Annotated in this window: 62 protein-coding genes (1 of these 62 running past the window's edge); 20 read left to right on the top strand and 42 right to left on the bottom strand. The window is 42.5% G+C overall.

Annotation, left to right across the window (positions count from 1 at the left end; genetic code table 11):
• A protein-coding gene (gene pckA, locus AACZ11_RS08040) for a phosphoenolpyruvate carboxykinase (ATP) (RefSeq protein ID WP_290625230.1) crosses the window boundary here: on the bottom strand, nt 1–763 show its beginning. The gene continues 836 nt to the left of window position 1, outside the view; only the first 763 of its 1,599 coding nucleotides appear in the window; its start codon is at nt 761–763; its stop codon lies beyond the left edge, outside the window.
• Nucleotides 764–832: 69 nt separating this feature from the next.
• Nucleotides 833–1,207, bottom strand: coding sequence for a DUF423 domain-containing protein (locus AACZ11_RS08035; protein WP_339832090.1), 375 nt, complete (start codon nt 1,205–1,207; stop codon nt 833–835).
• Nucleotides 1,208–1,299: 92 nt separating this feature from the next.
• Between AACZ11_RS08035 and AACZ11_RS08030 the strand changes: the two genes are divergently transcribed.
• Entirely contained in the window at nt 1,300–2,670 is a 1,371-nt protein-coding gene (locus AACZ11_RS08030; RefSeq protein WP_290625226.1) for a saccharopine dehydrogenase C-terminal domain-containing protein, read from the top strand.
• Between the two features lie 109 nt (nt 2,671–2,779).
• Here the strand turns inward: AACZ11_RS08030 and AACZ11_RS08025 are convergent, their stop codons facing one another.
• Entirely contained in the window at nt 2,780–3,469 is a 690-nt protein-coding gene (locus AACZ11_RS08025) for a zinc metallopeptidase (RefSeq protein ID WP_290625224.1), read from the bottom strand.
• 53 nt (nt 3,470–3,522) lie between these two features.
• Nucleotides 3,523–6,348: a leucine--tRNA ligase gene (gene leuS, locus AACZ11_RS08020; protein WP_290625223.1), complete on the bottom strand. Its 2,826-nt coding sequence runs from the start codon at nt 6,346–6,348 to the stop codon at nt 3,523–3,525.
• A 140-nt stretch (nt 6,349–6,488) separates the two neighbouring features.
• Here leuS and AACZ11_RS08015 point away from each other — a divergent pair, with 140 nt between their 5' ends.
• The 7 genes from AACZ11_RS08015 to AACZ11_RS07985 all read left to right on the top strand — a co-directional run bounded on the left by AACZ11_RS08015 (nt 6,489) and on the right by AACZ11_RS07985 (nt 10,873).
• Nucleotides 6,489–7,367 (top strand): permease-like cell division protein FtsX, encoded by an 879-nt coding sequence (locus AACZ11_RS08015; RefSeq protein WP_034260360.1) that lies wholly within the window; start codon nt 6,489–6,491, stop codon nt 7,365–7,367.
• Nucleotides 7,351–7,719, top strand: coding sequence for a hypothetical protein (locus AACZ11_RS08010; protein WP_290625220.1), 369 nt, complete (start codon nt 7,351–7,353; stop codon nt 7,717–7,719). Before AACZ11_RS08015 ends, AACZ11_RS08010 begins: the two co-directional genes overlap by 17 nt.
• 4 nt (nt 7,720–7,723) lie before the next feature.
• Nucleotides 7,724–7,981 (top strand): DUF3098 domain-containing protein, encoded by a 258-nt coding sequence (locus AACZ11_RS08005; protein ID WP_290625218.1) that lies wholly within the window; start codon nt 7,724–7,726, stop codon nt 7,979–7,981.
• A 6-nt stretch (nt 7,982–7,987) separates the two neighbouring features.
• Nucleotides 7,988–8,782, top strand: a complete 795-nt coding sequence (locus AACZ11_RS08000) for an undecaprenyl-diphosphate phosphatase (RefSeq protein ID WP_290625216.1) — start codon at nt 7,988–7,990, stop codon at nt 8,780–8,782.
• Nucleotides 8,782–9,471: a tRNA pseudouridine(55) synthase TruB gene (truB, locus tag AACZ11_RS07995; RefSeq protein ID WP_290625214.1), complete on the top strand. Its 690-nt coding sequence runs from the start codon at nt 8,782–8,784 to the stop codon at nt 9,469–9,471. Before AACZ11_RS08000 ends, truB begins: the two co-directional genes overlap by 1 nt.
• A 145-nt stretch (nt 9,472–9,616) precedes the next feature.
• Complete coding sequence (locus AACZ11_RS07990; protein WP_290625212.1) at nt 9,617–10,255, top strand: hypothetical protein; 639 nt, start codon at nt 9,617–9,619, stop codon at nt 10,253–10,255.
• A gap of 48 nt (nt 10,256–10,303) precedes the next feature.
• Nucleotides 10,304–10,873 (top strand): DNA-3-methyladenine glycosylase I, encoded by a 570-nt coding sequence (locus tag AACZ11_RS07985; protein WP_290625210.1) that lies wholly within the window; start codon nt 10,304–10,306, stop codon nt 10,871–10,873.
• Here AACZ11_RS07985 and AACZ11_RS07980 read toward each other — a convergent pair.
• The 6 genes from AACZ11_RS07980 to AACZ11_RS07955 all read right to left on the bottom strand — a co-directional run bounded on the left by AACZ11_RS07980 (nt 10,870) and on the right by AACZ11_RS07955 (nt 16,722).
• Complete coding sequence (locus tag AACZ11_RS07980) at nt 10,870–11,226, bottom strand: hypothetical protein (protein WP_290625208.1); 357 nt, start codon at nt 11,224–11,226, stop codon at nt 10,870–10,872. The genes AACZ11_RS07985 and AACZ11_RS07980 overlap by 4 nt on opposite strands.
• 160 nt (nt 11,227–11,386) lie before the next feature.
• Nucleotides 11,387–13,129, bottom strand: a complete 1,743-nt coding sequence (locus AACZ11_RS07975; RefSeq protein WP_290625206.1) for an agmatine deiminase family protein — start codon at nt 13,127–13,129, stop codon at nt 11,387–11,389.
• 68 nt (nt 13,130–13,197) lie between these two features.
• Nucleotides 13,198–13,839, bottom strand: coding sequence for a leucyl/phenylalanyl-tRNA--protein transferase (aat, locus tag AACZ11_RS07970; RefSeq protein ID WP_290625204.1), 642 nt, complete (start codon nt 13,837–13,839; stop codon nt 13,198–13,200).
• Between the two features lie 170 nt (nt 13,840–14,009).
• On the bottom strand, nt 14,010–15,386 hold the full coding sequence (locus AACZ11_RS07965) for a TIGR00366 family protein (RefSeq protein WP_290625202.1): 1,377 nt from the start codon (nt 15,384–15,386) through the stop codon (nt 14,010–14,012).
• Nucleotides 15,387–15,460: 74 nt separating this feature from the next.
• Nucleotides 15,461–15,835 (bottom strand): DUF3127 domain-containing protein, encoded by a 375-nt coding sequence (locus AACZ11_RS07960; protein ID WP_290625201.1) that lies wholly within the window; start codon nt 15,833–15,835, stop codon nt 15,461–15,463.
• Between the two features lie 56 nt (nt 15,836–15,891).
• Complete coding sequence (locus tag AACZ11_RS07955) at nt 15,892–16,722, bottom strand: flavin reductase family protein (RefSeq protein WP_290625199.1); 831 nt, start codon at nt 16,720–16,722, stop codon at nt 15,892–15,894.
• A 102-nt stretch (nt 16,723–16,824) separates the two neighbouring features.
• Here AACZ11_RS07955 and AACZ11_RS07950 point away from each other — a divergent pair, with 102 nt between their 5' ends.
• A complete protein-coding gene (locus AACZ11_RS07950) occupies nt 16,825–17,985 on the top strand; it encodes a HAMP domain-containing sensor histidine kinase (protein WP_290625197.1) in 1,161 nt (386 codons plus the stop codon).
• A 1-nt stretch (nt 17,986) separates the two neighbouring features.
• Nucleotides 17,987–18,328: a hypothetical protein gene (locus tag AACZ11_RS07945; RefSeq protein ID WP_290625195.1), complete on the top strand. Its 342-nt coding sequence runs from the start codon at nt 17,987–17,989 to the stop codon at nt 18,326–18,328.
• Here the strand turns inward: AACZ11_RS07945 and AACZ11_RS07940 are convergent.
• Together AACZ11_RS07940 and greA are read right to left on the bottom strand one after the other, a co-directional pair.
• Nucleotides 18,325–18,717: an HIT family protein gene (locus AACZ11_RS07940; RefSeq protein WP_290625194.1), complete on the bottom strand. Its 393-nt coding sequence runs from the start codon at nt 18,715–18,717 to the stop codon at nt 18,325–18,327. The two genes, AACZ11_RS07945 and AACZ11_RS07940, sit on opposite strands and share 4 nt — an antisense overlap.
• Nucleotide 18,718: 1 nt before the next feature.
• Nucleotides 18,719–19,195 carry a transcription elongation factor GreA gene (gene greA, locus AACZ11_RS07935; protein WP_290625192.1) on the bottom strand — a complete coding sequence of 159 codons (477 nt, stop codon included), beginning with the start codon at nt 19,193–19,195 and terminating at the stop codon, nt 18,719–18,721.
• A 186-nt stretch (nt 19,196–19,381) separates the two neighbouring features.
• Between greA and AACZ11_RS07930 the strand changes: the two genes are divergently transcribed.
• Nucleotides 19,382–19,813, top strand: coding sequence for a hypothetical protein (locus AACZ11_RS07930; protein ID WP_290625190.1), 432 nt, complete (start codon nt 19,382–19,384; stop codon nt 19,811–19,813).
• Here the strand turns inward: AACZ11_RS07930 and AACZ11_RS07925 are convergent.
• From AACZ11_RS07925 to AACZ11_RS07890, 8 genes are all read right to left on the bottom strand, one after another.
• The gene (locus tag AACZ11_RS07925; protein WP_290625188.1) at nt 19,810–21,987 is read right to left on the bottom strand and encodes a TonB-dependent receptor; all 2,178 of its coding nucleotides are present in this window, start codon (nt 21,985–21,987) and stop codon (nt 19,810–19,812) included. The two genes, AACZ11_RS07930 and AACZ11_RS07925, sit on opposite strands and share 4 nt — an antisense overlap.
• Nucleotides 21,988–22,229: 242 nt before the next feature.
• Nucleotides 22,230–22,634 carry an alternative ribosome rescue aminoacyl-tRNA hydrolase ArfB gene (arfB, locus tag AACZ11_RS07920; RefSeq protein WP_290625186.1) on the bottom strand — a complete coding sequence of 135 codons (405 nt, stop codon included), beginning with the start codon at nt 22,632–22,634 and terminating at the stop codon, nt 22,230–22,232.
• Nucleotides 22,634–24,160: a DUF4301 family protein gene (locus AACZ11_RS07915; protein WP_290625184.1), complete on the bottom strand. Its 1,527-nt coding sequence runs from the start codon at nt 24,158–24,160 to the stop codon at nt 22,634–22,636. Before AACZ11_RS07915 ends, arfB begins: the two co-directional genes overlap by 1 nt.
• 1 nt (nt 24,161) lies before the next feature.
• Nucleotides 24,162–24,731, bottom strand: a complete 570-nt coding sequence (locus tag AACZ11_RS07910) for an ATP-binding protein (protein ID WP_290625182.1) — start codon at nt 24,729–24,731, stop codon at nt 24,162–24,164.
• Nucleotides 24,692–25,324, bottom strand: a complete 633-nt coding sequence (pnuC, locus tag AACZ11_RS07905) for a nicotinamide riboside transporter PnuC (protein ID WP_290625180.1) — start codon at nt 25,322–25,324, stop codon at nt 24,692–24,694. The genes AACZ11_RS07910 and pnuC overlap by 40 nt, the downstream gene beginning before the upstream one ends.
• A complete protein-coding gene (locus tag AACZ11_RS07900; RefSeq protein WP_290625160.1) occupies nt 25,308–25,568 on the bottom strand; it encodes a thiamine-binding protein in 261 nt (86 codons plus the stop codon). Before AACZ11_RS07900 ends, pnuC begins: the two co-directional genes overlap by 17 nt.
• A 13-nt stretch (nt 25,569–25,581) precedes the next feature.
• Nucleotides 25,582–26,280, bottom strand: coding sequence for a geranylgeranylglyceryl/heptaprenylglyceryl phosphate synthase (locus AACZ11_RS07895; RefSeq protein ID WP_290625158.1), 699 nt, complete (start codon nt 26,278–26,280; stop codon nt 25,582–25,584).
• Nucleotides 26,277–26,921 (bottom strand): 4'-phosphopantetheinyl transferase family protein, encoded by a 645-nt coding sequence (locus tag AACZ11_RS07890; RefSeq protein WP_290625155.1) that lies wholly within the window; start codon nt 26,919–26,921, stop codon nt 26,277–26,279. The genes AACZ11_RS07895 and AACZ11_RS07890 overlap by 4 nt, the downstream gene beginning before the upstream one ends.
• Before the next feature lie 80 nt (nt 26,922–27,001).
• On the opposite strand from AACZ11_RS07890, the gene ahcY reads away from it, so the two are divergent.
• A complete protein-coding gene (gene ahcY, locus AACZ11_RS07885) occupies nt 27,002–28,318 on the top strand; it encodes an adenosylhomocysteinase (RefSeq protein WP_290625153.1) in 1,317 nt (438 codons plus the stop codon).
• A 95-nt stretch (nt 28,319–28,413) separates the two neighbouring features.
• Here the strand turns inward: ahcY and AACZ11_RS07880 are convergent, their stop codons facing one another.
• Nucleotides 28,414–28,995, bottom strand: coding sequence for a DUF3332 domain-containing protein (locus AACZ11_RS07880; RefSeq protein WP_290625151.1), 582 nt, complete (start codon nt 28,993–28,995; stop codon nt 28,414–28,416).
• Nucleotides 28,996–29,163: 168 nt separating this feature from the next.
• Here AACZ11_RS07880 and AACZ11_RS07875 point away from each other — a divergent pair, with 168 nt between their 5' ends.
• Nucleotides 29,164–29,802 (top strand): transglutaminase domain-containing protein, encoded by a 639-nt coding sequence (locus AACZ11_RS07875; protein WP_290625149.1) that lies wholly within the window; start codon nt 29,164–29,166, stop codon nt 29,800–29,802.
• Between the two features lie 70 nt (nt 29,803–29,872).
• Here AACZ11_RS07875 and rpmA read toward each other — a convergent pair whose 3' ends face one another.
• The 7 genes from rpmA to mutY form a co-directional block, all read right to left on the bottom strand.
• Nucleotides 29,873–30,136, bottom strand: coding sequence for a 50S ribosomal protein L27 (gene rpmA, locus AACZ11_RS07870; RefSeq protein ID WP_290625147.1), 264 nt, complete (start codon nt 30,134–30,136; stop codon nt 29,873–29,875).
• A 60-nt stretch (nt 30,137–30,196) separates the two neighbouring features.
• Nucleotides 30,197–30,910: a 50S ribosomal protein L21 gene (gene rplU / locus AACZ11_RS07865; RefSeq protein WP_290625145.1), complete on the bottom strand. Its 714-nt coding sequence runs from the start codon at nt 30,908–30,910 to the stop codon at nt 30,197–30,199.
• A 154-nt stretch (nt 30,911–31,064) separates the two neighbouring features.
• On the bottom strand, nt 31,065–31,502 hold the full coding sequence (locus AACZ11_RS07860; RefSeq protein WP_290625143.1) for a DUF4199 domain-containing protein: 438 nt from the start codon (nt 31,500–31,502) through the stop codon (nt 31,065–31,067).
• A gap of 130 nt (nt 31,503–31,632) precedes the next feature.
• Entirely contained in the window at nt 31,633–32,187 is a 555-nt protein-coding gene (gldD, locus tag AACZ11_RS07855) for a gliding motility lipoprotein GldD (protein WP_290625141.1), read from the bottom strand.
• 4 nt (nt 32,188–32,191) lie between these two features.
• A complete protein-coding gene (locus tag AACZ11_RS07850; protein ID WP_290625139.1) occupies nt 32,192–33,520 on the bottom strand; it encodes a gliding motility-associated protein GldE in 1,329 nt (442 codons plus the stop codon).
• Nucleotides 33,521–33,541: 21 nt separating this feature from the next.
• The gene (gene ssb, locus AACZ11_RS07845; RefSeq protein WP_290625137.1) at nt 33,542–34,003 is read right to left on the bottom strand and encodes a single-stranded DNA-binding protein; all 462 of its coding nucleotides are present in this window, start codon (nt 34,001–34,003) and stop codon (nt 33,542–33,544) included.
• Nucleotides 34,004–34,063: 60 nt separating this feature from the next.
• Nucleotides 34,064–35,131 (bottom strand): A/G-specific adenine glycosylase, encoded by a 1,068-nt coding sequence (mutY, locus tag AACZ11_RS07840; RefSeq protein ID WP_290625135.1) that lies wholly within the window; start codon nt 35,129–35,131, stop codon nt 34,064–34,066.
• 109 nt (nt 35,132–35,240) lie between these two features.
• Between mutY and AACZ11_RS07835 the strand changes: the two genes are divergently transcribed.
• The 4 genes from AACZ11_RS07835 to AACZ11_RS07820 all read left to right on the top strand — a co-directional run bounded on the left by AACZ11_RS07835 (nt 35,241) and on the right by AACZ11_RS07820 (nt 39,294).
• A complete protein-coding gene (locus AACZ11_RS07835; protein WP_290625250.1) occupies nt 35,241–35,549 on the top strand; it encodes an HU family DNA-binding protein in 309 nt (102 codons plus the stop codon).
• 350 nt (nt 35,550–35,899) lie between these two features.
• The gene (locus AACZ11_RS07830; protein WP_290625134.1) at nt 35,900–37,453 is read left to right on the top strand and encodes a ribonuclease E/G; all 1,554 of its coding nucleotides are present in this window, start codon (nt 35,900–35,902) and stop codon (nt 37,451–37,453) included.
• Between the two features lie 528 nt (nt 37,454–37,981).
• A complete protein-coding gene (locus AACZ11_RS07825; RefSeq protein WP_339832070.1) occupies nt 37,982–38,686 on the top strand; it encodes a T9SS type A sorting domain-containing protein in 705 nt (234 codons plus the stop codon).
• Between the two features lie 122 nt (nt 38,687–38,808).
• A complete protein-coding gene (locus tag AACZ11_RS07820; RefSeq protein ID WP_290625130.1) occupies nt 38,809–39,294 on the top strand; it encodes a regulatory protein RecX in 486 nt (161 codons plus the stop codon).
• Here AACZ11_RS07820 and AACZ11_RS07815 read toward each other — a convergent pair.
• The 4 genes from AACZ11_RS07815 to AACZ11_RS07800 form a co-directional block, all read right to left on the bottom strand.
• On the bottom strand, nt 39,281–40,150 hold the full coding sequence (locus tag AACZ11_RS07815; RefSeq protein ID WP_290625128.1) for a cupin-like domain-containing protein: 870 nt from the start codon (nt 40,148–40,150) through the stop codon (nt 39,281–39,283). The two genes, AACZ11_RS07820 and AACZ11_RS07815, sit on opposite strands and share 14 nt — an antisense overlap.
• A gap of 148 nt (nt 40,151–40,298) precedes the next feature.
• Nucleotides 40,299–40,931: a fibronectin type III domain-containing protein gene (locus AACZ11_RS07810; RefSeq protein ID WP_290625126.1), complete on the bottom strand. Its 633-nt coding sequence runs from the start codon at nt 40,929–40,931 to the stop codon at nt 40,299–40,301.
• 74 nt (nt 40,932–41,005) lie between these two features.
• Nucleotides 41,006–42,100, bottom strand: coding sequence for a biotin synthase BioB (gene bioB, locus AACZ11_RS07805; RefSeq protein ID WP_290625124.1), 1,095 nt, complete (start codon nt 42,098–42,100; stop codon nt 41,006–41,008).
• A gap of 33 nt (nt 42,101–42,133) precedes the next feature.
• The gene (locus AACZ11_RS07800) at nt 42,134–43,288 is read right to left on the bottom strand and encodes a beta-ketoacyl synthase N-terminal-like domain-containing protein (protein WP_290625122.1); all 1,155 of its coding nucleotides are present in this window, start codon (nt 43,286–43,288) and stop codon (nt 42,134–42,136) included.
• 64 nt (nt 43,289–43,352) lie between these two features.
• Between AACZ11_RS07800 and AACZ11_RS07795 the strand changes: the two genes are divergently transcribed.
• Entirely contained in the window at nt 43,353–43,793 is a 441-nt protein-coding gene (locus AACZ11_RS07795; protein WP_290625120.1) for a cytochrome c oxidase assembly factor Coa1 family protein, read from the top strand.
• On the opposite strand, the gene bioA is transcribed toward AACZ11_RS07795, so the two are convergent.
• The 3 genes from bioA to AACZ11_RS07780 are packed head-to-tail and all read right to left on the bottom strand — an operon-like array spanning nt 43,779 to nt 46,802.
• Nucleotides 43,779–45,044, bottom strand: coding sequence for an adenosylmethionine--8-amino-7-oxononanoate transaminase (bioA, locus tag AACZ11_RS07790; protein ID WP_290625118.1), 1,266 nt, complete (start codon nt 45,042–45,044; stop codon nt 43,779–43,781). The genes AACZ11_RS07795 and bioA overlap by 15 nt on opposite strands.
• Nucleotides 45,022–45,648 carry a dethiobiotin synthase gene (bioD, locus tag AACZ11_RS07785; RefSeq protein WP_290625116.1) on the bottom strand — a complete coding sequence of 209 codons (627 nt, stop codon included), beginning with the start codon at nt 45,646–45,648 and terminating at the stop codon, nt 45,022–45,024. The genes bioA and bioD overlap by 23 nt, the downstream gene beginning before the upstream one ends.
• Nucleotides 45,645–46,802 carry an aminotransferase class I/II-fold pyridoxal phosphate-dependent enzyme gene (locus tag AACZ11_RS07780; RefSeq protein WP_290625114.1) on the bottom strand — a complete coding sequence of 386 codons (1,158 nt, stop codon included), beginning with the start codon at nt 46,800–46,802 and terminating at the stop codon, nt 45,645–45,647. The genes bioD and AACZ11_RS07780 overlap by 4 nt, the downstream gene beginning before the upstream one ends.
• Nucleotides 46,803–46,839: 37 nt before the next feature.
• On the opposite strand from AACZ11_RS07780, the gene AACZ11_RS07775 reads away from it, so the two are divergent.
• A complete protein-coding gene (locus tag AACZ11_RS07775; protein WP_290625112.1) occupies nt 46,840–47,382 on the top strand; it encodes a GNAT family N-acetyltransferase in 543 nt (180 codons plus the stop codon).
• A 41-nt stretch (nt 47,383–47,423) separates the two neighbouring features.
• On the opposite strand, the gene AACZ11_RS07770 is transcribed toward AACZ11_RS07775, so the two are convergent.
• The 7 genes from AACZ11_RS07770 to AACZ11_RS07740 all read right to left on the bottom strand — a co-directional run bounded on the left by AACZ11_RS07770 (nt 47,424) and on the right by AACZ11_RS07740 (nt 55,507).
• Nucleotides 47,424–47,702, bottom strand: coding sequence for a F0F1 ATP synthase subunit epsilon (locus AACZ11_RS07770; protein ID WP_290625110.1), 279 nt, complete (start codon nt 47,700–47,702; stop codon nt 47,424–47,426).
• 99 nt (nt 47,703–47,801) lie between these two features.
• Nucleotides 47,802–49,307, bottom strand: a complete 1,506-nt coding sequence (gene atpD / locus AACZ11_RS07765) for a F0F1 ATP synthase subunit beta (RefSeq protein ID WP_034260268.1) — start codon at nt 49,305–49,307, stop codon at nt 47,802–47,804.
• Between the two features lie 142 nt (nt 49,308–49,449).
• Nucleotides 49,450–50,349, bottom strand: coding sequence for an aminotransferase class IV (locus AACZ11_RS07760; RefSeq protein WP_290625106.1), 900 nt, complete (start codon nt 50,347–50,349; stop codon nt 49,450–49,452).
• Complete coding sequence (locus tag AACZ11_RS07755; protein ID WP_290625104.1) at nt 50,327–51,076, bottom strand: sulfotransferase family protein; 750 nt, start codon at nt 51,074–51,076, stop codon at nt 50,327–50,329. Before AACZ11_RS07755 ends, AACZ11_RS07760 begins: the two co-directional genes overlap by 23 nt.
• A gap of 151 nt (nt 51,077–51,227) precedes the next feature.
• Nucleotides 51,228–53,075, bottom strand: a complete 1,848-nt coding sequence (gene glmS / locus AACZ11_RS07750) for a glutamine--fructose-6-phosphate transaminase (isomerizing) (protein WP_290625102.1) — start codon at nt 53,073–53,075, stop codon at nt 51,228–51,230.
• Nucleotides 53,076–53,086: 11 nt separating this feature from the next.
• Nucleotides 53,087–54,682: a DUF4270 domain-containing protein gene (locus AACZ11_RS07745; RefSeq protein WP_290625100.1), complete on the bottom strand. Its 1,596-nt coding sequence runs from the start codon at nt 54,680–54,682 to the stop codon at nt 53,087–53,089.
• Nucleotides 54,683–54,697: 15 nt separating this feature from the next.
• Nucleotides 54,698–55,507, bottom strand: coding sequence for a glycogen/starch synthase (locus AACZ11_RS07740; protein ID WP_290625098.1), 810 nt, complete (start codon nt 55,505–55,507; stop codon nt 54,698–54,700).
• A 196-nt stretch (nt 55,508–55,703) separates the two neighbouring features.
• Between AACZ11_RS07740 and panC the strand changes: the two genes are divergently transcribed.
• A partial coding sequence (gene panC, locus AACZ11_RS07735) for a pantoate--beta-alanine ligase (protein ID WP_290625096.1) occupies nt 55,704–56,531 on the top strand: 828 nt, incomplete at its 3' end.

The raw sequence follows: 56,531 nt of genomic DNA, 5'->3' as shown, positions 1-56,531 counted from the left end.
TGAGTTTCCGATTTGGATCTGCAGAAAGCGTTGTCTTTCCTGTTCCAGACAAGCCAAAGAAAATAGCCGTCTCACCATCGTCACCTACATTTGCAGAGCAGTGCATTGGCATGGTATTCTTGTAAACCGGGAGAATAAAATTAAGCGCCGAGAATATTCCTTTTTTGATCTCCCCTGTATATCCGGTTCCACCTATCAAGGCGATCTTTTTAGTAAAATTGAGGATGGCAAAATTGTGTTGTCTTGTTCCATCAATCTCTGGATCAGCTTTAAATCCGGGCGCATTCACGATAAGCCACTCTGGATCGAAGTTATCCAATTCAGCGTCAGTAGGTCGTAAGAACATGTTGTGAGCAAACATATTCGACCATGGATATTCTGTAATCACACGAATGTTCAAGCGATACGCATCATCGGCACAGGCATAACTGTCACGCACGTAAATCTCTTTTTCAGAAAGGTAATCGACTACTTTATCGTATAAAGCGTCGAACATATTCGTAGGAAACGGAATGTTGATATTCCCCCACCATACCTTATCTCTAGTGACGTCGTCTTTAACGATAAAACGATCTTTGGGTGAGCGTCCTGTAAACTCTCCTGTATTAACAGCAAGAGCACCGCTGCTGGCTTCTACTCCCTGCCCTTTTTGAATGGTTTCGTTATGGAGTTCTTGTGAAGATAATTGATACTTAACTTTTGCATTTTTGATCCCGTATTGGTCTACGGAAATCATTTTCGTAGTTTGGTTTTTACCGACCATAACTTATTTTAATTGTTGTGGTACAAAAATAATAAAACTACCACAGATTCATCCTTTAAAAAAACATAATTATCCCGACTTAATTGTTAATAAACCATAGGCCCACCGAATCCATCCGGAAATTAACAGCAGCCCTCCCAGCGGTGTCACCGGTCCTAAAAACGAAACAGAAAAAGGAAGCACCGCTTGCAACGCCAAGAGATATATGGAACCTGAGAACAATACAATTCCGAAAACAAAAAAACGAAATACCCATTTTCGGGTGGCAGCCGGTACTTGGGTAGCAAAACCGAGTATCAATAAAGCGATCGCGTGATACATTTGGTAGCGCACACCAGTTTCAAAAGTTGCTATCGCATCTGACCCCACAAAATTTTTGAGTCCGTGGGCACCAAAGGCACCAACAGCGATTGTCATGGCACCCAACAGGGTAGCTGTTACCACAATTTTTTTATCGAAATCCCGCATAATTTACGCTTACAATTAGTACTTTCGCTTCGTAACATATCTACTACAAAGCTAACGAAAAACTACGGATGAGAAACATTTTGATCATTGGGGCCGGGCGTTCGGCAACAAGTTTAATTCAATATTTACTAGACCGATCTGAAGCCGAAGAACTCTTTATCACCATTGGTGATATCTCGATACAGAACGCTCAAAAGTTCACAGATGGTCACCCCAATGCCCGAGGCATTTTACTTGATGTTTTTAATGAATCTCAGCGCAGACGTGCCGTAGAGAACAGCGACCTTGTCATCTCTATGTTACCTGCACGTTATCACATTGAAGTAGCAAAAGATTGTATCGAATTTGGAAAACATCTTGTGACGGCCTCTTATGTGAGTGACCAGATGCAGTCCTTAGATACACGGGCAAAGGCAAAGGGCTTGGTGTTCATGAATGAGATAGGATTAGACCCCGGAATCGACCACATGAGTGCCATGCAGGTGATCGATCGTATTCGCGCCAAAGGAGGAAAAATGCTATTGTTCGAATCCTTCACAGGCGGATTGATAGCTCCCGAAAGCGATGACAACCTTTGGCATTACAAATTCACCTGGAACCCGCGAAATGTCGTACTCGCAGGACAGGGTGGCGCTGCTGAATTTATTCAAGAGGGCACTTATAAATATATCCCCTATCACCGTTTGTTTCGAAGAACAGAATTTTTAGATGTTGAGGGCCATGGTCGTTTCGAAGCTTATGCTAACAGAAATTCTTTGAAATACCGTAAGGTATACGGATTGGAAGATGTGCTAACATTGTACAGAGGGACCATTCGTCATGTAGGATTCAGCAAGGCCTGGAACATGTTTGTTCAGTTAGGGATGACAGACGACGATTATACGATCCCTAATTCTGAAGCACTTTCCTACCGTAATTTTGTAAATCTGTTCTTGCCTTATTCCCCAACCGATTCGGTGGAATTGAAATTACGTCATAATCTTAAGATCGACCAAGACGATCTCATGTGGGGGAAACTGGAAGAATTGGATATTTTCAATTCCGAAAAGAAGATAGGTATTAAAGATGCTACCCCGGCGCAGGCACTTCAAAGAATACTAGAAGATAAATGGACCTTGAAGGAAGCCGACAAAGATATGATCGTAATGTACCATAAGTTTGGGTACGAATTGAAGGGTTCCAAATACCAGATTGACAGTAATATGGTAATTAAGGGGGATGACCAAAATTATACGGCAATGGCTAAGACCGTTGGTCTGCCTGTCGCCATAGCGGCATTAAAGATATTGAACGAAGAGATCACAACACCCGGAGTACAACTACCCATCGCTAAAGAAGTCTACGAACCCATACTGAAGGAGTTGGAAGATTTTGGCATTCGTTTTACTGAAAGTGATGTCCCTTATCTAGGGTATAACCCGAATAATGTTGCCGGCTAGGAAGCAACCGGTTCGAGCATTCGCCACAGGCGAAAACACCACGCGCGAAGGATGTCCTTCGCGCGTGGTACGTTTTTCACGTTTTGAAAAACACTCGAACCTTTCCTTCTTATCGTCTTCCCAGAAAAATACTAATAAAGTACAACAAGGTAGCCAGGGAGCCGAGAGCAGAAACCACGTAAGTGCGGGCCGCCCATTTTAAAGCATCTTTCGCCCCAGCATGCTCTTGTGGCGTCACCATATTGGCGCTTTCCAACCACGCCAGCGCACGCTTGCTAGCGTCAAATTCGACCGGAAGGGTGATGAACGCAAATACCGTGGTCAAGGCAAATAACAGAATACCAACTAAAAAGATCGTGTTCCCAATTAGCGAACCTGTCACCGATAGTACTAAACCGGCCATGATGACAAAATTCGATAGTTTGCTTGAGATACTCACCGCAGGTACGATCGCCGATCGCATTTTCAACCAACTATAGGCCGTAGCATGTTGTACAGCATGCCCGCATTCGTGCGCTGCTACTGCTGCTGCTGCTGCATTTCGCTGCATGTATACCGGCTCACTAAGATTTACTGTTTTCTTCGCCGGATTATAATGGTCTGTAAGTTCACCTGCAACCGAGATCACTTGTACGTCGAGGATGCCATTGTCACGTAACATCTTCTCGGCAATCTCCTTTCCGCTCATGCCGTTTTGCAAATGGATTTGAGAGTATTTTTTAAATTTACTTTTCAATTTATTGCTCACATACATGCTCACCAAAAAGATGATCCCGGCTAATATATAATATCCAATCATTGTTTTTTTTTGTTTTAAATGTACAAAGGGAATAGCAAAAAGTGTGCTAAAATTTAGCCAACAATATTTACAATCTTTCCGGGTACCACAATTACCTTTTTCGGGCTGCGACCCTCCAAATAGTGGGCGGTCTTCTCATGTGACATGACGGCAGCCTCAATGGCGTCCTTTGACAGGTCCAAAGGCAATTCTAAGGTGAAACGCATTTTCCCATTAAAGGAAATCGGATATTCTTTCGTGCTTTCGACCAAATAAGAAGCTTCGAATGTTGGAAAAGGTGCCGTTGAAATGCTCTTACCATGCCCTAGTCTTTGCCACAACTCTTCTGCAATATGCGGAGCGTATGGCGAGATGAGCCCCAAAATAGGCTCTAGGATCTCTCGGGAAGTGCATTGTTGTGCTGTAAGCTCGTTCACAGCGATCATAAAGGTTGAAACCGAGGTATTAAAGCTAAAATTCTCGATATCTTCCTGTACTTTCTTGATCGTCTTGTGCAGGGTCTTTAAACTTTCTTTGGAAGCTTGCTCATCGCTTACATAAAAAGTATCACCGGCAGCAGAATGGTATAATTTCCATAACTTTTTTAAAAAACCGTGCACCCCTGTGATACCGGCAGTGTTCCATGGCTTGGCTTGCTCTAAGGGCCCCAGAAACATCTCGTACATGCGCAAGGTATCTGCTCCATACTGCGCACAAATATCATCGGGATTGACGACATTGTATTTAGACTTAGACATTTTTTCGACCTCTCGGGAGACTTTGAAAGCCCCGTCTTCTTCCGTAATAAAATCAGCGTCGGAGAATTCAGGACGCCACGCCTTAAAAGCTTCAATATCTAATTCATTTTGAAGATTCACAAAGGAGACATCGGCGTGTATCGGCTGAATCTTTTCCCCGCTATATTTTCCTTTAGAAATAAACGTGTTCTCTCCCTCAATTCGATAAACATACGCGCTCTCGCCCAAGATCATCCCTTGATTGATCAATTTTTTGAACGGTTCCTGAACCGGCAATACACCGCGATCATATAAGAATTTTACCCAAAATCTGCTGTAGAGCAAATGACCTGTTGCGTGTTCGCTCCCCCCAACGTAAAGATCCACACACTTCCAATAGTCCATCGCTTCTTGGGAAGCCAAGGCATCGTCATTCCTCGGATCCATATACCGAAACATATAACAACTACTGCCTGCCCAGCCGGGCATAGTATTCAATTCCAATGGAAAAACTGTTTTATGGTCAATTCTATCGTTGGATACCACGGCACCCGCATTTTCATCCCATGCCCAAACTTCTGCGCGACCCAACGGGGGTTCGCCATCCTCGGTAGGGAGGTATTTTTCTACTTCCGGAAGGGTCAATGGCAAATGCTTTTCATCAATTAATTGTGGTAAGCCGTTTTTGTAATACACCGGGAATGGTTCGCCCCAATACCGTTGTCTGGAAAAGACAGCATCTCGCAACCTGTAGTTGATCTTCCCTTCTCCGGCGCCTTTCTTCTCAAGTGCTTCAATAACACGCTGCGTTGCTTCAGCGTAGGACAAGTCATTGAGGAAATCGCTGTTGGTAAGGATGGTATTCTCCTTATCGGAAAAGGCTTCTTCAGAAATATCGACATCCTTAAAAATGTTTGGAATAGGAATGCCAAAATGTGTGGCAAAATCGTAATCACGTTGATCACCGCACGGAACGCTCATCACAGCACCGGTTCCGTAGCCTGCCAAAACGTAATCCCCTATCCATACAGGAATGTCTTCCCCGCTAAATGGATGCGTTACATAGGCTCCTGTAAATACACCGCTAATGGTTTTGACATCGGCCATGCGCTCTCGCTCACTTCGTTTTGACGTAGCTTCAATATAATCTTGAACTGCTTGTTTTTGTGCTTCAGAAGTGATCCTGGGAACCAGTTCATGTTCCGGTGCCAGGGTCATAAAACTTACCCCATAAATAGTATCCGGCCGTGTGGTGAAGACCTCAATGTTCTCGTTGTGATCCTTTACCTTGAAAATGACCGAAGCTCCTTTCGAGCGACCAATCCAATTGGTTTGAGCATCTTTTAGAGGCTGAGGCCAATCGATCGATTCCAGACCATCCAATAATCGTTGTGCATAGGCGGTTATACGCATGCTCCACTGTTTCATACGCTTTCGCACCACCGGATAGCCTCCCCGTTCGGACACGCCGTTCACGATCTCGTCATTGGCCAGTACAGTTCCTAATTCGGGGCACCAATTTACTTCGGTTTCAGCAAGATAGGTTAATCTATACTTAAGGAGCTCCTTTTGTTGTATTGCTTCGGAAAAACTATTCCATTCTTGGGCTGTAAACTTTCGAACTGTTGTATCGCAAGCAGCTTTAACCTGCCCGCTGCCTTCTTCAGAAAAAATAGTGATCAATTCACTTATAGCGCGTGCCTTATCTGAAGCCTTATCGTACCAGCTATCAAACAATTGCATGAAGATCCACTGTGTCCACTTATAATAATGCGGGTCGGAGGTGCGAACCTCCCTACTCCAATCGAAGGAGAATCCTATCTTGTCTAACTGCTCTCTGTATCGAGCAATGTTCTCCTCGGTAGTCTTTCTGGGATGTTGCCCGGTTTGTATGGCATATTGTTCAGCCGGAAGCCCAAAGGAATCGTATCCTTGCGGATGTAAGACATTAAAACCTTGGTGTCGCTTGTATCGCGCATAGATGTCACTGGCGATATACCCCAATGGATGTCCTACGTGAAGCCCTGCACCCGAAGGGTATGGAAACATGTCCAGTACATAATATTTAGGTTTCTCACTGGTATTCTCGGCCTGAAATGTTTTATGTTCAGCCCAGTATTTTTGCCATTTGGCTTCGATAGCGTTGAAGTGATAATTGCTCATGCGACGTTTTCTAAGGGTGCCTCCGGTTGGCGAAAGGCAGGTGCAAATTTAAGCCTATTGTACGAAAGACAAAAGTTTAAACGTTACATACTTGCAGATGCAAAAATCATTGTATTTTTACATCAAATTCCCGCAATCCTATGGCTTCTACTTTTGAAAAGTATCAAAAACGCAGACTCATCTCTTCTTACTTTTCCGTAGTGATAAGTATATCGCTTGTTTTGTTCTTACTCGGGTTATTGGGTCTTTTGGTCCTTAATACCAAGAAAGTGGGCGACCATTTCAAAGAGAAGATCGCACTTACCGTTTATTTGAAGGATACCGCGAAAGAAGTGGAGATCACCCAACTAAAACAGAGTTTGGCAATGGCCGAATATACCAAATCGGCCGAATTTGTATCGAAGGAACAAGCTGCCGAAGAGCACAGTGCTACGATAGGAGAGAATTATATGGAATTCTTAGGGTATAATCCGCTTCAAAACAGTATTGACGTACATATTCTTGCCGATTTCGTCTCTCCCGAAAAGTTGGAGGACATTAGCAATGAGATCATGACCAAGGATTTTGTAGATGAAGTGTTATACGACAAACCCCTAATTGAATTGCTTAACGACAATGTAAAAAAGATTAGTCTCTGGATCTTAGTGATAAGCGGTCTTTTCACCTTTATAGCCGTGTTACTGATCAACAGTTCGATTCGACTTTCGGTATACGCAAAACGATTTACAATCAAGACCATGCAAATGGTGGGGGCTACCAAACGTTTTATTCGTCGGCCCTTTATATGGAAAAGTGTAAAACTAGGAATGATCGGGGCGGTAATAGCCATGATTGGAATGGGAGTCGTTCTTTATTATCTCAACAAGAACTTTCCGGAGTTGCAATTGTTGAAGGATGAACTTTTGCTGGTCGTTCTGTTCCTGTTCGTTTTTCTTATGGGCCTCTTTATTACTTGGATAAGCACTTTCTTTGCAACACAGCGTTTCTTAAACCTGCGTACCGATGAACTATACTATTAGGAACATCGCTTGGGCCCTGTTTTTTTCGTTGCTTCTGAACGGATGTGTCATTCACGAACCTACACCGGATCAGTGTATCGTAAAAAATAGTACGATCATAAAAATTTCTGAAGGAACTTCATTCGATATCGTTTTCACGGACACCAACAATGACTCTTACTATATAAACAGGGGGCTGGAACGAGGTTTGAGCATAGACGATTTACGATCGAAGGTTTTAGATAAAAATGTTACCTTGCACCTGCCTGCGTTTGGAGGGATTGCATCTGAACACATCGCCCAATTGGAATTCAATGATACTATCATTTACACTGAATTTTCAATGACCAAGTTAGTATCAGTAAAAAATTAATGTCATGGGAGAGAAAAAAAGAAAAGAAGAAGCTAGAAGAACCGAATTCATTTTTGAAAAGAAGAACTACCTATTCATGCTTATAGGTGTGGCCTTTATCGCATTAGGCTTTATTCTTATGACAGGCGGTGGTAGTGACGATCCTAATGTATTCAACCCGGAGATCTATAGCTGGAGACGCATTCGATTAGCTCCGGCGCTCATCTTGATTGGCTTCGGCATTGAGGTCTACGCTATCCTATTGAATCCTCACAAGAAATAAGTTGCTATGGATGCATGGGAAGCCATCGTTCTTGGCGTCGTACAAGGTTTTACAGAGTTTTTACCGGTCTCTTCCAGCGGGCACTTAGAACTGGGAAAAGCCATTCTGGGCGACACATCCTTACCCGAAGAAAGCCTGCTATTTACAGTCGTACTGCATTTCGCCACAGCCTTAAGCACCGTAGTTGTTTTTAGACGAGATGTTGTATCCATCGTTGGCGGCCTGCTGAAATTTACTTGGAACGAAGAGACGCAATTTGCAGCTAAGATCGCATTATCCATGATACCTGCAGTGGTCATTGGGATGTTGTTTGAAGAAGAACTGGAAGCTTTTTTTGGGGGTAATATTGCCTTTGTAGGCGCTATGCTCATAGTGACAGCCATCTTATTGTGGTTGGCAGATCGCGCAAAGAATACGGGTAAAAAAGTAAGTTTTGGCAATTCATTCGTTATTGGCGTTGCCCAAGCGATCGCCATGTTACCCGGAATATCTCGTAGCGGTGCGACCATTTCAACTTCCGTATTGTTGGGAAACGATAAAAGCAAAGCTGCCAGATTCTCATTTTTAATGGTTGTTCCCCTTATCTTTGGAAAGATTGCTAAGGATCTCCTTAGCGGAGATCTTACTTCCGAAAGTACCAACTTCACGACCTTGGGTCTTGGTTTCATAGCTGCCTTTGTGTGTGGTTTGATCGCCTGTACCTGGATGATCTCCTTGGTGCGAAACAGTAAATTGAAATATTTTGCAGTATACTGTGTGATCGTTGGGGTCACCGCTATTGCGTTTAGCTTTGTATCCTAATGACTGCTGAAGATTACAAGAACGGACAGGTGCTTTTAATTGATAAACCGTTGGAATGGACCTCTTTTCAGGTGGTCAATAAAGTGCGTTGGCTCATCAAAAAGGAATTCGGAATCAAGAAGATAAAAGTGGGCCATGCGGGAACCCTAGATCCGTTAGCCACAGGACTCTTAATTCTGTGTACCGGAACCTACACCAAAAAGATCGATACCTATCAAGCGCAGGAAAAAGAATATACGGGTACCATTACCCTTGGGGCCACCACACCCAGTTACGATCTCGAAACCGAGATCGATCAACGATTTGATATTTCGAGAATCACTTCAGAAAAAATAAAGCAAACCGCACGTCAGTTTATGGGAGCTATCGAACAGCAACCACCGGTCTTTTCGGCATTGAAAAAAGAAGGAAAGCGACTGTACGAATTTGCCAGAGCCGGTGAGGACGTGTCTGTGCCCACTCGAACAGTGCATATTTCAGTATTTGAAATCACAAAAGTCGAGCTTCCGGAGGTTGAATTTCGCGTAGCATGCAGCAAGGGAACGTACATCCGTTCGCTGGCGCACGATTTTGGGAAGGCACTTGGGAACGGAGCTCATTTATCTGCGCTTAGACGCACTAAGATCGGTGATTTTTCGGTAGAGGATGCTATGTCGTTAGCGGCTTTTGAAGATCGCTTTAGCCGTTAAAATAGACTTAATTTTCAGTTAGTTGTAAGGATTTTCAGATAAAATTTCAGTACTTGCACCCATGAATTTCAATTATTCATATCGGGCTTTTTTAATCACTTCTTTGCTGTTCGGTATTCTTTTCCTTGGAATGTACAGTATAAAATTGTCACGATACACCGAAGAGGAAGAGGAGCAGATCGATATAGAATATGCCTTGGAAGAGCTCTTGAAAGAAGAAACAGTAGAAGATTTGGCGACCACAGCGCCCGAGCGCGTAAAAGTGGAGACGAACAAAGCGTATAATGAAGCCGAAACGTTTATCGCGAATCTAGAGAACAGTCGTGAGACGCCCGAAGAGACCACAGAAGAAAAGCTGCAGGCTATGAACGATGCTATTGGAGTTGCCAATAATTTCAACAATGACGATGAAATAGCGAAAGCAAAAAAAAGGATAAAGGAGGCACAAGAAAAAAGTGCATTGGAAAAACATAAGAAACCCAGGTCAAACAGCGCAGCCAGCAGAAAAACCACCATTTCCTATAGTTTGAAGAACAGAACGGCATTGTTACTTCCCAATCCCGTGTATACGTGTGAGGGTTTCGGAAAAGTTGTGATCTCTATAGAAGTAAATGAATTGGGCCGTGTGGTTAAAATGAGCTATAACAAAAGTGCCTCAACCACGACCAACGAATGTTTAATTGACAGTGCACTTGAATACGCCCGTGATGCACGTTTTACCACGGCTTCGGGAACCACAAAACAGCTGGGGACGATCTCGTACAATTTCCCGGGTCAGCAATAATGAGTATTCCTCAAATTGCAGTATCTTTCTCCTACCTTTAAAAGACGAATGAAAAAACAACGCTGTCCATGGTGCGGGGATGACCCCTTATATGTTGCCTATCACGATACGGAGTGGGGCGTTCCTGTCTTTGACGATGCTACGCTGTTCGAATTTTTAATCTTAGAGACCTTCCAGGCAGGCTTAAGTTGGATTACTATCCTTCGAAAGCGAGAGAATTTTAGAAAGGCTTTTGAGAATTTTGATTATAAGAAGATCGCCAGATATGATGCCGATGATATTGAACGGCTTCTTCAGGATGAAGGGATCATACGAAATCGGCTAAAGATTAAGGCTGCGGTGACCAATGCGATTGCCTATTTGGACATCCAAAAAGAATTTGGGAGTTTCAGTAACTACATATGGGCATTTGTAGACGGCAAACCCATACAAAACAGCTTTAAGACCATGAAAGAAGTGCCTGCAAATACCACACTAAGCGATCGTATAAGTGCCGATCTCAAGAAACGTGGGTTCAAATTTGTAGGTTCTACCGTGGTATATGCCCATATGCAGGCGACCGGAATGGTGAATGACCATCTGGTGGATTGTTTTCGCTATACGCAAGTAAAAAGCTAGTTTTCTTCTGTTTCTACTGCAGAAAGATATTCGTTACTGGCAAGGGATATCTTTAACGCCTTCAATGTCTGCATATACCGAAATTTTAGGGTTTCATCGGTGGGTTTTTCTACTTCAAAGAGTTTCTCATAGTACTTTTTAGCATTAAAATGATCGTTCTTGAAGTAATATGCATTGGCTAACTCAAGGTAGATGAACGGAGTGCCATACCCTTCCTTTACAACTTGTTCGTACACTACGGTCACATCAACATCGGTATTGACATTGGTTTTTGGCGTAGTAGTAGCTTGTGCATTTGCCGTACCTGAGAAAGCTATAACAGCCAGAAAAATAAGTAGTTTCAATACATTCATAATTTAGGGGCTTTAAACTATTGAGGGTAAATATGTTATATATTTTACAGTTTCGCAAATAAAATCGATAAAAAGCATCCTTTCGCTTCTATTGCTGCCTTAAAAAACAAAAAGCACTACAAATTATTGTAGTGCTTTTCCATAATCTATTGCTTTACTATTACAGTTTAATCACCTTTTTCGTCACGCTTCCAAATTCTCCTTTGAATGTGACAAACAGCGTACCTTTCCATGCTGCATTGAGATCCAATGAAATGGTTCCGTTGCCATGATCGATAGTGGTCTCATACAACCGTTGCCCTAATATGTTATGAATGGTTATTTCTATAGCTCCCGGAATATTGTTCAAATTGAAAGAGGCAGCCTCTCTGGTAGGATTTGGAAACGGCGCTGAGATGTTGTTGTAAGCCCATTCTGACACTGATAAAAGCCCTACATCCATAGTCCAATATCCCTGAGGCGCTACCATAGGGCGTGTCATTGTCTTTCCGGAATTGGCTTCAGCAAAAATGTAATATTCAATCGCGGTACTGCCAACGCTTAGGTTTGCAGTCCAGTTATCTGCACTTACCAAACTCATAGGGACTTCGTTATAAGAAGAACTTCCTTCCTCTCTCCAAAAAACCTTGGCATTGGAAATCCCAGACGCATGCTTAATCATGGCATCGATACTTACAGTGCTGTTCTGATTTGCCTCATCGATGGGTTGATGTACGATCCAAAGCGGATTCTCAACACCAATGGTGTGGGTGATACAATGAATAGCACCTAATTGAGAAATAAGATTCTCTCCGGGATTATCCACATCAATCCCCACAATGTTATATCCGGGCATCAATTCCTGCCAATAGGCAAGTGCCGGACCATCCACTTCGGCGCGATATGTGGGAATAATGATCGATTTATTGACAAAGACGGCATTGGTAAAAGTACGGTAGTACCCTCCGTTGTCCGGGTAATTTCCCCCTGTACTGGGAGGCGCAGGAATCCATTTAACATCATACGGAGTTCCAAAGGCCGATTGAAAATTATTCAAGACGTATTCGATGTTCTGTTCAATTTGCGGTCCGTCTGCCACCCCCTCAGGATACTCACTTACCAATAACGTCTCTTCATCCAACAACTTCATATGCATATCGATATGATGAATCCCATCGTAAGGAAGCGTTTCCATCTTCACATAGCGCTGTATCCCCATATAATCTTCCATGATCGCATCGATCTGAGCTTCCGTCTTAGCCGAAACACCATAAGGGTTACCGGCTTCATTCTCTTCAAGAATCAATTCTGAAGCAAAGGCATTCCCCAGTCCGTCAGACATGAAGTTTCCACCGGTATTGACCAAGTCATTCGTTCCCGAATCGGTTACATAGATGGGCAATCCCACCAAACTAGCATGCGCTAAAGGCATGACATTATCGTTGGGACGCGGACGGTTATAGATCCAATCGGTAAGTGCTCTTTCTCCCACATCATTAGAATAGATCGTATTTCCTGCATAGTCACGAATCCAAATACTATCCCAATCTTCGTTCATAAAGATCACATTGGTAAGATCGATGCCTCCAGCCGTAAGAAAGGAAGCTACTGAAGCCTGATTTTGTGTGGTAATGACCACTTTACATTCATTGACCCCTACAGCTACAATCTGCCGTAAAATATTCTGAAACCCTGGCTGCCACGTGATTAGCAAATATTCTACCTCCTCCCATTCGGCCATGGTGCGCACAGGACCGGTAGGCGGTGGCGTCTTTTGAGACTGTGAAAACTCAAATTGAGAAATAATCCCTTTTTCGTTTTCTGTAAGTCCTTTAGGAAGCATCGCTTTCTCCTGCGCTTGCAACTGCGGTAATGCAAATGCTAATACGAAGAATAGCAGTAATGTAGGGTATAAATTTTTCATTAGAATTATAATTTTATGGGGTACGAATATACTTTTTTTCTGAATGTAATCCTCAAAACATTGATACCTTAACAGTTGAGATAGGCTAAAAAGTGGGCTCTCGGCATCTCTACAGCTCCCAATCGTGCTAAATGTTGTGTGTAGACTTGACAATCAATTAATTTATAGTTCTTTGTCTTTAAATGTTCCACTAAATGAAAAAAAGCAACTTTGGACGCTTCAGAAACCAAACTAAACATACTTTCTCCGCAAAACACACCAAATTCGGGGAGGTCAATGCCATACAACCCTCCAACCAATACTCCTTCATACCAAACTTCAACAGAAACAGCATGACCCAATTCATGTAACCGGGTGTAGGCCATTATCATTTCTGAAGTGATCCATGTATCATGCTGCGCTTTTCGTTTCACAACAGCACATTGTTTGATCACCTCGTTAAAAGCAATATTATAAGTAATGCTGAATTTTTTACGTTTTAATACTTTCCGAAGACTTTTTGAAACCCTTAGGTCGTTTGGAAATAGCACCATTCTTGGATCCGGACTCCACCATAATATAGGACTTCCGTCTTCATACCAAGGAAAGATGCCCGATCGATACGCCAAAAGTAACCGCGCTGTGCTCAAATCGCCTCCCATGGCAAGCAATCCATCTTCTGTGGATTCCGTTACGCTGGGAAAGGACAAGGATTCATTTAAAAGATACATGATCTATGGTACTGAAAAATGTGTTAAAAGTGTCATATTGGTTTGAATTCAATAAAAAAAATTGAATCTTGGGGCACTTTTTTGATCCAAAATTTGTTCATCATTGTTATAAAAATCAAAAAGGGAATCTAAGCCACTTGACTAACCTCGCAACTGCGAGGTTTTTCTTTTTACAGCAACCATAGCCCCAGAAGAAACACAACACACCCAACAATCATTAATAATAACGTGAATGGAAGGATTTCCCTTGCCTTTAACTTGGTGATGCCCAATAATGGTAAGGCCCAAAACGGCTGTAACATGTTGGTGATTTGATCTCCATAAGCTAATGCCATAATGGCCTTTGGTAAAGGCACACCAAGTCGCAACGCAGATTCAATTACAATGGGCCCTTGAACGGCCCACTGTCCTCCCCCACTTGGTACAAATATATTGACCAATCCGGCACTAAAAAACGTAAAAATAGGCAATGTTGTACTAGTAGCGATAGAAACAAAGAAGTCGGCTATTTCAATGACCATACCGCTTTCCCGCATAATTCCCATGATACCAAAATACAAGGGAAATTGGATCAAGATACCAGACGCCCCGCGTATAGCCTCTTCAAGAGCATTCAGAAAATTCGAAATACTGCCATGCATTATCAATGCGAGTCCAAACATAAAAAAATTAAGAAGGTTTGGGGTGATCGCAAAAGAGATTATTTGAGAGTAATATTGATAACCTAAGGCCATGAGCACTAGCAATCCAAATGCAACGCCAACATATTTGGACCTGTCGATACGGTTGGAAGCATCGATCTCTTGGATATTATGTATGGTTTCAGAATAAATTGGGAGATTGGTAGCATGTGTTCTTACCCGTTTCCCTATAAGATAGAGAAATCCGGGCAGTATAAACAGAAGGACCCCGAACAACAGTAAATTGGAACTGCTAAAAATAGTTTCACTAAAAGAAATGGAGTCCGGCAAAACACTTATAAATGCTGCGTCGCCAACCCCGTTCATAAGACTGGCGAGATGTCCACTTTCGGCGACCTTTAAGGGAGCCGAACCGCTCATCCCCCCGTGCCAGATCATCAAACCCACATAGCCTGAAGCGCCAACCAAAGGATAATTGATCTGAAACCCCCTTATTTGCGCTGCTTCTGCCACTTTTCGTGCCATGATAGCTCCAAAGATCAGGCCCAGACCCCAGTTAAAAAAAGACACTAACATGGTGGCCACACACACTAAGACTACCGCAGAGGACGTACTATTCACCCTGTCTGTAAGTGCCGCGATAAGGAAATTCATTGGTTTACTAAGGACAAGTATGTGCCCTAAAACCAAAATGAGCAACATTTGATATGCAAAAACCAACAACGATTCGTTCCAGATTCCGGCTTCCCAATAAGATAGGATAGCAAGGGCGTGAGATTCACTCGCAGGTGCTTCCGTAAAGAAGAAAGCCAATAGCATGGTTACAACTGTTAACAGGATGGCAATAGAAAACGGAGAAGGCAAAAACTTGCTAAAAAGGACTTCTATGAATCTAGTGAGTTTCATTCCTGCAAAAACATTACGGAATTATAAAAAGAACCCGCCAAAAGGCGGGATGCATATGTTAAATTTTGTACTATTTAAAAGGGCAGATCGTCGTGATCTTCTTCATTGAGTTCGTTGGCCGGCTCAAAGGCATCTACCGGAGGCATCGGTGGCATATTGCTTCCGGCTGCTCCGTCCATTGCCTCAACACGCCATCCTTGAATGGAATTGAAGTATTTTACCTCCCCTTGAGGGTTGGTCCATTCCCTACCTCTAAGATTAATACTCACTTTTACGTTTTGCCCTACTTGAAAATTATTTAAAAGATCGGTCTTGTCTTGAACAAATTCGATCATGATGTGTTGTGGATATTGTTCTTCGGTGGTGATCACTAGCTCTCGCTTTCTAAACCCATTGTTTCCATAGGTTTTTGTATCATCTATCATTTTAATCTTTCCTTGTACTTCCATGATGCTTTACTTTATATTACTAGTTACTTATATTACTTTTTTAATCTGAATCATTACTATTGCGATACCAAAACCTCCCAGGCTTCAGAAATAGCTCCGTTGCACAAGAATGTTTGTGCTTTTCTGTGTACTTCTTCCGAAGTATTCACGAAACGTTCCGCTCCTTCCGGCAAGGATTCCACATTGGCTAACATTCCCAAGTCATTTCCAGTTAATATCGTACTGTTCCGAATGGCCAGAGGCAAGGCATCCACGCCTATGCCCATAGTAGTAAGCGGCTTCGGAACCTCAAAAAGACCTTCCTTTGCCCTGCTGTACCAATTACCGCCCAAGCGCGCTACGGTGTCGATCTTTCTAGGATCGATCTTTCCACCCTCATCGAGAATCTCTTCTTTGATGTGCAGTTTCACTACTTGACAAATCACAAGATTCCCGGCTCCGCCATCCGTTCCCAAGGCTACCACATCCAGTACGTTGCACTCCATTTGTACAGGTGCTTCAGCGACACGAGGTGCTTTAACCACTTCCGAAGGTAGTTCAGAAAAACCTGCTTTTATAAATTCGTTCACCCCCTTGGGATACTCTGTAGATGATAAGGACATTTGTTGCACCATCTCATACGAAACGATGTTGATGACCACTTCTCTGGTTTCCAGTACATTTTCCAATGTATGTTTGGTGGTATTGTCCCGCACACGACGTGCAGGAGAGAAAATCAGTATCGGCGGATTCGCGCTAAAGACATTAAAAAAACTGTAAGGTGAAAGATTTACATTTCCTTCCTGGTCCACGGTACTCGCAAAACAAATAGGTCGAGGTGCCACCGCACCCAGCAAATACCCGTGCAAGCTCCCGGTGCTAATGTCTTGTGGATTAATAGATATCATTGCCTGCAAATGTACCCAAAGTAACTAGCTTGTAAAAATTTGATCACACAATAATATTAACATATTTGCTTTATATTTAAAACTTAATAGCACATACGCTCTATGCTAAATACAACTGCCTTTACTCGTTGGTTTTTTATTCTTGTCTCTGTCTTTATCATCACGCTCATCCTTTGGAATACCTATGCCTTTTTTAATCAGTTAAAAGAAAGCGAACGCGGAAAGATGCAGATTTGGGCTTCGGCGCAAGAAGAGCTTCAGACCAGTGACTTGGGCAGCGGTGAGATCAATAAGATTGTATTGGAAGTAGTACAAAGCAATTCGACTACTCCCATGATCGTATATACACATAGAGAAGACTCTTACAATGTTCGAAATATTGTTGAAAAGGACATGGACTCGGCCAAGCTTAGGGCACACCGCAAAAAACTGACCGAGCAATTTGCTTCCGAATATAAGCCCTTAGAAGTAACTTATAAAGGAGAACTACTACAAACCATCTATTACGGCAACTCTCCCCTCATCAATAAATTAAAATACTATCCTGCTGTTCTTATTCTTATCATCGTTCTGTTTTTCGTGGCGGTATACTTCTTCTACCAAACTTCACGATCTGCAGAGCAAAATAAACTTTGGGCCGGAATGGCGAAAGAAACAGCACACCAAATCGGAACCCCGCTTTCATCCTTAGTAGGTTGGACCGAGATCTTGAAATCGGAGCAAGTGAATCCGGACTATGTAGTGGAAATCGAGAAAGATATCGACCGACTTCGAACCATTACCGAACGATTCTCTAAAATAGGTTCCATCCCGAAATTAGAGCGGAAGGATCTGGTAGCCGAAACCCGTACTTCGTTCGACTATTTAAAAAGACGAAGCTCTAAACTAATCCATTTTGAATTGGAAGTATTGGATGAACCGGTATGGGTGCAATTGAATCCACAGTTGTTTAGCTGGACCATTGAAAATCTTGTAAAGAATGCGATCGATGCCATGAAAGGGAAAGGGACAATTCACATCACTATTGAAAGCGGATCGAAATATGCGTTAGTTCGGGTAAGTGACACCGGCAAAGGAATTCCGAAAAAACATTACTCCAAGATCTTCCAACCCGGTTTTACAACCAAAAAAAGGGGTTGGGGATTGGGTCTCTCTTTGGTAAAACGTATTATTGAAGAATACCATAACGGACGAATACGCGTTCTAAAAAGTACCCCCGGCGTAGGGACCACCATGGAAATCTCATTACGCTTGTATTCCTAATATGAAGAAGACTACACACGTACTACATACGGCTAAGATCGCAAACAATTGCCCTGAATGCTTCGCCACGAATGGTCTGGAATTTACATTCAGCCAAGAGATTACCGAAACAAAATGGTATCATAAAGCAGATAAAACGATTACAGAATCCCTGTTTTGTCACACCTGCAACACCAATGTCTACCCCGTTCGTTGGAATGATGATATTGAACGGGTATATGAATATCACCAAAAGTTGGTGGTTCCCCATACTACAGGGACTCATCTCACGTCGCTGGCGTATATCTTTCTATTGGTTGGAATAGTACTCGTAGCTGCTGTGGTCTACTTTCTTATCCGCTAAGCAAGGTTGTTATTAATTTTTTCTGCCAAAGCTTCAAACTCTTCAGGGGTCATGGAGACTTTATGCCCAAAGGTCATATCCTTCATTTCGTTGATTGGAATAAGATGTACATGTACGTGAGGAACCTCAAGACCTATGACCGCCATTCCTACCCGTTTGCAAGAAACCGACTTTTCAAGCGCGATGGCTACTTTTCGTGAAAATTGCATGAGTTGTAAGTACATGTGCTCTCCCAGATCGAAAATCTTATTTACTTCCTCCTTAGGAACACATAGGGTATGTCCCGGTGCATTCGGGTTGATATCGAGAAAGGCAATAAAATTATCATCCTCTGCCACTTTGTAAGCAGGAATTTCGCCTTCGATAATTTTTGTGAATATCGTTGCCATCTTAGTCTCTTGAAATTTCCAGAATCTCAAACTTCATTACACCATTTGGAACTTGGATCTCGGCCACTTCACCCACTTTTTTTCCCAGCAAACCTTTTCCAATAGGAGAATCTACAGAGATCTTTCCGCTCTTGAGATCTGCCTCACTTTGGGCCACCAATTTGTATTGCATCTCCATGCCGTTGTTCTGGTTCTTTATCTTTACCTTAGAATGCACCAAAACCTTACTGGTATCCAGCTGGGATTCATCGATTAAACGGGCATTGGCCACCGTTTCTTCCAACTTTGAAATACGCATCTCAAGCATTCCTTGCGCTTCTTTTGCGGCATCGTATTCGGCGTTCTCACTTAGGTCTCCTTTATCACGCGCTTCGGCAATGGCCTGCGACGCTTTGGGGCGTTCTACATCACGAAGCTGATCCAGTTCGTCTCGTAGTTTTTTTAATCCTTCGGCAGTATAATAAGATACTTTACTCATAACTTCATCGTTTGTATAGCACCAATCTCGAATTACAATACTATTCCTTCCGCTTTAAAGCTTTTCGACATCAGTCAGGATAGGGAATTAAAAAAATCCCATACAAGACGGGATTGGTTCTACAAATATACTAAAAATTTAATTTTCGCCGTTTTATTGTACCTTCGTACCCACAATTTTTAAGCTATGAGATCCTTACTTTTTATTGCAAGTTTTCTACTCATTTTCACCTCTTGCAAAAAAGATGAAGGTGTTGATGACGACAACCCTTATCTCATCGATCCTTTAGTGAACCTGAATCTCAACCTAAATCTTCCCGAATACAATCCGTTGCGATTTCCGGGAAATAGCGTAGTGATCAATCAACAAGGGGTTAAAGGGATCGTGGTGTATAATGTTAACAATGAGCTGTATACCGCCTTCGACCTAAGCGATCCTAATCACACTCCCAATTCTTGTTCACGAATGACTTTAGAAGGGATTATCGCTACCTGCCAATGTGCAGACGATAATAGCTACGATATTGTCACGGGACAACACCAAAGCAACGAGAATCTTTATCCCATGCAACAATATTTGGCCCAGCGTTCCGGAAATAATATATTGATCTCAAACTAGAATTTCACCGTAGCCCCCACCAAAAAGTTGAACCTTGCTTGCGGATAATAGCCTGCTCCTTCTACTGTTGTCACTGTTCCCGGAACTGAAAAGTCATCGTCAAAGGTAAAGTAATACCCATTCGATACATATTCAGTATTGAAAATATTGTTCAATAATGCCGAAAAAAGAACCTCGCGTACCCAAGGCAGTTGTGTAAGGGTATAGGTTATGTTTAGGTCGTTTACGAAATACGCATCCAGCTTAGAGACCGGACTTTCTGTATTGCCCATGAATTGCTCTCCCACATATTTTGAAAGCAGGGCAAGCTCCAACGATTCCATGGGCTTATATGCCATTCGGTTTGCTGCTATTAGTGACGGACTAAACGATATTTCTGTATCGCCAAGGTTCACCAGTTCTCCGTTTAAGGAGGTTACAAAATCCACATTCTTGTTGGTGCTAATCGCCACATTGGGTTGTAACCTCAGTGTTTCAGAAAGAGTTATCGAAGCATCCACCTCTAATCCAAGTCGGTAACTTTTTCCGCTGGTCGCTCTAATGGGTGCTCCTACGTCGTCCAAGGCACCGGTAAGTACCAATTGATCTTTATAGTCCATATAAAACAGATTGCTATTGATCACCACTTTTTCTGTTCCATACCGCCATCCTAATTCGATGTCGTCTAGCTTTTCGGCTGTGAAGATGCCTTGTTCAAAATCACTTCGTCTGGGTTCTCGATGGGCTCTTCCGTAGGAGGCATATAGCTGCTGTTCTTCTGAAAGTTTCAGAGAAACACCGGCCTTCGGATTAAAAAACGAATAGGTCTCATCTATCTCTAAGGGAATTCTTTCTGAAGTTAACCCTGAAGTAGTGTACCTAAGAAATCTTCCTTGGAGATCCCCAAATACGCTCCATGCCTCATTTATTCGCCAAGTCGCTTTCGAAAAAACAGTAAACTCATTTTTATCTCCTTCTCCAAAATAATACCGATCCCGAATCTCACTTTCACTGGCATACCGCGCCCAGATCACTTCCCCGAAATGATCCCCGTCATACAAACTAAAGAATGCCCCGGTGCTTATGTCCCAAGCGGCATCCTTATAATTGACGTTGGCATTAACAGCATAGAAGTCATTATCCAGCCAACGACGACGAATAAGGTCGGTCGAAGCAATAGTATCACCGCCTACCGCAATGGGTTCAAAATCGTAAAAGGCAAAATCCTCATCTTCTTTGTATTGTTCAAAGTAACCTCTTCCGTAGGTATAATTGACCGCCACATTACTGCTCCATTGATTATTGAAGCGCTGGTTCCAGAGTACTTGGAAATGATCCTGAGCATAATTGTCTACTTCATTGTCATAGAATCGGATGGTTCCATCGCTATCGGTATACATTCCTGCCGGATTATACGTACGATCATTTTCTAATGTTTCAGCGTCAATACCGTACCAGGCTTGATAAGTCTCTTCGCGACCTCCAAAGGTAATGGCCTTAATAAGGGTGTTGTGGTCTGTAAAAGCAGCCTGAAGAAAGTAGGATTTAAGGTCAGATCGAGCACGGTCTATATACCCGTCCGATTTGATTGTTGAAAGACGCCCTGCGATCTCGAAGTGGTCGTTGAGTGTTCCAGTACTGAACTTTACAGTGTGTTTTCGGGTATTGAAGGATCCAAAAGAATTGGCGATCTCACCAAAGGCCGTTTCAGAAACAGCATCAGTCAACACATTTAGACTCGCTCCAAATGCACCGGAACCATTCGTAGAAGTTCCTACCCCTCGTTGTAACTGTAAACTTTGTACAGAGGAGGTGAAATCAGGTAGGTTCACAAAGAAAGTACCTTGACTTTCGGCATCATTAAACGGGATGCCGTTAAGCGTGACATTAATGCGGGAAGCATCACTACCTCGTACTCTAATGTACGTATAGCCAACTCCTGCTCCGGCATCACTGGTCGTGACCACCGAAGGTAAATAATTAAGCATATAAGGAATATCCTGTCCCAGATTTCGAGGCTCCAGCCCCTCCTTTTCGATATTGGAGTGTGTAATGGGCGAATCGGCTTTTACACGAACCGCCCGAACCAATACTTCTTCCAGTGGTTCTACTTTTGTGGTATCGCTAATTACTTCCTGGGCCAACAGTGAAGTGGAAATAATTAAAAAGCTTAAAAAAAAGGCAGAATTCTTCATTCGTAAATAGATTTGTACGAATAAAAGGGGCGTTATTCTATTGGTTATTATTGATTATCGTATCGCATAAAAAAACCTATTAGAACTATAATGATCTAATAGGGGTATCATGCAGACACTTGGTGTCTTATTCCCTTGGCAGCATTATCTGCCCAGGTTCATTGGGTATAATCTCAGCTTTTTTTATTCCGGAACGGACGTAAAATCGGCACCCCTTTGAGATGTGATGCAAAGATAGGGTTTTACTCTAATTTAGGAGGCTTCCTATTGGACTTTTTTAGCGCCTGTTGCTTTTTAGTCTTTATTCTGCGCTCCATGGCACTCTTAGAAGGTTTTGTCTTCTTGCGAGGCTTTACAACCTTTAGATGCTCCTTCAGAAGTGCAATAAGCCTTTCTATTACGAGGGCTTTGTTCTTATGCTGACTCCGGGTTTCTGCGCATTGCAATTGGATGGCTCCTTCTGAAGTGATTCTCGAATCTAACTTCTTCTGAAGGCGTTCTTTTTCTAAGGACGTCAATGCTTCCGAAGCAATTATATTAAAAGTGACCTCAACCTTCGAAGCTGTTTTATTAACGTGCTGCCCTCCGGGCCCGCTACTGCGTACCGCCTTAAAAACACACTCTTTAATAAGTTTGTCGGAGTCCATTAGGCATTAGGTCTGTGCTCCTTTTGAAGCAGGTCATTTACAGTTTTCACCGGATTAAAGGTGGACAAAGGAACTTCCACAAAAGCTGTATTCCATTGCGCCATACCGCCGTTCCACAATCCCGGTAATTCGAGTGCTTTCAGCAACTTTCCATGCTGTGACTTGGAAACGATAAATCCTGCTTTCGGGTCTGTGAATTTAGCAAGATCAAACTTCTCACCTCTGTAATTCTTCAATCCACATACAATATCCACCGGATTAAAATGGGTTGCTTCGTTCACAATGGCTTTTTGTCGCGGGTCATTTTGATCGATCTGTGCCATTTCTACGATCTGTAGGGTTGTGTTTCCGGTTTCACTTTTCACCCAAAACGGCCCGCCACCGGGAGCTCCGGTATTACGCACCACACCGCATACCCGCAAAGGTCTGTTTAAAATGTATCTAAGCTCCTGTATGGTCTTTGGAAGATCCTTGATACTTAACTCGTTCCAAAGAAAGGAGTTCACCTCTTTCATGGATTCTTCGCCGTTTTCCTTCTCAAAATACTCCAAATAATCAAAGATCTTTTGTTGCAGCCACAACAGTTTTCCGGCCAATACTTTTTTGTAGTAAGCGATCTGCTCGACATACTCCTCGGCGACCACGTTATCTATGTTCTTAATAAAGACCAAATCGGCATTAACTTCATTTAAGTTTTGCAACAAGGCTCCATGACCCGAAGGCCGAAGTATTAAATTACCTTTATCATCTCTAAAAGGTTTGTTCTCTTCGGTAACAGCAATGGTATCGGTTTCTCTTTTCTGAAACGAATACGATATATGGAACTGCGTTTTGGTCTTTTTGCTAACGCGCTTTTGAACGTTGTTGAATTCCTCTTTAAAGTAATTCACATGTGCTTCACTGAAGGTAAAGTGCAGGTAGGCATCGTCCTTTGCCGAAGCATAATAGGCGCTCTCGAAGAGTTGTTCTTCAAAAGCCGTGGTGGCGTATTTCGAATACTTATGGAACGGGATCAATCCTTTGGGAAGATTCCCAAAATTGAGTCCTTCCGCTTCCAGCATGGCCTTCACAAAATAGTAACAACGTTGTCCCTTTTTGCAATGTTTATAATCCGGGTAATTATTGCGTATTACCTTTCTAACATCGTTCACAAACGCGAAGTCCTTGAGGGCATTTAAGAACGTAGCCAACTCCTTACGTTCTCCTTCCTTTAAATAGGTATTGAGCTTTTGGTTCTTGGGATCGTAGGTGTCTAAAAATTCGTGTAAAAACTGAAACATACGTGTTGCCGCACCCGATGCGGGTACAAACTTCACGATCTCTAATACTTCCTTTTCGGTTTCGTACCGTGCTATCAATTTTTCTTGGACGCTTTCCGGTATAACCTCTATACCATTGCCTTTGGAAGCAGCCGTGACAATACGAACAGGAGGAATTCCCCTTACAAAGGTTTCTAGTTGTTTCACTACAGCATCCACAGTAAGTCCGTGGTCCTTTATTTGCTGTAGGTCTTTATTTGTAAGCATGCTAAGTCGTTTCCTTCAGTAGTTTTTTAATTTGTTCAATAGCACTTTTCAAACGCTGGTTGTTAGAACCTCTTAAAATTGTATAGGGGAGACCTTGGTGTTGAAGTTCGGTTTCAAAAATACGAAATAGAGTTGACCTGTCATGGGGTCTGTCCCGCAAATTATCGGAAATCCATGGGGTATCGATATAGGTGAGAAAGTAATGCTGATAGTTGTTCTTTAGGGCAAATTCTTTTATGAGCGAAGGACAAAATCCATTGTAGTAATATTCAGAATACACCTTGATTTCCAACAAATTAGTGTCACAGAAGAGCAACTTACCTGCTTCTTTTGCAGCCTCGTTCTCAGAAGTCATCTGCCCTTTAGCAATAGGCAACAAGTCGTCTTTAGTAATCTTCTCCTGCTCCTGTTCCCACTTTTTTTCGAGATAGGTACGCATGTATTCGGGTACCCAACGGGTACTGAAATGGGTTGCCAATTGTCTGGCAAGTGTGGTCTTGCCCGTCGATTCGGGGCCATACAACACTATTTTTAGACAGTCTGAAGGTTTTTGTTCAAGTGTTTTTTCCATGCTAAATAACCGAAGATCGCAACAACGGTAAAGATAAGGTACTGAATACTGGTAAAAGTAAATCCCTTATAGAAATACAGCGGCACCGAAATAATATCTCCCACAATCCAATAGATCCAGTTCTCGATCTTTCGTTTGGCCATGAGCCACATCCCCACAAAAAAAATTGCCGTAGTCACTGTGTCCACATATGCCGTCCAATGATTCCACTTATCAAATGCAACGTATACAAAATAGACAAAAACCAAGGTCGCAGCAAAAATAAGGACGCTGTATTTTTTTTCTGCTGAAGTGGTTACGGAGATAGGCGTTACGTGGACCGGATCGATCTTTCGGGTCCAAATGATCCAACCGTAAATACTCATTATAAAGTAATACGCATTGATCATCATATCTCCCAACAAGCTCCATTTAAAAAGCAAGTAGACAAAGATGGCAGTACTTATCATTCCCGTAGGAAAGACCCATATCTTATTCTCTTTTGAAAACCATACCGAAAGGAATCCAAAGACCACTGCAACGATCTCGAGTGCAATGTCTAGGCGTGCGTATGCTGAATATTGATCAAAAAGGAACTCAAAAATGGGGCTCATAGTCGCTGCGGTCGGATTTTACGATTTTAATATAAAGCAAGCCGCGCTCTACTGCTTCCAAAGCGGTTTTGATTTCTTTGTGAAGTACCTTCATCACGGTGTCATAATCTCCATAGACTTGTGTGCTTAACGGATTTTCCAATACGGTCAATCCAGATTCGCGTAATCTCTTAATAAACTGAATAATGGCTGGTTCAAAATCGTCCTGTAAAGGTGTAAGCGTAAGTTCTACTGAAATGTTCATAGTATTCAATGTATCAATTTGTTTCAAATGCGGTGCCCATCACAACAAGGTCGGCTCCGGCACGATAAGCCTCTTGTTTCTGTGCTTCGGTTCGAATCCCGCCTCCCACAAGAAGAGGAATATCAAGCGCCGCTTTTACAGCGGTAATTATGTCCGGTGAAACAGGTATTTTAGCGCCGCTTCCTGCCTCAAGATAGATTAGTTTCGCTCCCATATAGGCTCCGGCCAGCGCTGTATGCACAATAGTTTCAATATTCTTCTGCGGAAGGGGTACCGTGTCAGTAACTCGTGCTACTGCCGATTGGGTGCCACCATCCAATAAAATATAGCCCGTTGAAATGATCTCTAAATTGGAAGCTTTTAATCGAGCGATCGACTTCACCTGTTGTCCAACCAAATATTCCGCATTGCGTCCTGAAAGCAAGGACAGGAACAACAAGGCATCGGCAGTTGGGGTTATTTGCGAATGATCTCCCGGGAACAGGAAGAGCGGCAGATCACTGTATTGTTTCAGCGCCTGTGCGGTTGCTTCGGTGTGTCCGTTGGTGACACTGCTACCTCCAACGAAGATATGTGTAACTGTTTCGGGAAGACTATTCAGAAAAGCGGATGCTTGTTCCGGATGGAATTTGTCCGGATCCACGAGCACGGCCAAACATTTTTGACCGTCAGCAATACAGGTGAGTAACGCTTGATAATGCTTATGACTCATGGTTTGTTCTCTTCAGCAAGTAAGGCATACGCCATGGTGAAACCTTCAAATTCCAAGAACCATACGCGATAGCGCTCTTCTTTGTCCTCAAACCGCACGTTGGCCGTAGAATAGAGATCCTCTAAGTGAAAATCCTCTACATAAATGTGTTGCAGAAAGCTCACTCCGGGACGGGCAAAACTCTTATAAAGTGACTCCTTGGCGCCCCACACCATGGTTAATTTGCGCATGATGGCATCCTCATTGGCCAGGGTCCTGTATTCTTCGATAGGTGTGAATTTATGGGCGATCTTCAGGATCTTGGCACGCTGTTTCTCGATATCGATGCCTACTTCAGCAGTACTAATTATAATAGCCGAAAAGATAAATGAGTGCGTTATGGATATGTGTTTATTGTCGGTAAGATGCGGTTTGCCCGAGGCATCATAGAACAGGTCATGATCTGTATATCCTTCGACTGCCATCAGATGCCTTACACTCATGAACCCGCGACGATGCAGATCACTTTTCATATCGTACACACGCTCCCTGCAATGTTTTGTAAGCGTGATTCCTTCGGAAAGTTCTTCGAAGGATTCTTCGATCTTCCAAATGAGCACTTTAGTGTTGGAATCAACTGTTATAGTTTTGTAAAGTGGCATGATATATTGCGGATAATGTGTATTTTTGCAGTCCGAAAAACCTTCGGAAACGTATAAAATATAAATTCAAATATAGTAATATGTCTACTAAAACAGTGCCTTACACGGCGTATAAAGTAAAAGATATTTCCCTTGCAGATTGGGGCCGTAAAGAAATTGAACTTGCAGAGGCGGAGATGCCCGGTTTGATGTCCTTACGTGAAGAATATAAGAATGAGCAACCGTTGAAGGGAGCTCGAATCGCCGGTTGTCTTCATATGACCATCCAAACAGCGGTTCTTATCGAGACTTTACAGGCATTGGGTGCCGAGGTAACATGGAGCTCATGTAATATCTTTTCAACTCAGGATCAAGCGGCTGCCGCAATCGCTGCCGCCGGAACTGCAGTGTATGCATGGAAAGGTATGACCGATGAGGAATTTGACTGGTGCATCGAACAAACCTTGTTCTTTGGAGAAGATCGTAAGCCTTTAAATATGATATTGGACGACGGAGGAGATCTTACCAATATGGTGTTTGACAAATACCCGGAGTTAGCTTCAGGAATTAAAGGACTTTCGGAAGAAACGACCACCGGAGTACACCGTTTATACGAGCGTATGAAGAACGGAACCCTCCCTATGCCTGCTATAAATGTGAATGACAGTGTTACCAAATCGAAATTCGACAATAAATACGGTTGTCGTGAAAGTGCCGTAGATGCTATTCGTCGTGCTACCGATGTAATGCTTGCCGGGAAACGCGTTGTAGTGTGTGGCTATGGGGATGTAGGTAAAGGAACTGCAGCTTCTTTCAAAGGAGCGGGATCTATTGTGACCGTGACCGAGATCGACCCCATTTGTGCACTTCAAGCAGCTATGGACGGATTTGAAGTAAAACGTCTTGAAACTGTTGTGGGTAATGCAGATATCGTAATCACGACCACCGGAAACAAAGACATTGTTACCGGAACGCATTTTAAAGCGATGAAGGATAAGACGATAGTCTGTAATATTGGCCATTTTGATAATGAAATTGCCGTGTCTTGGCTGAAGCAGAACTACGGAAGCACAAAAGTGGAGATCAAACCACAGGTAGATAAGTATACCGTAGACGGAAATGATATCATTCTACTTGCGGAAGGACGCTTGGTAAATTTAGGCTGTGCCACAGGTCACCCGAGTTTCGTTATGAGTAACTCATTTACCAATCAAACGTTGGCACAGATCGAACTTTGGAAGAACAGCGATAATTACGAAAATAAGGTGTATATGCTTCCGAAGCATTTGGATGAGAAAGTAGCGAAATTACACTTGGAGAAAATTGGAGTGGAATTGACCGAACTCCGCAAAGAACAAGCCGATTATATTGGCGTAGAAGTAGAAGGGCCGTTTAAACCTGAATACTACAGATACTAAAAGCAACAGCACAGTCTCAATCATTTACGCAGAGGCTGTTAGAAAAAGAAAAACCCTCAACAGTGTTGAGGGTTTTTTTATAGAAGGAACCGTAATTAGTTCCCTACTACGGTCATGCCGTCTTTATAATCATAGACCTCCTTGTTGATCTTTGCTAGTCCTTCTTCGCGTGGTGTAGTTGGATCCAACTTGATCTTTTCACCATTTGGAAGGTGATATACGATCAATCCTTCTTCCACAGACGATAATTTGATCAATTCACCATTCTGCTTCACCGCATTCCACGATTTTTCTGAAGGCTTATAGACTAAATCCACACGTTCTCCTTTACGCTCTCCATCAAGGATCTCGATCTCGAAACGGTTCTTACTCGCTTTCATTTCAAGCTTTGTACCCTTGTGCTCTACGATCTGTGTCTCGTATTCACCATCGGCCATAGCAATGGGGTTACTTCCGCTCCAGAATTCAATGACATTAAAAATAAGGACGTCTCCCACAAAAAAGAGACTGTACACCGGAATGATGTTCAATCCCCAGAAAACAAGATTATTGACAAATTTACTGTCACTTAAGTCATTGTTCCAGTCCTTCAGATTATTGAATGCACTAAAGGATCCCAAACAGCTTGAAAATAACACTGACGATGCCAAGGCACCACACATAATAAGTTTTCTCATAATTATTGGTTTTATAGATTATAGAATCAAATTACAAAAAAACGAGACCCGTGCCATTCGTTATAACATTTTATTAACCATCTCAAACAGATATGTTAAGATCCGAAACATTCTCAATAAAGATGTAAGTCCTACGTTATCAATTAAATTAAATGTTATTTACATTCAATGAAGTCGATTTATCTGTCTATTATTTTTAGTTTGTATCTTCTTTTGAGCCCCGATGGAAGCCTTGCTCAATCCATAGGGAACCAATCGTTGAAACTTGAAAAAAGAAGTACTACGACAGGTCAATTGGCAAGAGCTATTACCAAAAATGCTACTACCCACGAGGAAAAGGCATGGGCGATCTTTAACTGGATCGTAAGAACGATCGACTATGATCATGAACTTAGTGCAAGCAGGAAGCTGCAACAGCGTATCTATACTTCAGAAAATAGTATTATTAAGAATGCCTTGGAGCGCAAAAAAGCCTTGTGTGGCGGATATGCTTTCCTGTTTCAAGAATTATGCGCACAGGTGGGAATTTCTTCTGAAGTGATCCACGGATACACCAAACAGTATGCTGCTCAAACAAAGCGAGAAAAAGTGAATCATACGTGGAATGCCGTGAAGTTAAATGACCAATGGTATTTGTTGGATATAACATGGGCTAAGAGTCACGGAAGTTCCTCTGAGCCCGATACGTTTTGGTACCGCACACCGCCAAAGGACTTTATCTATACACACTACCCCGAAGACACAAAATGGACCTTATTACGACATCCCATTTCTAAAAAAGAATTTGAGACACTTCCGTCACACTAAAAATTTTTTGCGTAAAAAAGAAAAGCCTCAATCGAGGATTGAGGCTTTTGTTCTTTAAGAAATACAATTCTTATGCTTCTGCATTCGGAATGACAGAAACATAGGATTTATTGTCCTTCTTTTTGGTGAATTTCACAACACCGTCCACTCTGGCGTGTAAGGTGTGGTCTTTTCCACCATATACGTTCTCACCGGGATGGTGCGTATTTCCGCGTTGTCTTACGATGATATTTCCAGCGGTAGCAGCTTGACCACCAAAGATCTTAACGCCAAGGCGTTTCGATTCTGATTCTCTACCGTTCTTGGAACTACCAACTCCTTTTTTATGAGCCATTTTCTTTCGGTTTTATGTTCCCGTATTGCTACAGGATGTGTTATACAAAAGCCGGAACGATTATTTCTCGATCCCGCCGTCTAATTTTTCTTGTAATGCAGCCAGCTCATCCCATTTCCCTTCGGCAGCTAACTTAGCCTGCTTTGGCCATGTGTCTGTCACTAAATGTGATAAACGTGAGCTTGCTTCGGTTAAGATCTCGGCAATCGCTTCAGGTTTTGCCTTAGCTACTTTCGCAAAAGTATCCAATCCGGCGTTTACCATTGCTTCAGCAGCTTTTGGTCCTACACCTTCAATCTTTTTTAGATCGTCTGCTTTTTCAGCTTTTTTAGGAGCTGCAGCTTTGGTTTCTTTTTTAGGTTCCGCTTTGGCTTTTGCCGGTGCGGCCTTCTTTGTTTCTTCCTTTTTTGGAGCAGCTTTCTTCTCTTCCTTCGCTTTTGAAGTTGTTGATTTCTTTGCTCCTGAAGCTACAATGCTTTCAATAACGATCTCAGAAAGGGATTGTCTGTGACCATTTTTCTTCTGATACCCTTTTCTACGTTTCTTTTTGAAAACGATAACTTTGTCACCTTTAAGGTGTCTAACGACTTTTGCTCCAATAAGAGCGCCGTCTATAGCCGGGGCGCCAATCGTGATTTTGTCACCGTCACCTACCAAAAGAACATTGTCGAACTCGACCTTGTCACCTTCATCGGTAGCTAAACGATTAACAAAAACCTTTTGGTCTTTCGCAACTTTTACTTGCTGCCCTGCTATCTCTACAATTGCGTACATAGCGTAATCGATTATATAATTAGTTATACAAAGCTTTTACCAAACCGGGAAAAGCATCTCTCTCACCAAAGCGAATAGTGTTCGCAAAGGCGGGTGCAAATATAATTCTAATTAATTAAACCGCAAACAGTTTCTTTAAAATTAAAGGCAGTGATTAGGATTTGGTGTTCCAGGATTCTTTAAGCAATTGCATAAAGGCCAATGTTAGTACTAATGTGGTTGCAAAGCCCATGATCACTAAAGAGATAATAACAATAAGACCTCCTTTATTGTAGGTCAAACCCCAAGAATCCAGAATAGCTTCGGCAAATTGGGTGTCGATCTGAAATATATACAGTGACATGAAGACGGCAAAAAGAATTGTAGCGATTCCGCCGGCAAATAGTCCAATTTGAAATCCTTTTTGGTACTTGAAATTCTCTTTATCAGCCTTGTATGCCTTCATGGCCATCAAGATCCCGGCGCCAAAAATAACACCATTGGCTGCACTTAAGATCGGGTATTGATGTAACCCCAAAAGCTTCGTTAGAAGAAAGTAGGCGATTAATGCAATGGCAATTCCAATTCCGTATTTTATATAGTATTTTCCCATAGTTTAATGCTTGTAAGTGGTATAAATTTCGGGAAAAAATTTTAGAATGGCGGGTCAATTAAATTTTTATTAACCTTTTCCGAAGGAATAACGGTTACGTATTACCCTAAAAACCGCTATTTTAAAATAATCACTCACTCCACGAAAGTGTTTCCATGAGATGCCGAATGTCATTCCGAAGATATACCGCTGCCGGATAAATGGAGTCGAAATTGGGCTTGGTCTTAAAATACAACGAACCTGTTACAAAATGTTTGAGACTGTCCGTAGCATAGAACTGTGCCTGAGTGGCCGCATCGCCATTTATGGAGTACAACATACCATACACCCCATTGTCAGGATTCACAAATAGTTTTTCGGGGATGTCTACGGCTTTGATGGTATGATCGTACGTAAGTTTTTGTGCATCATACAAAAGAGAGTCCAGATTGTTGTTCTTTACTTCACGATATGACAAATAAATGGTCGCATTCATCCCGGGATATTCTAGATTCAACCAGCAATTGTTCTTAAGCACAAGAGATGCTTCCTTATTCATTTCAAAAGAATAAGGGCATGGGATCCCTATATCCCTGTAGGTAGCCGCGGGATATTCAAGCCGAAGTGCAGCGTTGGGTTTTACCACAACTGCGTCTTCACAAGAACTAAAGACTATAATAATTATAAGTACGATAAGGGAGCGCATGCCGTTAGTTTATGGATAATTTTATTTGTTTGATCCGTTTGTTGTCAAACGCCTCTATGGTAAACGCATAATTGTGAAAAGTTATTACCTCATCCTTCTTCGGAAATCCTTTAGAGATCTCCAACAGGAAACCGGCGAGCGTTTCAGATTCTCCTTTTTCCTCCTCAAAAAGTTGGGTGTCCTCTAATTCGATCACCCTGTAAAAATCTTTCAAAGGCGTTTTTCCTTCAAAAACAAAGGTAGTATCATCGAGTCTCGAGAAAATAAGGTCTTCATCGTCAAATTCGTCACTTATCTCACCTACGATCTCTTCAATAATATCTTCAAGAGATATCAATCCACTGGTCCCGCCATACTCATCCACAACGATCGCCAAGTGCATTTTCATGTCCTTAAACTCATTAAGCAGGTCGTCTAGTTTTTTATTTTCAGGAACAAAGTATGCCTCTCGTTTTAGGGTGGTCCAATCTAAGATCTTTCGGTCTATAAATGGCATTAGATCCTTTACATAAAGAATCCCGGTTATATTGTCGATGCTATCCTTGTAAACGGGTATACGAGAATAACCCCTGGCAATAATATCCGGCATGATCTCCTTGAACGGCGCTTCCTCATTTAGCGCAAAGATCTCCATCCTAGGTTTCATTACTTGCTTGGTATCTGTGTTCCCAAAAGTGACGATCCCTTGCAGGATCTTTTGTTCCTCATGCGTGGTGTCTTCCTCTCTGGTTAGTTCCAGCGCCTGTGATAATTGGTCTACACTAAGATTGGATTTTTGTTTTCCAAATTTCGCATGTATATAGATAGTTGCCGCTCGCATTGGCAAACTCAACGGAGCAAACAAGGTATCCAATACATTTAAGGGATAGGCCATCAATACGGCAAAAGAGATCCTGTTCCTGCTGGCGTATACTTTAGGAAGGATTTCACCAAACAATAAAATAAGAAAAGTGGCCACACCTATCTTTAACAAGAAAACCGAGTCGATCTCAAAATAATAGAGATTCAATTTGTAATTGATTCCTTCGAACCAAACCGAACTAAGGGATTCGAATAAGAGCACGATGGCGATGTTAATAGAATTATTTGCCACGAGGATGGTGGCCAACAATTTCTTTGGCTTCGCGAGCAATCGCTCTACGATGTTCAGCTTCTTGGCAATGGCCTTATTATCATTGCTTTCAAAATCGCTGGTGGTCAATGAGAAAAAAGCTACCTCGGCTCCAGAAATAAGGGCAGAACAAAGCAACAACAGCACCAATAGAACGATACTGGTAATATGAACTGCACTTACTAAAGGAAGAAACAATAAACTAGGAGGCTCTAGATCCAAAGTGTTGGTATTCGTTAATACTTAGAATGGAAGATCGTCATCTTCCTCTCCAATAGGAGCTTGTTGTTGGGTGTTCTTTGAATTTGAAGTTGCGGTAACATTTTGAGAATGCTGATTCGCAGATGAGCCGGAATCATTCGATTCGCCTTTAGGAGTTAAAAAGGTAAAGTCGGTGCATTGTATTTCAGTACTATACCGCTCGTTTCCTTGATCATCTTGCCATTTTCGCGTCTTCAGTCTCCCTTCAACGTAAATCTTATCTCCTTTTTTAAGGTATTTTTCGCAAATTTCTGCTGCTTTGTTCCGCACTACAATGTTATGCCATTCGGTATTGACCACCCGTTCCCCCGTGGTTCGATTCGTGTAGGATTCGTTAGTTGCCAATGGAAATCTACCAATACTCCCGCCACCTTCAAAATAGTGCATTTTTACGTCATCACCCGTATGTCCAATTAGCATTACCTTGTTTAATGTCCCACTCATAATCTTCTTTTTTTAGATTCGTACAAAGGTATAGTATGAGTTTTAAATATAGGACTTTTTTCAGTTTTTCATACCGGAAAAATTAGAAATGAAATTTTCGAGAAGTACAGGTATGGCATAGTTGTCCATGCTCGAGATAGCAATCGCATCGGGCGGTGCTTCCAGACATTCCACGATCCAAAAACTTGTGTACAAATGTTGGTGTGACAATTTGTGTATAATGGGTTCATCATTGTACAAATACACATCTTCAATAGGTATTTCTTCTGAAAACTCCTTGAAAGCCTCCATAGATTTCAATTGGGTCATCGATACTTCTGAAACACTTTCAATTAATGGAAATTCGTACAATTGTCGCCAAATTCCCTTTTGTGTACGCTGCCTTAGAAGGGTGCGTCGATCCTCTGAAAGCACCACTAAATAATTAAAATATCGTTTCTTAATGGCCGTCTTCTTCAGTTTTACAGGCAACATGGATACCTTATTATTTATAACAGCTTCACAATGATCGTTGAAGATACACCCAGCACAATAAGGGTTTTGGGGCACGCAATATTGTGCGCCAAACTCCATGATCGCTTGATTATAGGTTCCTGGTTGTGAAGGATCCAATAGCTCCTGCGCAAGTAATTTGAAGTCCTTAATGCCTTGAGTGGAATTTATAGGTGTTTCGATACCAAAAATACGCGAAAGGACCCTGTATACATTTCCGTCCACAACCGCCGTTGGCTCTCCATAGCAGATAGAAGCAATGGCACTGGCCGTATAATCCCCCACACCCTTAAGTTGCAATAATTCTTTATAGGACTTCGGAAATTCTCCCTGTAAGTCGTTTACAACGTATTTTGCGGCAGCGTGAAGATTGCGCGCTCTGGAATAATACCCCAATCCCTGCCAGAGTTTCAAAATTTCAGCCTCCTGTGCCTCTGCCAGCGCTTCTATTGTAGGAAATGCCTTAATAAATTTTAAATAGTACGGAAGTCCTTGTGCGACACGGGTTTGCTGCAGAATAATTTCAGACAACCAAATAAAATACGGATTGGAAGTGGCGCGCCAAGGGAGCATTCTTCTATTTTGTAAATACCACGCTATGAGTTTGTTAGAAAAAAAAGTGTCGTTTTTTGGCATTTGACAAAATTAGCCTTTATCTGATTATAATTTAACGGTTTATGGTTTGAATTATTGATTATAAAATCGTTATATTTGCCCTCTTGAAAAAAATAAACCTAATATAATAATTAAAACAAATAATAGAATGACGAAAGCAGATATCGTAGCGAAAATTTCAGAGAAATTAGGAATGGAAAAAGGTGATGTTCAAGCTACAGTAGAAACCTTTATGGACGAAGTGAAGAATTCTCTTGAGAGCGGAGACAATGTATACTTAAGAGGATTTGGAAGTTTCATTATTAAGAAAAGAGCCGAGAAGACCGGTAGAAATATTTCAAAGAATACAACAATTAAGATCCCCGCCCACAACATTCCGGCGTTCAAACCTGCAAAAGTTTTTGTAGAAGGCGTTAAAACGAATGTTGAAGTAAAATAATAATAACCGTTCGCAACGTGTGAACAACTAAAAAAAGTTAGTATGCCTAGTGGTAAAAAAAGAAAAAGACATAAGGTAGCAACGCATAAGCGCAAGAAAAGAAGACGCGCGAATCGCCACAAGAAAAAGTAGTTTTCCAACTACTTTTTTCGTTTAGAAAAAATACCCTGCCGTGGGCAGGGTATCCAAAAAAACGTTCTTTGACAACGAAATCATACCGCTTTGTTACCTTAAAGCTGTTGATTTCAACGGGTTTTTTCCTACGTTATGTAGGAACATTAAACCTGTGATAAAATTTTGTTTAATCCATTTGTCCCAAATTATTTGGGATGGATAAAAATTAATTAAAAGTGAACTACGAATTATTCATTAGATCCAGTTCACAAGAAGTTGATTTTGCCCTTTTAAAAGATGGAAAACTAGTCGAATTAAATAAAGAGGAAGAGGACAACAAGTTTTCGGTGGGAGATATCTATCTCGCTAAGATCCGCAAAACAGTCCCCGGTCTAAATGCCGCATTTGTGAATGTGGGTTACGAAAAAGATGCTTTTTTGCATTATCATGATTTGGGACCAAAGGTTCTTTCTCTTTTGAAATTCGTAAAACGTGTAAGCACAGGTAAACTTAAAGAGTACTCTTTAAAAGATTTCCCATTTGAAAAGGAGATTGATAAGAATGGAGGCATTAACGACGCCCTTAAGTCCAATCAATCTATTCTGGTACAAATCGTAAAAGAACCCATTTCCACAAAAGGACCCCGTATTAGCTCCGAGCTTTCCATAGCCGGTCGATACATTGTGTTGGTCCCTTTTTCAGACCGTGTTTCTATTTCTCAAAAAATAGAATCCAATGAAGAAAAAGAACGGTTAAAACGCTTGATTCAAAGCATTAAACCAAAAGGATTTGGCGTTATAATACGCACCGTAGCAGAAGGCAAAAAAGTAGCAGAACTGGATAGAGATTTACAAAATCTCACAGATCGCTGGACAGCGATGTGTAAAAAGCTACAAGGAGCCCACCACCCAAGTAAGGTGTTGAGCGAGCTAAGCAGAGGAACTTCGATGATTCGAGATGTATTTAACGATTCATTTTCGGCAATACATATCGACGACGAAACCCTTTACTTACAAATAAAAGATTATGTGCAAGAGATTGCACCTAATAAAGAGCATATCGTAAAGTATTATGACTCCAAAGTTCCCATTTTTGAAAAATTTGGGATCGAGCGTCAAATTAAAACGTCTTTTGGAAAAACGGTCTCCGGCAGCAAAGGAGCCTACTTGGTCATTGAACATACAGAAGCCATGCACGTCATTGATGTGAACAGTGGTAACCGTAGTAATAAGTCCAAGAATCAAGAAGACACCGCGCTCGAAGTAAACATGATCGCCGCCACCGAGGTGGCACGTCAGTTACGCTTACGAGACATGGGAGGAATCATTGTCGTCGATTTTATCGATATGGGCAATGCCGGTAACCGTAAAAAACTCTACAATCACCTGCGTGATGAAATGAGCGATGACCGGGCAAAACATAAAATTCTTCCACCAAGTAAATTTGGATTGATACAAATTACACGCCAACGTGTGCGGCCTGAAATGAACATTAAAACTCGCGAAGAAGACCCCAATAACATTGGAGGGGACGAAAGTAGCGAGATCGAAGCGCCAATCATAGTGGTCGATAAGATCAACGAAGAGGTGAAACGCCTCTTTCAAAAAGACTATAAGAAGATCACGCTCAATGCGCATCCTTTTATAGCAGCCTTTTTAACCAAAGGTTTTCCATCGGTGCGAACCAAATGGTTCATGGAGCACAAAAAATGGGTGAAAATTCAACCTAGAGACGCTTACACGTATCTTGAATATCATTTCCACGACAAGAACGGGGAATTGATTCACTAACAAAAGACCCTCCTTTGCATTAGCGATGGAGGGTTTTTTTATGCCCTTTTAGTAACATATATACGGGCGTTACCCCACCTCCGCTAACGCTGTGTTGGGGTCGGGTCATCCGCTGTATCTCTACATTCCTCCTACGAAGCAATGTAGAGGATGTCGCTACTACCCCTAACGCAACCTTTTACGATCTCGCGCATTTCTTGCATTTATTTGAAAACGATACCATTTAAAATTTTTATTATCTTTAACAATAACTCCCCTCAATACTAACCAACACTCCTAATGGATCGAGAATCTCGTGCCCAGTCGGGTCTCGGTACAATGAATGGGTAAATTATCTTGCCGAGGGAGCAAGCTGCTATTGTGATGACAGTAAATATCAATACCGGCAACAGTAAGAAACATATCATTGCCCCAACCAAGGACACAACGACTATAGATATTTTCTATTTGTCGGTGGGACTCTATAGCGTTAACTTAGGCTGCGACGGCGAAATACAAAACAGTGTAACTCTTTCTAAAACTAATACGATGAAAAAATTCTTAGTAATAATAGCCATTATCCTTTTTTCTCCAAAGCTCATTGGCCAAGACCCTGCCCTCCTTGAAAATGATTGGTATTTAGAAAAAATCATTATGGATTCAGAGGAATACGAAAGGCCATATCCCAATTTTCAGGCTATTCTTAACGCCAACACTGAAATACTCATTATTGATCATTCTACATGTGAAGAAGGTTTTGGATCAATGATTCAATATGTCGGCACCAATATTTTTACAATAGATGATAGTAGCGTTGTATTAATTGGAGTCTGTGGTGATCCCGATATCAATGCTTTTATGCAGTTTCATTATCAGATTTATCTGGAAGATAACAATTTCGCTAAAAATCCTTTCACTTACACCATCGAAAATACCGGTTCATATAAAACACTTACTGTCATCAATGGTGATGGCGACGTAGCTATTTATGGTGATCAGTTGTTAAATGCAGAAACTTTTACAGCTCCAGCATTTAAAGTATATCCCAACCCCACAACGGACTATCTCTTCATAAAATCGCAAGGAGACCTGTCGGCCTATCAGTTATATGACCTCAACGGACGCAAGGTTCAGAAATCGAACCTTTCGGGTACAGAAACACGAATGGATCTGTCCAAACTGCCTAGCGGTTTGTATTTTTTACGATTGTATTCGGAAGAAACGTCTTATACTTATAAGATTGTGAAGGAATAATAAGGCTCCTTCTTTTAAAGTGAAATCGGGAGTGGCAAATGTCACTCCCTGTTTTTTTAATAAAACGCTTATACCCTACTCCACCAATCAAGATTCACATATTTTTACTACATTTTGTCCCAATGAACTACAAAATCCATAAAACCTACACGCTCGATGAAGCAACCCGACGTATGGAACGTTATTGCGCCTACCAGGAGCGCTGCCATAAGGAAGTACACGCAAAACTTCAACAAATGCGTATGATCCCGCAAGCCATCGACCAGATCATCCACCATTTGCTGCAGCACAACTTCTTAAATGAAACACGTTTCGCCCAAGCGTTTGCCAGAGGAAAATTTAGAACCAAAAAATGGGGAAAGAAACGAATCGTCAACGAGTTAAAGCTTCGTGAGATCTCTCAGTACAATATTACACTGGCGCTTCGGGAGATCCCGGAAACCGAATACCTTTCAACTTTCCACGAGCTTGCCGAAAAACGAATCAAGCAACTTGCTTCAGAAAAAGACCTTCAGAAAAAGAAAAAAAAACTAGCAGACTACCTCTTCTATCGTGGGTGGGAGAGCGAGATGGTCTATGAGAAGCTACGTGAACTTACTGCAAAGTGATACCCAGTTTTCTATGGGTACGCTCAATAGCTTTTTCATTCTTGGCATCGATCCACGATTGCCCTTTAAGGCGTCGCATTAGATTGTCGTAGTGACGCATAAAGAAGATGTTGTATACAGCTTTTCCAAGGTTCTTTGGGTTGCGGGCAAGAGCTCGCAAACTCATTGAGAAGCCGGGCGTGAGGTAGCGCATATAATGCCAATATCCTTCCGGCATATACAGCACATTTCCGTGTTCTAGATGTGTAATATATCCTTCGGCTTTCCTAAGAGCAGGCCATTTCTTAAAATCGGGATCTGCAAAATTGATGTCTTCTCGTGTGATTAAGGAATGAGGAATCTTATATAGGTAATCGTTCTGTTTCTGGTCAAAAAGAATGACCTCCTTTTTTCCGTGGAAATGGAAATGAAAGATATTCGCCAGATCGATATCGTAGTGCATAAAGGTATAACTGTCCTTTCCGCCAAAAAAGAGCATAGGAAGTCCCTTTAATAATTTAAGTCCGAAATCGGGATAGGTAAAGTCCTTTTGCAGCTGCGGCACTTCCTTAAGGATATTCCAAAGGAAGATACGGTACTTGGTGGGTTCCTTCTTAAGCAACGCAATGTAATCGCGCATTTTCATGGTAGCATGCGGTTCGTTGAAACCGTCCTTGTAGTCCACCGGGCGGTTATCGTACAACGGCACCGTTTTATCTCCTGCTACTTCGGCCATGTAATCGAGGTCCCATTTATGGAATGCCTTCCAGTCTTCAATAAACCGCTCTATTACAACAGGCTTTTGAGGTTTAAAATAGCGTTTCAGGAATTCCTCCTTGGTAATGGTTTCAACTCTGTCTATTTCCTGTAATTGCATAGTAACGATGAAAAGCCCAAAATTACAAAAGTTAACCCTAATGGGATGTTAATTTAATAAATCATCACAATCAAACGATACGATTCAGTTATAAGCATAAAAAAGGACCGATATACAATCGGTCCTTTCAATACATTATAAGGTGTTGTTAATTATCTGTGGTAATCACTAATGCAGGCGTCCATTCACTAAACCCGTCGGTACCGCAATTGGCCCGTACAAAGATCTCGTAAGTGGTAGCAGGTGTTAAACCGTCAATTCGGTAGTTGCTTTGTGAGGTCGCCTCTACGGTTCCCGTTCCCGCAGGATGGCCTACAGGGCCGTAATCCACTTCCCAAGCAGTTTCATTGTTCTCATCCCATGTGATATCGATCGATGTTGACCCGATGCCGGTTTGCTGCAAATTGGTAGGAGCATTACAAGTCACTATAGGTTCGGAGGTGATGAACTCTTTGCTTATGTACTCACTAAAACCGTTGCTCCCACAGTTGTTTCGAAGAAAAACAGTATAGGATGTAGACGGCATCAACCCGTTGATCAAGAAACTGGTTTGTGAGGTTGACACCACAGTTCCTTGCCCTAATTGAAAGCCGGTAGGCCCGTATTCAAACTGCCAAGCCGTTCCGTTGGTATCATCCCATTCAAAAAAAATGGATGTACTGTTTATTTGTATGGCCGAAATTGATGCAGGCGTCGGACAATTGTTATTTCCGCCATCATCATCTTTATTACAAGAGATCACAGCCAAAGCCATGAATGCTAAAAAAAGGACTTTCTTCATAGAATGTTGTTTTTGTTGCTTCTTAAACGGAAGGAACACTAAAATATTTAAAATTGATGTAAATTATATAGAAATTATTTTGAAGCTTTTGCCTTTTCACGAGCTTCTTCATTTCGGTCGATGCTGTGTCCGGGACGCGTCCATCTGGGCTTTTCTCCAAGTGGCTGATATGCGGAGGATGCTGCTTCTACTGTTTCGGGTTGTGTCTTTTTCACAAAAGGTTTTTGCGGAACCAGCCCCAGCGTCTTGAACATTTCCATATCCTCGTTCACATCGGGGTTGGGGGTTGTTAATAGTTTGTCTCCGGCAAAAATGGAATTGGCCCCTGCAAAGAAACACATGGCCTGTCCTTCTCTGCTCATTTGAGTGCGCCCTGCCGACAATCGTACCTGGGTGTGGGGCATAACAATACGGGTGGTGGCAACCATGCGAATCATCTCCCAAATAGATACAGGCGCAATAGCTTCCATAGGAGTCCCTTCAACCGGAACAAGGGCGTTGATGGGGACGGATTCGGGTTGCGGACTCAAAGACGCTAATGCGACCAACATCCCCGCTCGGTCCTCGAGTTTTTCTCCCATGCCTATAATGCCACCGCTACATACTGTCACATTGGTCTTTCGTACATTTCCAATGGTGTCCAGCCGATCCTGATAAGCACGTGTTGAAATGACATCCTTATAATAATCTTCGGAAGTGTCCAAGTTATGGTTATAAGCATACAATCCGGCCTCGGCCAGTCGTTTTGCCTGATTCTCTGTGATCATGCCTAGCGTACAACAAACCTCCATATCCATTTTGTTTATGGTACGTACCATTTCCAATACTTGATCGAACTCTTCACCATCCTTCACATTTCGCCAAGCGGCTCCCATACATACTCTCGAGCTGCCGGAAGCTTTTGCTCGTAATGCCTGTGCTTTCACCTGTGAAACGCTCATTAGATCATTTCCTTCAATATTGGTGTGATAGCGTGCCGCTTGTGGACAGTACCCGCAGTCTTCGGGACAGCCCCCTGTTTTTATGGATAGAAGGGTACTCACCTGCACCTGATTGGGATCGTGAAACTGTCTATGTACAGTGGCAGCTCTATACAACAATTCCATCATAGGGGTGTTGTAGATCTCAAGTATTTCTTCTTTGGTCCAGTCGTGTTTGATGTCGCTCATAAGTTCAAAAATAATTAAAAATAGAAAAGTAAATCATGGTTTGGATATAATTATACTAACAGCATTCCCGCCAAAACCTACGGCATTGATCATTATACTTTTTAGCGTTGTTGGGGCGTGACGTCGATTGGCGAAAAAGGGGTTTTCTACCAATCTGTTATGTTCAAGCATCATCACCGCCAGCTCCAAACTCAACATACCGGATGCCGCAAACGTATGCCCTACAAGCCATTTGTTAGAGGTAAGCAACGGTAATTGTTCTTTAAATACAGCGCGAATTGCATTGTATTCGGCAGTATCGCCTTGCACCGTTCCGGGGGCATGCATCACAATACAATCCACGCTTTCCAAAGATGCTTTTTGAAGGGCCTTTCGCATGGATTGTTGAAAACAATTGGCATCTTTAGAAATAGAACTGTTGTGTGTTATTATTTCTGAAGCAAATCCGTAACCCTTCACCACCGCTCGTGTGCGTTCTGAAGTTCCTGCTTCGATGACTGCGATCGCTGCACCCTCTCCCAACACCATGGTGTTTTTGGTCTTTCGAAGACGCATGGATTCGCATGCCATCTTGTTCTTTGAAGCAGAGTACAAGCGCAGCGCCTGCATTTGTGCAAAGGTAAATGGGGTTAGCGCGGCCTCACTTCCCCCCACAACAAAGGCGTCTGCCATCCCGGCCTGTAGCCAAGCGATTCCGTTCAAGAGCGCATGCAAGGCCGTCGAGCAGGTAACCGAATGTTCGATGCGTACCCCGGCTGCCCCTAAGTCTTGTCCTACCCAAGAGGAGATATTTCCTAAAGTGGTTGTGGGTGACGCATAGGCAGAGACCGCTTTCTCTTTGAGGAATGTACTGTGATAGTCTTCAAATAACTGGGTTGCTCCCCGGGACGAACCGATGTTAATGCCCGTATTCTTTTCTGAAAAATGCTTCAGAAGGACTGCTTTTCTGGCCGCCAGAATGGCTAGCAATACCGAACGATCTACTTTTTTGTATCTGGTGTCTTGCTGAAGGGCCTGCAGTTCCTGTTCTGTTTCCGAAGCAACCTCCGAAACCCATAGCAGGGAATCCCCAACAGCTCTCTGTGTGAATAAGGGTATGGCATCCCGATAGCGTTGCCAAACTTCCTCAGAAGAAGATCCAAGCGCAGAGACGGACGCAATACCTGAAATTGAAATAGGAATCTCCAAATTTTGTACTTTGGCACAAAAATAAGGGTTCTCACTTTTTAATCAACCTTAATCGTATAATTATATGGACGAAACGATCGACCACCGTAACTGGTTTCAGCGCAACTGGAAATGGGCCGTTCCCACTGGCGGCTGTCTCCTTATTATTGTTCTATTTATTGCCTTCGCAGGCACCATGATCATTGGCGTTACCTCGCTTTTTTCAGATTCTGAACCGTATCAAGAAGGGGTTGCCAGAGCACAAAACAACCAAACTGTTATGGTATCCTTAGGAACACCTATTGAAACCCATGGTATGACCAAAGGGAGTATCAATTATAAAAACGGCGAAGGACACACCAATTTGGAGATCCCCATAAAAGGACCTAATGGCAAAGCATTGTTGGTAGTCGTTGCAGACAAGTATACCGAGACTTGGGAATACTCGGTCATGGAGGTTATTTTATACGATACGGGAGAGAAAGTGTCGTTATTGGAAGATACAGAGGATTTAGACGAGTGGTAAACACGATTCGACGGCACCGTAGATTTGTTCCAGTTGTTGGTCGGTGGTAACAAAAGGAGGCAGAATGTAAATGGTATTTCCCAACGGACGAAGAAAAACGCCTCTTTCCATAAAATGAGCAAATAACAAATCCCGTACTGCTCCATACCGATCGGTTTCCAAGGCTAGGTCCAACGCAAAAATTAGTCCCATAGTTCGTACGGAAGCGACCTTTGGGTGCTTCTTAATTCGCTTTGCAAATGCACAGTGCTTTTGGTAAATGCGTTCCCCATCGTCTTGTATGGCGTTGGAGGTAAGCAGTTCCAAGCCGGCGATGGCGGCACTACAGGCTAAAGGATTGGCACTGTAAGTATGTGCATGAAAGAATCCTTTGGAAATCGTCTCACCCAAAAAAGCATCGAAGACTTGCTGCGTGCAGGTGGTAACACTCATAGCAGCGACTCCGGCGGTAAGTGCTTTACTCAAGCACATAATATCCGGTGGGGTATCTAGGTATTCTGAAGCAAAGTTCCTTCCGGTCTTGCCAAAACCTGTCATTACTTCATCGGCGATACACAGCACATCATGATGCTTACATCGTTTCAGCAGTTGTTCCAAACCCATGGCATTGTGGAATTTCATTCCGGCGGCACCCTGAACCAATGGCTCATATACAAATGCAGCACAGTTGTTATTTTCTAGGATCTCTTCGAGTTGTGCGAGCAGTGCGTCGGGTTGCTCTGTGGTTGGTGTCGCAATTCGAACCACTTTCAGAAAGAATTCTTCAAAAGGACCGTTGTAAACTGAAAGACCCGATACACTCATTGCGCCAAAGGTATCCCCATGAAATCCTTCTTCGAACGCAATGAGCGTATCGCGTTTCGCTCCTTTATTGTAATGGTATTGTAACGCCATTTTTATTCCCGCCTCCACAGCCGTTGAGCCATTGTCGTTGAAAAAAAGTTTCTGTTGGTTTGGCGGCAAGATGGCCATGAGTCGTTCTGAAAGTTGTACTGCGGGTTCGTGTGTGAAGCCTGTAAAGACCACTTGATCGAGCTCTTTAAGTTGTTTTGAAACACTTGTAATAATGTGGTCGTTACAGTGACCGTACATCGCAGTATACCAAGATGCAATCCCGTCAATATATTCCTTTCCATCCTCGTCCCACAGTAGCGCACCTTTTGCTTTCACAATAGCAATGGGAGGTGCCGCCGTTTGGTGCTGGGTGAGCGGATGCCAGATGTGCTTCTTATCTCGTTGTTGTAAACTCATCGTTAAAAATTTCTGCATAGTCCAAAACGACCCGTGCATCCATGTAAGGTTCTGTGTCGATACGTCCAAGAATACGAACACCCGTCATTTTTGAAATCACCGTTTCGGTAGTAGGCGTTTCGGGGCCGTTGAAGATAATTCCAAATATAGAAAGGTTTCTTTGTTTAAGCGCTTCAATGGTTAACAAGGTATGATTGATACTTCCCAATTCGTGTTTTGACACCACAATCACTTGGTCCGTTGGTAGCATGAGGTCCATGATGGTCTCGCTATCGTTTAAAGGGACTAAGACGCCTCCGGCACCTTCGATCACCAGCGCATTCTTCGTTTTTGGGCGCCGGATACTTGATGCATCTATGGCAACTCCATCGAGTGCTGCTGCCGCATGCGGACTCATAGGTGTTCTTAAGGCATAGGCATTGGGATGGAAAATCGTCTTCTTGTTGGAAACCAAGCGTTGAACCGTTTGTGAATCCCCGGCGTCCAAATCTCCGGCTTGTACCGGTTTCCAGTAGTCGGCGCGCAGTGCTTCCGTAATGATAGCGGCTACCACGGTCTTGCCGACGCCGGTTCCGGTTCCTGTGATGAAAAAGGTAGTATTCATACTGCAAAGGTAGCCAATAGATTCAGGACCTCTTCCATTTCTTCTTTGGAATTAAAGCTATGGATACAAAAGCGTAGCCGTTCCTTTCCTGAAGGGACCGTAGGTGATAAAATAGGCCGCACATCAAAGCCTGCCTTTTGCAATGTATCTGCAGCGGCTTTTACTTTTTTATTCCCCGGAAGGAGACAACTGTGAATGGCAGACTCGCTTGGCATAAAACAACCGGAAAGTCCTTTCTTTTCAACCAAGTTTCGGAACAAAATGATATTGGATTGCAACTGCGCTATGGCGGAATTCTTACCTTCAGTAGATTGAGATGCAAGCGCTTCATACGCTGCCTGAACCGTCGCGACCGAATGAGGAGGTAAGGCAGTGGTGTAGATAAAGCTTCGGGCGAAATTGATAAGATAATCAGTAAGTATAGTGCTTCCAAGAACGGCAGCACCATGACACCCCAATGCTTTTCCGAAGGTAACGATACGCGCAAACACAGCAATTTCAAGCGCGTATTCCTGTACACTTCCAAGACCATTCCCAATAACCCCCACCGCGTGAGCTTCATCAACAATCAATAGGGCGCTCGATCTTTGACACATATCTGCCATGGCGACAAGATCAGGGCAATCACCATCCATTGAAAACACGGCTTCGGTTACTACAAAGACCTCCGTCCCTTCCTTTTTATGTAGGTCTATGAGGCGCTCCAGATCGGAAATGCTATTATGCCGAAATTTATATGCCTTCGCATGGCTTATTGCAATACCGTCTCGAATAGAAGCGTGGGAAAGTTCATCGTACAAGATCACATCACCGCGTTGTGGCACACATCCCAAAAAACCGAGATTGGCATCATACCCACTATTAAAGAGCAGTGCAGCTTCGGCTTTGTGAACTTGAGCAATAAAGGCTTCTGTTTCTTGATATAGACCGTGATTACCGGTGAGAAGTCGGCTACCGCTTGCTCCATTCACCTCTATCCTTTTATCGTTCAACAAGCGGGAAGCACGCTTATAGATCGTTTCTGAAGTAGTAAAACCCAGATAATCGTTCGAAGAGAAATCCACCCCTTTTATGGGTTTGCCAATGCTACGCAAAGCCTGTCCATTGGAACGCTCCAATAATTTTTTCTGAAGTGATGGCGGCAGGTAATTCATGTTCCAAATTTAGGTATCTTTCGTAAAAGCGGCATCAATGATCACCTATAAAAGCGTCGATAAAAAAGAAGAACTCGAGCAAATCCTTCAGCTTCAGTTACAGAATATTCCTGCAGCCCTTCCTTCCGAAGTGAAGCAAAGCGAAGGATTCGTTACCGTACAACACACTCTGGAACTTCTTACCCGTATGAATGCTCGCTGTCCACATATCATTGCCAAAGAACAACGTAAGGTGGTGGGGTATGCACTTTGTATGCATCCGCGATTCCGTGAAGAGATAGAAGTATTAAAACCCATGTTCACCGAAGTTGACCAAGCTTTTGGAACGAACAGTCCCTATATGGTCATGGGACAAATTTGTATCGACAAGAACTACAGGAAACAAGGCATTTTTAGGATGCTGTATAAAACGCTGCAAGAAGCGGTTTCGCCGGAATTCTCAACCATCATTACAGAGGTAGATGCCACCAATACGCGTTCGTTACAAGCACATTATGCCGTAGGTTTTAGAAAATTAACTGTGTATACGTCTCAAGGGGTTGATTGGGAATTGATCGCACTAACAAAAAACGCTCCCTAAAAAAGGAGCGATTTTTGTTTTATGATTACTAAGAGTACCAATTAATCTGCCAAGACGATCACTTTATTGTCTTTACACTCAACCGTTCCACCATTGATCTCCAAAGTCCATTTCCCTGAAGCGTCCTTTTGGAACTTGTTCTCAAATCCTTCAGCAATTACCGGATTACCCTTAAAGGTTACCTTTCCTTCCTGTAATAAGGAAACAATAGGTGCATGATTGTTCAGCATCTGAAAAGATCCTTCCACTCCCGGTACGGTTACCGATTCTACTTCACCGGATACGATGGAGGCTTCGGGGGTTACAATTTCTAGGTACATAATTACTTTTTAGAAAAATTAAATTCCTTTCTTACACATCTCACAAGTATTAACAATTCCTTCGCAGCAATATTTCTTCGAGATGATTCAGAAAATTGACTACGCTTCAGCCAACATTTTCTCTCCGGCTTCTATTGCTTCTTCGATAGTTCCCTTTAAGTTAAAGGCCGCTTCCGGAAGGTGATCCAATTCACCATCCATGATCATATTGAATCCTTTAATGGTCTCCTTAATATCTACTAATACTCCGGGGATGCCGGTAAACTGCTCTGCCACGTGGAAAGGCTGTGATAAGAATCGCTGTACACGACGTGCGCGACCAACGGCCATCTTATCTTCTTCAGATAATTCCTCCATTCCTAAAATAGCGATGATATCCTGTAATTCCTTATAGCGTTGTAGCAACTCTTTTACACGTTGTGCACACGCATAGTGCTCTTTTCCTAAAATATCTGCAGTAAGAATACGCGATGTTGAATCCAATGGATCCACAGCAGGGTAGATACCAAGCTCGGCGATCTTACGAGATAATACGGTTGTTGCATCTAAGTGAGCAAAGGTAGTTGCCGGGGCCGGATCGGTAAGGTCATCTGCAGGTACATATACTGCCTGTACCGATGTGATCGATCCTCTCTTAGTAGAAGTAATACGCTCCTGCATGGCACCCATCTCGGTTGCCAATGTTGGTTGGTATCCTACCGCAGAAGGCATACGACCTAGAAGTGCCGATACCTCAGAACCTGCTTGCGTAAATCTAAAGATATTATCTACGAAGAAAAGTACGTCTTTCCCTTGTCCGTCTCCTGCTCCGTCACGGAAATATTCTGCAATTGTCAATCCTGAAAGGGCCACACGCGCACGTGCTCCCGGAGGTTCGTTCATCTGACCGAATACAAAGGTCGCTTTTGATTCTTTCATCGCAGACTTATCTACTTTTGAAAGATCCCAACCGCCTGCTTCCATAGAGTGCATAAAATCTTCACCATAGCGAATAATTCCTGATTCCAACATTTCACGCAACAAGTCATTTCCTTCACGGGTGCGTTCTCCCACACCTGCAAATACCGAAAGTCCTCCGTGTCCTTTTGCAATGTTATTAATAAGTTCCTGGATCAATACAGTCTTACCAACTCCTGCACCACCAAATAAACCAATCTTACCTCCTTTTGCATAAGGCTCGATCAAATCGATCACCTTAATCCCGGTGAATAATACTTCGGTAGAAGTAGAAAGGTCTTCAAATTTTGGTGCTTCACGGTGAATTGGCAATCCGTTGTCTCCGGCTTTCGGTAAGTTCCCAATTCCGTCGATGGCATCTCCAATCACATTAAACAATCGGCCATACACTGCTTCACCAATAGGCATTTGAATAGGTGCTCCCGTTGCTACAGCATCCACTCCACGGCTCAATCCGTCTGTGGAGTCCATTGAGATTGTTCGTACTGTGTTCTCTCCAATGTGGGATTGAACTTCAAGAATCAATAAATTCCCGTTGTTATTTACTTCTAACGAATCGTAAATCTTAGGAAGCTCTGCTCCGCTTTCAAACACAACGTCCACAACCGGACCAATAATCTGTGCAACTTTACCTGTAACTTTTGACATGAGAAACTATTTATTTTTTAGTTATCCAAGAGCCTTAAAAGCCCCCTGATTTTCAACGGTGCAAAGATAGTTTTTTCTCTTAGAATTATGCAATGGGAAAGCGGAAATTTTTAATGCAAATATTTGATGGGTTTTTACTCATCTACCCCTGCAGTGGTTCACAATAATCTCTTATTTTATCTTTAAACAACTTTATAAGTGTTATCATGTGTTTGTCGGTTTTAGGAACTGGCCTTCCATCGATCTCTACTATCGGTGTCAATTCTCCCATGGTGCCGGTAGCAAAGACGCCGTCCGCATTGTATATTTGAGATAAAGTGATGTCCTGTTCAAAGACCTGAATGTTGTTTTGATGACAGAGTTCCAATACGGTAGCCCTCGTGATTCCCGGAAGGCAAGCGTGTGTATAGGGTGTAAACACTTTTCCTTCCTTTATCATAAAAAGATTGCTCCCGTTAAGCTCGGCTACAAAACCTCTGTCGTCCAACATGAGGCCGGCATCCTTCCCTGCCACATTCGCCTGTATTTTGGCGATAATGTTGTTTAGCAAATTGTTATGATGAATCTTACTATCTAAGAATTGAGGTGCATTGCGCCGCTGGCTTGTACTTATTACTTTGATCCCGGAGTTATTGTCGTAGACCAAAGGTTTCCATTCGGCCAGTACGATAAGGCAAGAACCGCTTTGGTTCAATCTAGGGTCCATCCCACTGGTAATCTTCTCGCCTCGAGTAAGTGTCAAACGAATGTGGGTCTCATCGCTCATCCCGTTAGCTTCCAAGGTTTGCCTTATTGCCCTCTTAATAAACTCTTTGGAGGGAATGTCCTCAAAAGCCAACGTTTTTGCACTTTCCTGTAGGCGCGTGAGGTGTTTGTCCAAACATACGATCCCCTCAGGATATACACGCAGTCCTTCCCATACGGCATCGCCCCCTTGCACACTGCTGTCGAACACAGAGACTTTTGCTTCAGATCGAGGATACAGGCGGTCCTTTACAAAGATTTGGATCGAATCGTTCTTAGGGTTGGAAGTCTGGAGCATGAGTATCGTTTTTTAGGATGTGGGTTCTTAAAGTGTTGTAATAAGGCATCGCTTCAGCAAGTAAAGTTTCGAAACGTGGTGGCAGTGGTTGAGAGCTGCTACTTTGTATCGCGAACTCCGTGGAATTATGAACATTTTTGTACCAATGCGGTGCCCAAATGCCGTCCTCGGGAATACCGCCTGCAGGCCAAGAAAGCATGGCTGTCTCAAACGGAAGCTTCAGTTTTGCACACAGTTTCCGAAGGTATCTTTCCGGAGCCATTAAAAGCGCATCGCTATCGATCACGATGGGTATTCGGTTATTTTCTTTCAGAAAAAGAAATAATTCCGAAGCTTTTTTAATTCCTATATCGGTAAGCGTAGGGTGTTCAATCACCTTAGAAAACGAGGCGATCAATTTGCGAGGATGTCTAATAAGGAGTACGTTACTCCAATCTAAAATAAATAAAGGTGCAGGTTGCAAATAATGATGTGCCATACCTTTTATAAATACATGGGATCGTTGTGACCGTCGCTCAATATCGGCAATGATATTTACATCGTCCAGCTCCATGGTTTGAAGGATCTCTATTTCGGAAGGATGTGAAGCCGCGTTTGCCGCATTTTTTAGGTAGTACCCGTAAAAAGGCTCATCCAACACACTGCAATCACTGCGTTGCGCGAACGCATACATGATCGCTGTAGAGAGGTTTCTAGGTCCGGAGATGAGGTTAATCACACGATTCATCTCATTAAAAGTAAGGTAAAAAATTGGATGTAAAAACTAGTAAGTGAATCTGTGTTTTAGATACGTTCCCAATTCACTATGGAAGCAATATGGCATGCATCCCTTTTCGAATTAAGTAGCGTTCAACAGAAAAGACGAAACAGTCCAACCTCTACTCTACCGTTACCGACTTGGCCAGATTTCGCGGCTGATCCACATTTCTTCCCAACATTACCGCAATATGATAGGACAGCAATTGCAGAGGTATCGTAGTTACTAATGGGGTTAAGGTTTCGGGTGTGTGCGGAACCTCCATGATGTAATCGGCCATTTCTTTGACCGTTGTATCTCCTTCGGTCACCACGGCAATGATTTTTCCTGCCCGCGATTTGATCTCTTGAATGTTGCTCACCACTTTTTCATAATGGTTGCTATTTACTGCAATAACCACTACCGGCATGTGCTCATCGATCAAGGCAATGGGACCGTGTTTCATTTCGGCGGCGGGATACCCTTCTGCATGAATGTATGATATCTCCTTTAGTTTTAGCGCACCTTCCAGGGCCACAGGAAAGTTGTAACCACGCCCCAGATACAAGAAATTCTTAGCATTCTTGAAGATCTCTGCGATCTTTTGGATGTTCTCATCTGTTTTTAATGTCTCTTCAACCTTAGCAGGAATTAATTCCAATTCACGAAGATGCACCATATAATCCCTATGAGAGATGGTTCCTTTTTTCTTGGCCAACTTCAAGGCGATCATAGTCAATACGGTGATCTGCGTAGTAAAAGCTTTGGTCGAGGCTACGCCAATCTCCGGCCCTGCATGGGTATAGGTCCCACTATGGGTCTCTCGGGAAATAGTAGAGCCAACTACATTACAAATACCATAGACGAAAGCACCTTTCTCCTTTGCAAGTTTGATGGCCGCCAGTGTATCGGCTGTTTCGCCACTTTGCGAGATCGCGATCACGACATCTTTTTCGGTAATGATTGGATTGCGGTATCTAAATTCTGAAGCGTATTCTACTTCAACCGGAATGCGTGCCCAATCTTCAAATATGTATTCCGCTACCAATCCTGCGTGCCAAGATGTTCCGCACGCTACAACAATGATCCGGTCTGCCTGAATGAACTTTTCGATGTAATCTTCAAGCCCTCCAAGTTTTATGATCCCTTCATTCACAAGCAAACGCCCTCTGTATGTATCTTTAATTACAGAAGGTTGTTCGTAGATCTCCTTCAGCATAAAATGATCGAAGCCTCCTTTTTCAATTTGTTCAAGATTCAATTGAAGCTCATGAACATAGGGTGCTACCAGAGAATCATCTTTGATCTTTCGAACCTTCACATCACGTCCCAAGCGTATGATGGCCATTTCTTCATCTTCCAAATAGATGGCATTGTTTGTAAATTCAATAAACGGCGAAGCATCACTTGCCACAAAAAACTCATCATCCCCTATACCAATGGCGAGTGGACTACCAAGCTTTGCGACAACGATCTCATCGGGTTTGTTCCTATCGAACAAGGCGATGGCATAGGCACCCACCACTTGATTCAGTGCGATCTGTACAGCCTTACCTAATTTTACCTTTTCTTTCTTCTTAACATCTTCAATAAGGTTTACCAATACTTCGGTATCGGTATCCGAAGTAAATGAATACCCCCTATTGAGCAATTCCTTCTTAAGTGCCGTATAATTCTCAATGATCCCGTTGTGTATGATCACCAGGTCACCGCTATTTGAGTAGTGTGGGTGAGAATTGATATCGTTTGGCACACCATGCGTTGCCCAACGTGTATGACCCATCCCTAAAGTTCCTTTGGATGAAATGGATTTTGAAACTTTTTCTTCAAGATCTGAGACCTTGCCCTTTGTTTTACACAGTTGAATATCGGATCCGTCGAAAAGTGCGATCCCGGCACTGTCATATCCCCTATATTCCAAACGTTTTAACCCGTTTAGTACAATGGGATAGGCGTCTCTTTTTCCAATATATCCAACAATTCCACACATTACTTTCTCTTTTAGTTAGGCTTCGTATAGTAGATCTGAAGTTTCAGCCTTTTTTCTGAATTAGCTGTGTTATTCCCAAATAGAACGGTCCCCTGCGGCGACAGTATCGTAGCCGCCGGAACCTTATCGATTCCCGGTGATTGGGTATTTTCCAGATCCTGAAAATCTGTCACTAATACATTCTGAGTAACCATAATTCCTAAGGGCACATTTAAGGAATCTCTTCGTATTACATTGCTTAGATGCGTGGTAATACGAATCTTATAGAAATCACCATTCTCGTCACTACCACGTTCCAATCGGCCCAGGTGATCTACCACAGCATTTACGGGCGCTTCTCCCACAGTAGGATCAAAATCATAGTCTGCGAGCAACGTACCTTCCGTTATATTGAAAATTACAAGCCTCTCTGGTTCCGTGGCTCCTCCCGGGATCTTTGACTGATCTACGTAAAAAATCAAGTTCGCTTCGTTGATCAACCAGTTCTCCACGCGCAAGGAATCCAGTTCGTCCGGCACTCCATTTTGACCATCTACCAAGACCCCATTCAAGATCTTTTTGTTATCAACATCCCCAAAAAGATCGATCACCGAAATGATCCCATCGCCACCCCGTAAATATAGGTTCTCTTCCCCGTTTTCCACATCGGGTGTTAACAATTGTGAAGCGATATCGGGATTCAACTCATTATCGAATGTATTAACGTTGATTCCTTTAAGTGACAATTCGAAACTGGCGTCATTCCGCTCAGCATCAGGATCTGCACCCATGGTTTTGAAAGTGTATTCAAGTGTTATTCTAGCGGCCGCAGCATTGAAAAGAAAGAGATTCCCTTCGTTGCTTGACGAAGTAACCTTAAAATAGATCCCTCTAAAATAATTTTTAAAATTATTATTATTTAAAAGTTCCGGTTCGCCCTCTTTATCAAGAATCTTTTCTTTAAAGAACTCGATGGGCAACTCGACACGAAGTCCCGGGGGCAGACGTTCTTCTTCATCCTCTTCGGTTGCGGGATCATCTTCTACAGCTATAATTTCATCGGCGCTTGGCGTAAATTCTTCTACTGTGCCAATTACAGGACCTAAAAAGTTTTCAAACAACGGTCCTTGATTGGAGTAATACTTTTGAGGCTCCTCAAAATTTGAGTTAGGGTCGAAGTCACGCAGAAAGTAATTGGACTCATACAGCGTGATATTGATAGGTGCATCTCCATAAACAGAATCTAATTCGTATGTAGTGACCTCGTCTGAAACTGTACTCGTACTGAAGAATGGAATATACAAATACACCTTTTCCAGTTCGGTGCTATCTCCAAACTCAGGGTTTGGTAATTCCATGGTCACTTGAGACAGTAAATTTACGGTCGATCTCCCATATATCTCATTGTTATAGATCCCTAATTGGTAACTGGGCAGATTGTTGGTTTGCACCGGGAACAATTTTCTGCTGAAGGCTACCAGGTTGTCTGTAACATATAGATCTGAATTAAAATTCTGTTCTCCAATGATTTCAGAATTGATAGGCGACAAGTCCTCTTCACAAGAAGAAAGGGCAATTATAGATAAAAGGATTGCCGTAAATTTTGGCAATAGGTTCTTGATATTCATGTGCAATTTTGTGTGTTATACCAATACTTTCGATTGGTAAAAATCTAAATACGCCTGGGAAAACTCCTCCATATTGTGATAGTTTAACACAGGTTTTTCAATGGTCTTGATAAATTTGTTTAATTCTTCCGGAATTTCTTCAGAACCAATAATAACAGCGTCTGAGTTTCGAACGGCTACCTTCATCATATTCGTGTAGGTAGGGTCCTTCAGTTCTGCCACCTTTTCTTCGGCAATCCCATCGAACTTAATTTTTTCAATAACTTCCTTATCTAACGTGCCATCAAACCCATGATTGTATAGCGAAGTAACTATTTTACTGTTTTCAAACAGCGGCTCATTATCGTAATAATTGCGAAGGTATAGTGGTAAGAACGACGCAAGCCAACCATGAACATGGATAATGTCCGGTGACCAATTTAATTTTTTTACTGTTTCAATAACTCCTTTCGCAAAGAAAATGGCGCGTTCGTCATTATCCGGAAAGAAATTACCATCCTCATCGGCGTAGGTCGCCTTTCGTTTAAAATAGTCCTCGTTATCTATAAAATAGACTTGCATGCGCTCTTTAGGTATGGATGCTACTTTAATGATGAGTGGCATATCAATGTCGTTGATCACCAAATTCATACCCGAAAGTCGAATCACTTCGTGTAATTGGTGTCTTCGTTCATTGATGTTTCCGTAACGGGGCATGAAGATTCGAATTTGACCTTCATTATTGTTTACCATCCTCGGGGCTTCAAACGACATTGAAGAAATCTCGGTCTCCGGCAAGTAAGGAATTACTTCAGAAGACACATACAAGATCCTTTTATCTTTCATCTATTTACTTATTTTGTTTCGGTTATATGAAGAGCCTCAAAAGAAATAACGATCCAACAAGAGATTGTCAGCTTCCGAAGAAATCCTTCATAAAAAATTATTGTTTTTGGCTTTACCCTTAAAAACACGCAAAATTACGAAAATTTATGAAGATTGTCCTTAATATCTTAATTTTGCTCGCTCTTAAGAAAGATTCATGAAAATCTATACACACAGTGCCGAACTTAAAAATGCACTATTAGAGAAACACGGCCGTGGTACAATTGGTTTTGTTCCTACCATGGGCGCATTGCACGAAGGTCATTTGGCACTCGTGAAAAGAGCTCTGGATGAGAATGCGCGTGTGGTGGTAAGCATTTTTGTGAATCCTACGCAGTTCAACAATCCTACCGATCTTGAGAAATACCCTCGCAATCTTACGGAAGATGTCACTCTTTTAAGAACACTTTCTGAAGAAATCATAGTATTCGCTCCCGATGTTGAAGAGATTTATCCAAATAACATCACATCCAGATCCTTTCAATTTGACGGATTAGAGGATGCGATGGAGGGAAAACACAGGAAGGGCCATTTTGATGGTGTGGGAACCGTGGTAAGTACCTTGTTCCGAATTGTGCAACCCGCAAACGCTTATTTCGGAGAAAAAGACTTTCAGCAGTTGCAGATCATAAAAAAAATGGTGCGGCAGCAGGAGCTCGATGTCAACATTATAGGCTGCGCCATAGTAAGAGAACCCCATGGGCTCGCCATGAGTTCAAGGAACAAGCGTTTGTCGCCACAACAGCGAACAGAATCGGCTTTGATCTACCAAACTTTGAAAGAAGTTAAAGAAAAATTCGACTCACATACAATTCCGCAACTCAACAAATTGGTTGCGGAACGATTTTTGAATAACCCCCATTTCCGGTTGGAATATTTTGAGATCGCGAATGAAGCTACGTTAACAACGGCGCAACGTAAGCTTCCGGGTATTTCCTATCGTGCGTTTATTGCAGTATTTGTAGGGCCCGTGCGTTTAATAGAT

The sequence above is a fragment of the uncultured Altibacter sp. genome, from assembly GCF_963972995.1.
Lineage (GTDB): Bacteria > Bacteroidota > Bacteroidia > Flavobacteriales > Flavobacteriaceae > Altibacter.
The sequence above is the reverse complement of the archived record's forward strand: the minus strand, read 5'-3'. Positions and strand labels throughout refer to the sequence as shown.

Excerpts from the sequence above, each read along its gene's own strand:
- AACZ11_RS08030 (WP_290625226.1), top strand. The coding sequence starts at position 1,300 with ATGAGAAACATTTTGATCATTGGGGCCGGGCGTTCGGCAACAAGTTTA.
- AACZ11_RS08025 (WP_290625224.1), bottom strand. The coding sequence starts at position 3,469 with ATGATTGGATATTATATATTAGCCGGGATCATCTTTTTGGTGAGCATG.
- leuS (WP_290625223.1), bottom strand. The coding sequence starts at position 6,348 with ATGAGCAATTATCACTTCAACGCTATCGAAGCCAAATGGCAAAAATAC.
- AACZ11_RS08015 (WP_034260360.1), top strand. The coding sequence starts at position 6,489 with ATGGCTTCTACTTTTGAAAAGTATCAAAAACGCAGACTCATCTCTTCT.
- AACZ11_RS08010 (WP_290625220.1), top strand. The coding sequence starts at position 7,351 with ATGAACTATACTATTAGGAACATCGCTTGGGCCCTGTTTTTTTCGTTG.
- AACZ11_RS08005 (WP_290625218.1), top strand. The coding sequence starts at position 7,724 with ATGGGAGAGAAAAAAAGAAAAGAAGAAGCTAGAAGAACCGAATTCATT.
- AACZ11_RS08000 (WP_290625216.1), top strand. The coding sequence starts at position 7,988 with ATGGATGCATGGGAAGCCATCGTTCTTGGCGTCGTACAAGGTTTTACA.
- truB (WP_290625214.1), top strand. The coding sequence starts at position 8,782 with ATGACTGCTGAAGATTACAAGAACGGACAGGTGCTTTTAATTGATAAA.
- AACZ11_RS07985 (WP_290625210.1), top strand. The coding sequence starts at position 10,304 with ATGAAAAAACAACGCTGTCCATGGTGCGGGGATGACCCCTTATATGTT.
- AACZ11_RS07980 (WP_290625208.1), bottom strand. The coding sequence starts at position 11,226 with ATGAATGTATTGAAACTACTTATTTTTCTGGCTGTTATAGCTTTCTCA.
- AACZ11_RS07975 (WP_290625206.1), bottom strand. The coding sequence starts at position 13,129 with ATGAAAAATTTATACCCTACATTACTGCTATTCTTCGTATTAGCATTT.
- aat (WP_290625204.1), bottom strand. The coding sequence starts at position 13,839 with ATGTATCTTTTAAATGAATCCTTGTCCTTTCCCAGCGTAACGGAATCC.
- AACZ11_RS07965 (WP_290625202.1), bottom strand. The coding sequence starts at position 15,386 with ATGAAACTCACTAGATTCATAGAAGTCCTTTTTAGCAAGTTTTTGCCT.
- AACZ11_RS07960 (WP_290625201.1), bottom strand. The coding sequence starts at position 15,835 with ATGGAAGTACAAGGAAAGATTAAAATGATAGATGATACAAAAACCTAT.
- AACZ11_RS07955 (WP_290625199.1), bottom strand. The coding sequence starts at position 16,722 with ATGATATCTATTAATCCACAAGACATTAGCACCGGGAGCTTGCACGGG.
- AACZ11_RS07950 (WP_290625197.1), top strand. The coding sequence starts at position 16,825 with ATGCTAAATACAACTGCCTTTACTCGTTGGTTTTTTATTCTTGTCTCT.
- AACZ11_RS07945 (WP_290625195.1), top strand. The coding sequence starts at position 17,987 with ATGAAGAAGACTACACACGTACTACATACGGCTAAGATCGCAAACAAT.
- AACZ11_RS07940 (WP_290625194.1), bottom strand. The coding sequence starts at position 18,717 with ATGGCAACGATATTCACAAAAATTATCGAAGGCGAAATTCCTGCTTAC.
- greA (WP_290625192.1), bottom strand. The coding sequence starts at position 19,195 with ATGAGTAAAGTATCTTATTATACTGCCGAAGGATTAAAAAAACTACGA.
- AACZ11_RS07930 (WP_290625190.1), top strand. The coding sequence starts at position 19,382 with ATGAGATCCTTACTTTTTATTGCAAGTTTTCTACTCATTTTCACCTCT.
- AACZ11_RS07925 (WP_290625188.1), bottom strand. The coding sequence starts at position 21,987 with ATGAAGAATTCTGCCTTTTTTTTAAGCTTTTTAATTATTTCCACTTCA.
- arfB (WP_290625186.1), bottom strand. The coding sequence starts at position 22,634 with ATGGACTCCGACAAACTTATTAAAGAGTGTGTTTTTAAGGCGGTACGC.
- AACZ11_RS07915 (WP_290625184.1), bottom strand. The coding sequence starts at position 24,160 with ATGCTTACAAATAAAGACCTACAGCAAATAAAGGACCACGGACTTACT.
- AACZ11_RS07910 (WP_290625182.1), bottom strand. The coding sequence starts at position 24,731 with ATGGAAAAAACACTTGAACAAAAACCTTCAGACTGTCTAAAAATAGTG.
- pnuC (WP_290625180.1), bottom strand. The coding sequence starts at position 25,324 with ATGAGCCCCATTTTTGAGTTCCTTTTTGATCAATATTCAGCATACGCA.
- AACZ11_RS07900 (WP_290625160.1), bottom strand. The coding sequence starts at position 25,568 with ATGAACATTTCAGTAGAACTTACGCTTACACCTTTACAGGACGATTTT.
- AACZ11_RS07895 (WP_290625158.1), bottom strand. The coding sequence starts at position 26,280 with ATGAGTCATAAGCATTATCAAGCGTTACTCACCTGTATTGCTGACGGT.
- AACZ11_RS07890 (WP_290625155.1), bottom strand. The coding sequence starts at position 26,921 with ATGCCACTTTACAAAACTATAACAGTTGATTCCAACACTAAAGTGCTC.
- ahcY (WP_290625153.1), top strand. The coding sequence starts at position 27,002 with ATGTCTACTAAAACAGTGCCTTACACGGCGTATAAAGTAAAAGATATT.
- AACZ11_RS07880 (WP_290625151.1), bottom strand. The coding sequence starts at position 28,995 with ATGAGAAAACTTATTATGTGTGGTGCCTTGGCATCGTCAGTGTTATTT.
- AACZ11_RS07875 (WP_290625149.1), top strand. The coding sequence starts at position 29,164 with ATGAAGTCGATTTATCTGTCTATTATTTTTAGTTTGTATCTTCTTTTG.
- rpmA (WP_290625147.1), bottom strand. The coding sequence starts at position 30,136 with ATGGCTCATAAAAAAGGAGTTGGTAGTTCCAAGAACGGTAGAGAATCA.
- rplU (WP_290625145.1), bottom strand. The coding sequence starts at position 30,910 with ATGTACGCAATTGTAGAGATAGCAGGGCAGCAAGTAAAAGTTGCGAAA.
- AACZ11_RS07860 (WP_290625143.1), bottom strand. The coding sequence starts at position 31,502 with ATGGGAAAATACTATATAAAATACGGAATTGGAATTGCCATTGCATTA.
- gldD (WP_290625141.1), bottom strand. The coding sequence starts at position 32,187 with ATGCGCTCCCTTATCGTACTTATAATTATTATAGTCTTTAGTTCTTGT.
- ssb (WP_290625137.1), bottom strand. The coding sequence starts at position 34,003 with ATGAGTGGGACATTAAACAAGGTAATGCTAATTGGACATACGGGTGAT.
- mutY (WP_290625135.1), bottom strand. The coding sequence starts at position 35,131 with ATGCCAAAAAACGACACTTTTTTTTCTAACAAACTCATAGCGTGGTAT.
- AACZ11_RS07825 (WP_339832070.1), top strand. The coding sequence starts at position 37,982 with ATGAAAAAATTCTTAGTAATAATAGCCATTATCCTTTTTTCTCCAAAG.
- AACZ11_RS07820 (WP_290625130.1), top strand. The coding sequence starts at position 38,809 with ATGAACTACAAAATCCATAAAACCTACACGCTCGATGAAGCAACCCGA.
- AACZ11_RS07815 (WP_290625128.1), bottom strand. The coding sequence starts at position 40,150 with ATGCAATTACAGGAAATAGACAGAGTTGAAACCATTACCAAGGAGGAA.
- AACZ11_RS07810 (WP_290625126.1), bottom strand. The coding sequence starts at position 40,931 with ATGAAGAAAGTCCTTTTTTTAGCATTCATGGCTTTGGCTGTGATCTCT.
- bioB (WP_290625124.1), bottom strand. The coding sequence starts at position 42,100 with ATGAGCGACATCAAACACGACTGGACCAAAGAAGAAATACTTGAGATC.
- AACZ11_RS07795 (WP_290625120.1), top strand. The coding sequence starts at position 43,353 with ATGGACGAAACGATCGACCACCGTAACTGGTTTCAGCGCAACTGGAAA.
- bioA (WP_290625118.1), bottom strand. The coding sequence starts at position 45,044 with ATGAGTTTACAACAACGAGATAAGAAGCACATCTGGCATCCGCTCACC.
- bioD (WP_290625116.1), bottom strand. The coding sequence starts at position 45,648 with ATGAATACTACCTTTTTCATCACAGGAACCGGAACCGGCGTCGGCAAG.
- AACZ11_RS07780 (WP_290625114.1), bottom strand. The coding sequence starts at position 46,802 with ATGAATTACCTGCCGCCATCACTTCAGAAAAAATTATTGGAGCGTTCC.
- AACZ11_RS07775 (WP_290625112.1), top strand. The coding sequence starts at position 46,840 with ATGATCACCTATAAAAGCGTCGATAAAAAAGAAGAACTCGAGCAAATC.
- AACZ11_RS07770 (WP_290625110.1), bottom strand. The coding sequence starts at position 47,702 with ATGTACCTAGAAATTGTAACCCCCGAAGCCTCCATCGTATCCGGTGAA.
- atpD (WP_034260268.1), bottom strand. The coding sequence starts at position 49,307 with ATGTCAAAAGTTACAGGTAAAGTTGCACAGATTATTGGTCCGGTTGTG.
- AACZ11_RS07760 (WP_290625106.1), bottom strand. The coding sequence starts at position 50,349 with ATGCTCCAGACTTCCAACCCTAAGAACGATTCGATCCAAATCTTTGTA.
- AACZ11_RS07755 (WP_290625104.1), bottom strand. The coding sequence starts at position 51,076 with ATGAATCGTGTGATTAACCTCATCTCCGGACCTAGAAACCTCTCTACA.
- glmS (WP_290625102.1), bottom strand. The coding sequence starts at position 53,075 with ATGTGTGGAATTGTTGGATATATTGGAAAAAGAGACGCCTATCCCATT.
- AACZ11_RS07745 (WP_290625100.1), bottom strand. The coding sequence starts at position 54,682 with ATGAATATCAAGAACCTATTGCCAAAATTTACGGCAATCCTTTTATCT.
- AACZ11_RS07740 (WP_290625098.1), bottom strand. The coding sequence starts at position 55,507 with ATGAAAGATAAAAGGATCTTGTATGTGTCTTCTGAAGTAATTCCTTAC.